Below are 57,230 nucleotides of genomic sequence, written 5' to 3'. Positions count from 1 at the left end.
CGTACGCGCGTGTCGAACAACTCATCGGCTGGCGCGACCTGCGCGACATGCTGGCGCGGGCCCACATCCAGCTCGGCGGACCGATCGTACTCGTATGGGACAACCTGCGGAGGCACCCGGTCGAACCGATGCGCGAGTTCATCGCCGACCACGCCCAACCGGCCCACTGGCCTCCAGCTTCCGAGCCGCTCAAGCTCACCGGACCTGAACCCGCAGGAGGGCATCTGGTCGCTGGTGAATCACGACATCGGCAACCTCGCCGCAGCCGACCTCGGCCAGATCGCCCGGGCCGTCGACCGCAGGCGCAAGCAGATCCAATACCGCCCGGACCGCGTCGACGGCTGCCTGGCCGACACCGGCCTGATCACGGACAGCTGACCGACATCACGCATTCAAGTTCAGTAGCAGTTGCCGTGTGCGAGCTGGCCGGCAGCCGGCCAGGCCCTGTCGTCGGCGGCCAGCCATGGCTCGTTCGCGGCGGTGGCGGGGGTTACCCCGGTGAACGCGCGGACGTCGTGGTACAGGTGGGACTGGTCGGCGTAGCCGCCGTCCGCTGCCACCCGCGCGGGCGAGTGCCCGCGGACCAGGCGGTGAACGGCGCGGTCGAAACGGACCAGCATGGCGGCGCGTTTGGGAGTCAGGCCGATCTGCGAGCCGAAGCGCGCCCAGGTGCGCTGCCGGCTCCACCCGACCCCGGACGCGAGGTCGCTCACGCGGGTTCGTCCCTGGCTGGAGACGATCTGACGCCACGCCCAGGACACCTCTGGATCGACGGTCCGGCCGGCGGCGAACCGGGCGGACAGTTCCGAGTCGACGAGCGCGAAACGCTCCGGCCAGGTCCGCGCATGGTGAAGCCGCTCCCGCAGGCGCGCCGCGTCGCGGCCCCACACCTCGTCGAGCGCGATGACGCCTCCGCACAGCTCCGCGAGCGGTAGGCCGAGTACGGGCTGCGCGACAGGCGGGGACAGCCGGATCTGTACACACGCGACGCCCTCGGCGCGCACCTGGAAGGGGCTGAAGGCGAGCCCAACGGCCAGGCCGTCCCCACGCGTTCGACCGACCGCGCCGTGGAGGTCGAACGGGCGGTCGCCGAACTCGATGGCCACGGTGACGGCTGGGTGGGGGATGGTCCGCAGTTCGATCGCGCTGCTGCCGCCTATGCGGAATCCGGCCATCTCGACGCCGGGCAGCGCGGAGACCCGCGACGGCCGCGCGATCTCCCAGGCGGCGGTGGAGTCGGCCCCGGGGCGGACAGGTTGCATGCCCCAACGGTACGAGCGGGTGGAGGCGAATTCAACCAGCCCGGGAGGCAGGACATTTCCCCAATACACCCGGCGGTGGCCGGCGCGACAGTGATGGCGTTCACCGACCAAAGGGCAGGAGAAGCCATGGACGAGAAGACGACCGCCCCGCACCGCCAACCCGCCTGCAGCCCCCCGGACACACCGCCGGGCAAGCCGCGCGGACGGCGCAGCCGGAGCCGGCGGAGGCGGATCACCGTGCTGGCCGTCGGCGTGCTGACCGCCCTGCTCACGCTGAACGCGGTGTCGGTCCTCACGCAGAGCGCCGACGCCTCCGGCGGGCACCTCGTGCACATCCCTGGCGGGGACCTCAACGTCGTGCAGGACGGCCCGCCCGACGCGCCCACCGTCGTCCTCATCCACGGCCTTGGCGGTTCGACGAGCTGGTGGGCCCCGGTGCTGCCGGCCCTGCGTGATCTGCACGTGGTGCGGGTGGACCTGCTCGGGCACGGCGGATCGGCCAAACCGGCCAACGGCTACGGCATCGCGGACCAGTCGCGCCGGGTCGGGACCGCGCTCGACCGGCTCGGGGTGCGCCGCGCGATCGTCGTCGGACACTCCACCGGCGGCGCCGTCGCCACGTCGCTGGCCGAGCAGCGGAGCGACCTGGTGGCGGCGATCGCGCTGATCGACGCCGGCCCCCGGCTGGACGCGTACATCGGCGGCAGTTTCGTCGACAATTTGGTGACCACACCGGTGGTGGGGCAGCTGATCTGGCGGCTGCGCACTGACGGCACCGTCCGCGCTGCCCTGAGCACGGCGTTCACCCGCAAGGTGGCGGTCCCCGACCGGATCGTCTCGGACATCCAGGGCATGACCTACCGCAGTCTCACCGCCACCGACGAGGCGTCCAGCGCCTACCTGAAGGAAAGGCCCCTCCCCGATCGGCTGGCCGGCCTCGGCCTGCCGACCCTGGTGATCTTCGGCTCGCGGGACCGGCGGTGGCAGCCGTCCAGCGCGCAGGACTACCGCCGGGTGCCCAACGCCCGCATCGTGATCCTCGAAGGCGTCGGCCACACACCCATGTTCGAGGACCCCGACGCTACGGGATCCCTGCTGCACGGTTTCGCCGCGGAGGACGCGCCACACTGATCACCCCTCGCCGGTCCCGCAACCGCCCGCACGGGTGTGCCGCACCTGAACGGCCGTGCTTCCCGGCCGACCTATCGAGCGAGCCAGTAGCGCGCCACAGGTCACGCCCGGTGAACCCGACCCGCTGACAGGCGCGCGCCTTCGAACGTCAGGGGCTCTGTCCCCGACACCCCCGCCGGGGCCCCGCCCCCTCCGAGAGCGTTCGTGCCCCGGCCTACGGCCGCCCTGGAGGCTCGAAGCGGCTCGCGGACGCCACACCGTCCAGGGGGCGGGGCATCGCCCTCTCCCCGGCAAGGGGGTCGCCTCCGGCAGTACGACTCGGCGCCGCTGATGCTGGGGCAGGGGTGCGAAAAGGGTGGACTGGTCGGGCCGAGGGGATGGCTGAGGCCCGCATCCGCCGCGCCGGCGGCGGCGACCAGCAGCGCGGGCCGGGCGAGCCACCGCGGAACCAGGGTGCGGAAGCAGCCGGACACGACGAAGTACGCCACCCACACCCCCAGCTGCGCGCCTGCGGACCGCCGTGGCCGTCCTGCCCAGCGCCACCGTGGCCACGGCCGCCGCGTCGGCGGGCTTCGCCGGTCAAGCCCACCTCGCCCGCACAGCCCGCAGCCTCCTCGGTCGCACGCCCGCCTCCATGGGGCGGACCCCGACCCGCCGGGCGCGCTGAAACCGGACGCCCGATCGGCTCCCGGCGAGGATCACGGCTGGCAGCGGCGCTCAATGGGGCCGACTCGCAAGTCGAGGACCAACGGCGCGGGCCCGGCGCCGAGGAGCAGCCCTGATCTTCACCCTCAGGACCGGACCGGCGATGCGATCAGGCGATGGACCGAGGACAGCGCTGATCAAGTGACCTGCGTCACACGATGTCAGGATCTCCGTCGACGCGGTGTCTTGTGCTCGAGCCCCCAGAGCGAAGGAGACACCGTGAGCGGGAACACCGAAGTGGTCGTGATCGGCGGCGGATACGCCGGAGTGATGGCGGCCAACCGTCTGACGCAGCGCGACGACGTGACCGTGACCGTGTTCAACCCGCGCCCGGTCTTCGTCCCGCGGCTGCGTCTGCACCAGCTGGTGGGCGGGACCCACGACGCGGTCGTCGCCGGGCGCGCCGGCAGGAAGCCCAAGGAGCTGTCCTGCGACTTCAGCGTCAAACACCTGGTGACCGAGGCCCACAAGCCCGGGTCGCACTCCTGGCCCAAGGCCGGAAAGCACAGGTCGTCCCTGCTGCTCGCCCAGCGCGGCAACGCGGCGACACCGGCCGCGTAGGACACATCGCCGGTGACCCGGGGGCGCCGGCTCGAGCGGCCACCAACCGGAGACAGGAGAGGACCAATGGACACAACACGTGAACCCGGTGGGCAGCGGCAGGCCGGCGGCGATGCGGCGGGTCGTGACAGCGGCGCCCTCGAGGCGACGGAAACGTTTGTCGCCCACCGCAGCCTGCTGTTCACCGTCGCCTATGAGCTGCTCGGATCGGCGGCCGACGCCGACGACGTCCTGCAGGAGACCTGGTTGCGCTGGGTCAGGGTCGATGCGGCGCACGTCAAGGAGCCCCGCGCCTACCTGGTCCGGATCACCACCCGTCAGGCGTTCAACCGGCTGCGGTCGATGAAACGCCGCCGGGAGGCGTACCTGGGCCCCTGGTTGCCGGAGCCCCTGCTCACCACCCCGGATGTGGCCGCCGACGTCGAACTCGCCGAAAGCGTGTCGATGGCGCTGATGCTCGTGCTCGAGACGCTGACCCCGGCCGAGCGGGCGGTGTTCGTGCTGCGCGAGGCGTTCGGGATCGGCTATGACGAGATCGCGGCCGCGCTCGACAAGACCCCCGCCGCCGTGCACCAGATCGCCCACCGCGCCCGACGCCACGTCGAAGCCCGCCGTCCGCGCCGCTCGGTCACCGCACGCCAGGCCGAGGCGGCTGCCGACGCGTTCCGGCGCGCGCTCGAGACCCGTGACCTGCAGGGCCTGCTCGACGTGCTCGCCCCCGACGTCGTGGCCATCAGCGACGGAGGCGGCATCAAGCAGGCCTCGCCACGGCCGATCATCGGCGCCGACAAGGTGGCCCGGTTCATCACCGGTGGCCTCACCAGGAACGACGTCGCGCTCACCGTCGAGGCGACCATGGTCAACGGCAGCTCCGCACTGGCCCTGCACGTGGACGGGGAACTCGACGGCGTCATCGCGATGCGCGTCGAGGACGCCCACATCACCGGCCTCTACTACGTCCGCAACCCGCAGAAACTGACCCGCATCACATCCAAGACCCCACTCACCCTGCGATGAAGGGCCACACCCCACTGTCCGAGGAGAGGACATGACCACGCGGACACCGCTCGCCACCGAGACGCTTCCTTCACGCTGGCCGACCGTGGCCGGAGCAGTCGTCATTCTGACGGTGCTCACCAGCGTGCTGCTCACCGCCTTCGCCTGGCCGTCGGTGCGCTCGTCGGTGCACGACGTGCCGATCGCCGTCGCCGGGCCGGCCACCGCGGCCGCCCAGATCCGTACCGCACTCGATCAACGTCTGCCGGGCGGCTTCGCGATCACCGAGGTCGCCGACACCGCGGCCGCCGAGCAACTCATCCGTGACCGCCAGGTGTACGGGGCGATCGACCTCAGCTCCGGCACCCCGAACGTCATCGTCGCCTCCGCCGCCGGCACCGCGGTCGCCCAGACCCTGCAGACCATGGCGACCAACCTCGCTCAGGCGGGGAAGCCCGGTACGCCCGTCGCCGTCCGCGATCTCGCCGCGCTGCCGGCCGACGACCCGCGCGGCGCCGGCCTGGCCGCAGGCGCACTGCCGCTGATCATGGGCGGCCTGCTGGCCGCAGTGCTGCTGACCAGGCTCGTTGGCGGCACCAACCGCCGGGTCGCCGGGGCCCTCGCCTTCGCGGCAACCGGTGGCCTCGCCGTGGCAGCGATCCTGCAGTTCTGGCTCGGCTCACTGAGCGGGTCCTATCCCGCCAACGCCGGCGCCGTCGCGCTGACCATCGCGGCGACCTCGCTGACCGTTCTCGGGCTGGAATCCCTGCTCGGACACCTCGGAATCGGAATCGGCGCCGTCGCCATGATGCTCATAGGCAACCCCCTCTCGGGTACCGCGACCGCACCCGAGATGCTGCCCGGCCGGTCCGGCACGCTCGGCCAGCTACTGCCTCCCGGGGCCGGTGGCCGGCTGCTGCGATCGACCGCCTTCTTCGACGGCCACGGCGTCACCCACGCCGTCACCGTCCTGGTCGCCTGGACCACGCTCGGCGCGGTGCTCTGCCTGGCAGGCGGCCTGCGCGCACGCCACCTGCAGTCCACGTCAGCAACCGAGGCGCAGGTCTCCACCCAACTCACCGAGAGCAAGCCAACCGACAGGAGCGAGACATGAAGCACCGCATCGTCGTCCTCGGCGCCGGCTATGCCGGGGCCTACACGGCCGGGATCCTGGCCCGTCGACTGTCCCCGGCGGACACCGAGATCACCGTGGTCAACGCCGTACCGGACTTCGTCCAGCGCATGCGGCTGCACCAGCTCGCGGCCGGTCAGGAGATCGAGGCTCCACAGCTCGCCGACGTCTTCGCGGGCACGGGGATACGGCTGCGCCTGGCCCGTGTCACCGCCGTCGACCCCGAGCGCCGCATCGTGACCGTGGCCGATCCCGACGGCGGCGGCGAGCTCGGCTACGACACGCTTGTCTACGCGCTCGGCAGCCACGGCGACGTCGACGCCGTCCCCGGCGCCGCCGAGTACGCCTTCGACGTCGCCTCCCGGCCCTCGGCGCTGCGCCTGCGCGACCGTCTGGACAGCCTCGACAAGCCCGGCGCAGGCGGGAACGTGCTGGTTGTCGGCGACGGGTTGACCGGCATCGAATCCGCAACCGAGATCGCCGAATCCCGGCCCGGACTGTCGGTGACGCTGGTCGCCCGGGGCGAGCTGGGCGCCCGCCTGTCCGCCGGCGCCCGCGGCCACCTGCGCCGGTCCTGCGACCGGCTGGGCATCACCGTCCTGGAGCACATCACCGTCGAAGCCGTCGAAGCGGCGCGGGTGCTGTGCGCCGACGGCACCGCCCTGGCGTCCGACGCAACCGTGTGGACGGCCGGATTCGCGGTCGGCCCCATCGCCGCCGCCGCCGGACTGGAGGTCACCGAGAACGGCCGGATCGTCGTCGACCGCACCATGCGGTCGGTCTCGCACCCGGACATCTACGCCATCGGCGACAGCGCCTACGCCGTCCGCGACAACGGCCGGCCGATGCCGATGTCCTGCGGCTCGTGCGGCGACACCGGCCGACAGGCCATCGAGGCGATACTGGGACGCCTGACCGGCCGCAAGATCGCGCGCACCAAGCTGGCTTACACGCACAACTACATCACCCTCGGGCGGCGGGACGCGATCCTGCAGAAGGTCGACGACGAAGGGCAGGCAAAGCCGAAGTACAAGGGCGGCCGGAAGCCTGCATGGACCAAGGAGCGCCTCACCAGGGGCGGGCTGTGGGGCGCCCAGCACCCCACCGTCGGCCTGCCCAGGCGCAAGCACCGCCTGGCCGCCGCGGTGGACGCGACCGCTGAGAGTGCGGTCGCGTAGCCGCCCTGAGTGGTCCGCCTGGACAGCACCGCCACCGATCGCTTGGAGACCAGTCGGTCAGAGGCCAGCCGGAACCGGCTGGCCTCGCTGGCGTAACGGCTGCTGCATGCCCGGCACTGGCCGGGCACAGCCAGGAGGCTTCGCAGGGCGTCTGCGCAGCTGGCCGGGTCGGTGTGGCAGGTGTCGCCGCCGTGGTACCCGCCACCCGCCATGGCGGCTGTCACGACCGCTGCGGCGCGCAGCGCGACGCCCTGCCAGGACAGCGCGATTCGGCGCTGCGCGGCCTGTCCGACGCTGGGTCGGGACTTACAGCGCCGAGAGGTTGCCGACCAGATCGTCCAGGCCCAAAGAGCCTTGGGAGAGGGCCTTCATGTGCCAGGTCTTGAGGTCGAAAGAGGGGCCCTGGCGCCGCCGGGCGGCTTCGCGACCTGCCAGCCAGGCACGTTCGCCGAGCTTGTACCCGATGGCCTGGCCCGGCCAGCCCAGGTAGCGGTCGATCTGGCCGCTCCGCTCCTCGGCCGGGGAGCCGTTGTAGGTGGCCATGAACTCCGTGGCCAGGGCGGGGGTCCAGCGCTCGCCGGGATGGAAGCCCGAGTCGGCGGGGATGGCGAGCTGCAGGTGCATTCCGATGTCGATGATCACCCTGATGGTCCGCAGCATCTGCTCGTCCAGGAAGCCCATGCGGTAGCCGGGTTCGGCGAAGAACCCGAGGTCGTCCATGAGCCGCTCGGCGTACAGGGCCCAGCCCTCGATGTTGGCGCTGACGATGCCGAGCGTCGCCTGGTAGCGGCTCAGCCGGTCGGCCATGGCGACCCACTGGGCGAGTTGCAGGTGGTGGCCCGGCACTCCTTCGTGGTACCAGGTGCTGACGAGCTGCCAGGTGGGAAAGGTCTCCCGGCCGAGAGTGGGCAGGTAGGTACGGCCGGGGCGGCTGAAGTCGAGGCTGGGGCCCGAGTAGTAGGGTCCGCCGACGCTGCCTGCCGGCGCGATCAGGGACTCGACCCGGCGTATCGGTCCGGTGATGTCGAAGTGGCGGCCGTCGAGGGCGTCGATCGCCCCGTCCATGATCTGCTGCAGCCAGTCGCGGATGCCCTCTTCGCCCTTGACCGCGTGGCCGTGCCGTTCCAGGTGGTGCATGGCCTCCAGAGGCGTCGATCCGGGCAGGACGCGGGAGGCCGCGTCACGCATCTCGGCGAGCGTCCCGTGGAACTCGCTCCAGGCCCAGTCGTACGCCTCTTCCAGGTCGAGGTCGGCGCCGGTGTTGTAGCGGGCGGCACGCAGGTAGCGCTCCGGGCCGACGGCGTCCGGCGTGCCGGCGGCGGCGGGGGCGTAGGTGTCCCGAATCCAGTCCCGGAACTCCGTGACCGCGGCGGTGGCTCGCAGGGCGGCGGCGTCCAGTTCGGCGCGGAGCGACTCGGGGCCGCCCGCGACGAAGTCGGCGAACCAGCCGGCGCCGGCGCCCGCCTGCGGTCCCGCAGCCCGGCCGGCCGTTCCCCCGGTCCAGGCGGTGAGCTGACCGATGACCACGTCCACCTGGCGCGGGGCGGCGAGCAGGCCGCGGGAGATCCCCTCGGTGAGGGTGGCCCGGTAACCGTCCAGCGCGCCGGGGAGATTGCGCAGCCGCCCGGCCACGACCGCCCAGTCCTCGTCGGTGGCGGTGGGCATGAAGGTGAAGATGTCCCGGACCTGGTGGACGTGGGCGCCGATCGCCCGCAGCTGGCGGAAGTTGTCACCGGCGTCCTGGACGGCGAGTTCGGCGGTGAGCCGCTCCCGCAGCAGCCTGCCGCAGGCGGACTCGGCGGGATCCGTCGGCACCGGAGCGGCGTCGAGCGCGGCGAGGGCACGGCGGGCGATCTCGGCGTGGGCTTCGAAGCCCTCCGGCGAGAGGTCCGGCTGCCGGTCGTCACCGGGGTGCAGGCCCAACCACGCGGATTCCAGCGGGTCGTGAGCCGCGGCCTGGTCGAGGTAGCTGTCGGCGATGGCGCGCGGGGTGGTCTGTTCATCTGACATGCCGCCATCATGACGCACCGTCATCCGGAGCAGTCAGGAGCGGACAGGAGCGGTCAGCCCTACTCGTCCTGCCCCCGGCGCGGTTGTGGAACAGGGGACCGTTCGACCGTGACGGTTCGTGGCCGCCGGGCTCCGCATCCGGACTTTCACCCGGTCAAGTGGCGGACTCGGCCGCTCTCGGCCCACGGCTCAGGTCGCGCCGTGCCGCGGCCACAGCATCAGCGGCGCGATCAGCATGCCTGCACGGTACCGGGCGGTCAGCCCCGAAACGGGTGGGTCTCGGGGCCCTCGGTGATCGTCGCGGTCCGACCGGCGGCGCGGAGATGGTCGATGACCTCGGACGGAGTCCGCAACCGTGTTCCGCGGACGACGGTGCAGCCCCGTTCGGCCGGCAGGGGCGGGACTTCGCCGACGGCCCGGGTGATCGTGGAGCGGTCCCGGCCGAACCAGCAGGCCGGCACGTCGTGCGTGACGGCGTGGCGGAGGTGCAGGGGCGCGGCCAGGAGCCGGTCGGCGAACGCCGGCCGATACTGCCCGCCGACGCGACGCCGGCGGCTCGCTGCCGCGGACTGGACCCCGGCTCGCCTGATGCCGTTCATGCCACAACGGACCCGCCTCGGCGACAAGCCCGGCGATCAGACCGGCCGACAGGCCCGTGAGCCTCCGTTCACGGATGACCGCAGCACGCGTTGCTTACCCCACCACAGGAGCATGCTCACGATCGACGATCGACGAACCCGTACCTCACCCGCAACGGTGCACGAGCCCGTCAGGCGGTGATCCCCAGTGCGGCGCGGATCTCGTCGGCGACCGTCTGCGGGCCGGTGTTCTCCTGGCCGCCGGTCAGCCGGGTGTGGAGGACGGCGACGGCGAGTCCGTGTTCCGGGTCGGCGAAGGCGATGCTGCCGCCGGAGCCGTTGTGGCCGAAGGCGGTGCGCCGTCCGCCCGATTCCGGCAGGCCGAGGAAGTAGCCCAGGCCCTTCGCGATCGGGCGCCCGAACATCAGGTCGGTGTCGTCGGTGGCCAGGGCGGCGATCCGCGCAGTGTGCTCCGGCGACAGCAGCCGCACCCCGTCGACTTCGCCGATGAGCGCCGCGTACATCCGGGCGACGGCGGACGCGGAGAAGGTTCCGCCGGCCGGGAGTTCGGCGCGCAGGTACTCGGGGCGGTTGGCGAGCTCGGCGGTGGTCCACACCCCGTGGTTCGGAAGGGACCGGAAGAACGGCAGGTCCTGGGGCAGCGCGGCCAGCCAGGCCTCCCAGTTGCCCTCGACGAGGGTCGCCACCCGGGGCAGGGCCTGCTCGGGGACGGAGAGGAAGAGGGAGTCGGCGACGCCGAGCGGGCCGGCGACCTCCTCGCGGAGCACCTGGGAGATGGTGCGCCCGGTGGCGCGGCGGACGGTTTCACCGACGAGCCAGCCGAAGGTCCAGCCGTGGTAGCCGGTGGCGGTCCCCGGCTCCCACAGAGGTTCCTGCCCCGCGACGGTCGCGCACATCGCGTCCCAGTCGTAGAGCTGCCCGGCGGTGATGCCGGCGGGAAGCTGCGGCACACCCGCCGAGTGGGTGAGCGCGTGCCGCAGGGTGACGCGCTCCTTGCCGTGGGCGGCGAACTCCGGCCAGTGGTGGGCGAGAGGGGTGTCGTAGTCGAGGACGCCGCGCGCGGCCAGGAGGTGGGCCACGGTCGCGGTCACACCTTTGCCCGCGGAGTAGGAGTGGATCAGGGTCTGCCCGTCCACCGGCCGTCCGGTGGACGGGTCGGCGGCTCCGGCCCAGGCGTTCGCCACCAGCCGCCCGTCCTTGTAGGCGGCTACCTGGATGCCGGTCTCCTGCCCGGCCTCCACCAGCCGGTCGATCGTCTTCTGTACGCGTGCCTGTACGTCGGCCATGACGGTTCCCCCTCGTCGACGTTATCCTGAACACTGCTCAACCCGAACACTGCTCAAGGTAACCTGAACAGCGCTCAGGTGCAATGGCAGGACGACACCCCAGGGAGCCCGGAATGCCGGTACGACGGCCGGACGTCATCGACGCCGCCATGGAACTGCTCGACGAGACCGGGCTGGACGAGCTGTCCACCCGCAAGCTGGCCGAGCGCCTGGGCCTGCGGGTCGGCGCGCTCTACTGGCACGTCAAGAACAAGGACGAGCTGCTCGCCGAGCTGGCGGACCGGATCGTCGCCGAGGCCCTGGCCGAACCCGTCCCCGCGACTGGGCTGGCCGACCGCCTCGCCGACACGGCCTCGGCGCTGCGCCGGGCCATGCTCGCCCACCGCGACGGCGCCCGACTGGTCGCCGGGTACGCCGTCCCCGGACCGCACAGCCTCGCCCTGGCCGACCGCCTCCTCGGCATCACCCGCGCCGTCGGGATCCCGCTGCCGCTCGCCGCGACCGTCACCGACGCGCTGCTCGGCTACACCATCGGGTTCGTCCTCCAGGAACAGCTCCAGCCACGGCACCCCGCCCCCACCACCCCCCCCGACCTGTCGGGCCTGCCCCACCTCGCGGTACTGGCCGCGGCCGGGTTCCCGGACCGGGACGCCTCCTTCCGGGCCGGCACCCGGCTGATCACGGCGGGCCTCGCAGCCACCACGGCGACCGCCACCGGCCCCGGGTGACCGCCGCGGCGGCCGGCCCTGGTGGGGCCGGCTCCTGGCCTGTTCGGGCTGAAGCCCATGAAGCGCTTCGGCTGCTCGATGAGCACGCCGCGAGGATGTGACGCGATGGCGCACAGCAGAAGGCGAGGCCAGTACCACACCCGCCAGCCCCGACCCGACCATGGAAGCCATCGGCCAAGCCGTCGCCGAAGGCCAAGCCGGTGACACCCCCTTCCGCCCGCCAAAGGCTCCTGAACCTGTGGTCCGCGATCGGTGTCACCGGCGATCCGCTGCACCGCTGCTCCCTGGCTCACAACCTGGCAGATCCATACGAAGATCCCGCCCGGGCCCTGGCCTGGGGCGTCCGGGCCCTGGACGCTGCCGACGCCGTTACCGAACAGCGCGTCCAGGAGCACCACGCCGGCCTTCACATCGCCGGCTTCCACCCGCCCTGCGCCTCAACCTTGCCGACAACTTCCGCCGCCCCGGCTCCTTCGAGCCGCCACCGAGCACATCAACGCGGGCGAAGAGCACGCCTGCCGGCTTCCTCGGGATCCCTTCGGTGACCTCCTTCGCGGCGCCATCCAAGAGTTCGCAGCGGCCATCGACCGGCGGGACCGCACACGGCGAGCCTCTGCACCCGGTTCTGCTGCATGACACACAAGAAGAACGCACCCTCACCGTGGAAGGACTACGTCGCCTGAGCGAGCGCTGCCGCACGAGGCCCCTCGCCCATATCGCAGCCAAGATGGGTGTCTCCGACATGCCGCACATGGCGTAATGAGTCACTCCAGCGGCTTGAACAGGCACATTGTGCGCAGACAGCGACCGGAGCGGGCGGCAGGGAAGCGGTGGCGAACCGGGCCATGGGTGAAGAGAGCGTGGACCGGTCCGAGGGTTTCGGCGAGCGGCTGCTCGGGGTGCTGCTGGACCGGGCACGGCGGTTGCCACCGCAGCTGATCGCCCCGCTGATCGCGGAAGAGGTGGCCAGGATCGGCGGCAGTGACGTGTCCATCCTGCTCCAGGACTACGCGCAGGAGCTGCTGGTGCCGCTTCCGGGCAAGAAGCTGCACGTGGGCCAGCCCGAGCCGGTGACCGGCTCCCCGGCCGGGCGGGCCTTCCAGAGCGCGGACGTCGTCGAGGTGGTACAGGCCGGCGGCGGCGTGCGGATGTATCTGCCGCTGTTGGACGGAAGCGATCAGGTGGGCGTGCTGGCCCTGACCTTGGAGACCGTCGGCGAGGAAGACCGGCGCCTGGTGCGCCGGCTCTCCGGCCTGGTCGCCGACATGCTGGTCACCAAGAACGCCTACACCGACCAGTTCTTCATGGCCCGGCGCCGGGAGCCGATGAGCGTGTCCGCGGAGATCCAGTGGGGCCTGCTGCCGCCGCTGACGATGACCGTGCCGCAGGTCGAGGTGGCAGGCATCCTCGAGCCCGCCTACCGCGTCGCCGGCGACAGCTTCGACTACGCCCTCAACGACAACATCCTGCACATGGCCGTGATCGACGCGATGGGTCACGACCTGGACGCCGCCGCGATGGCGACCGTCGCCATCGGCGCCTACCGCCATGCCCGGCGTGTGTTCATCAGCCTGGCCGAGAAGTACGCGTTCATGGACCAGGCCGTCTCCCGGCAGTTCGGGGCCGACCACTTCGTTACGGCGCAACTGATGCACCTGAACATCACCACCGGTGAGCTGGAGCTGGTCAACGCGGGCCACCCCGCACCGCTGCTGATCCGCGAGGGCCGGGTCCTGCGGCAGTTGGAGAGCGCGACGACGCTGCCCGTCGGCATCGGAGGCGAGACACCCCGCGTCCGGGAGCACACACTCCAGCGGGGCGACCGGGTGCTCTGCTACACCGACGGCATCATCGAGGAACGTGTCGTGGGTGGGGAGCCGTTCGGTGAGGAACGCCTCATCCGCTGCGTCAACCGCCTGGGCCAGGAGCCGTCGGGCGGGATGCGGGCGGATCTTCGCCTGCTCTCCCACACGCTGAAGAAGGAACGGGGCGGACGCACCAGCGACGACGCCACCCTCTTCATGATCGAGTGGCGCGGAGGCGCCGCCGACGACCTCACGGCCCTCGACTGAACACCCCCGGACTCGGACGCGGAAGCCCGGGAGATCAGCCTTCGTGGTCGAGCCGGGAGGAGCGGTGGGTGAGCCTGGGCCGGAGCCGGAGGAAGCGCGAGGCTTCCGCGAACGCTTCCCTCCGGACAGCATGAGGCCGCAGACTCACCCTCACGGCCTTCGACGTGGTCACGTGCACCTTGGTCGGAGCACATGGGCAGACGAAGGCCGCCCCACGTCCGGCGAACCCCCAGGTGAGCGACCCGGTTCGAGACACCCGTTCGAGGCCGGAAGAAAAGGGAAACAAGCTCAGGCGCGGGCGCGGGCGCGGGCGCGGGCGCGGACTGCGGGTGCGTACGCCACGCCTGTGGCGGCGTCACCCCCAAGTCCAGGTGCCCCGACCACGGCACAGCCGCCGACCGGGCCATGGAGGACCACACCGAAGATGTTCCCCAGATCGGCTTCCGCGGAGGATCCCGCACGGGGCAGGGGCTGGGCGCCGAGGGGCACGGGCTGCTGAGCCCGGTCGAGGTGATCGGTCCGTAGGGCGAGACGCTGTTCAACGCGCTGAGGCGTTACCCCGGGCATGCGGCGGGTGGTGGCCGCCAGGGCGGCGACGCGGCACGGCACACGGGTGGCTCAGCACTTGTTGCACAGCGTCACACCGCCAGTTGGGATGAAGCCATGCAACAGTCACACTCCTCGTCCTCGGCTGGCCGGCCGCTGTCCATCACGGCGGTGCAGCTGGTCGTGACCGTCGGACTGCCGGCGGAGCCCCGGCGCATCCGGGGAACGAAGGTGTGACCGGTGCCCCCTGGCACGAATACGCCCGCGCGGGCCCCGTCCGAGGCGCCGGCACGGCCGGGCCTGGTCCTGGCCGCGCTGATCGTCGTGGCCGGGGTCGCGAACCTGAACCTGTCGGTCGCCAATGTGGCCCTCCCCTCGATCGGCCGGGCCTTCGACTCCTCGCAGACGACGCTGGACCTGATCGCCGTGGGCTACTCCCTCGGCCTGGCCGCCTCGGTTCTCTACCTCGGTGCCCTCGGTGACCGCTACGGACGCAAGCTGATGCTCCTCCTGGGCATGGTGCTGTCGATCCCGGCCAGCCTGCTCGCCGCCTACGCCACCTCGGACGACGTTCTGTTCGCCGCGCGCCTGCTCGGCGGCATCTCGGCGGGCATGGCCTACCCGACCACGCTGGCACTGATCGCGGCACTGTGGTCGGGGCCCGGCCGCACCAGGTCGATCGCGCTGTGGTCGGCGCTCGGCGGAGGTATCGCCTCGCTCGGACCGCTGGTCGCGGGCGCGCTGCTCCAGGACTTCTGGTGGGGATCGGTCTTCCTGATCACCCTGCCGCTGGCCCTTGTGGCCCTGCTGATGGCCTGGTTCCTCGTGCCCGGCCACGTGAACGAGACGACCGATCCGGTCGACAACCTCGGCGGGGCCCTGTCGGTCGTTCTGGTGGGCGCGCTGATTCTGGCCATCAATTTCGCCCCCGTCCCCGGCAAGGGAGGCCTCGCCCTGGTACTGGGCGCCGTCGCGCTGGCCACCACGGCCGCTTTCGGTATCCGGCAGCTCCGCTCGCGCAACCCCCTGTACGACCTGCACGTCGCCGGCCGCCGCATCTTCTGGGTGGCGGCCTGCGCCGGCATCATCGTGTTCGGTTCGCTGATGGGCTCCGCGTTCGTGAGCCAGCAGTACCTCCAGAACGTGCTCGGCTACTCGACACTCGGTGCCGGGGCGGCCTTCCTGCCGGCGGTCGTCTTCATGATCCTCGTCGCACCCCGCTCCGCCAAGCTCGTCGAGACGCGAGGGGCCCGCTCCACCCTGCTCACCGGCTACGTGTTCCTCTTCCTGGCCTTCGGCTGGATGCTCCTGTTCTGGAAGGACGACAGCTCCTACTGGCAGATCGCGGCGGCCTACATCCTCATCGGCATCGGCGTGGGGTTCGCGGGCACACCGGCCTCGCACTCGCTCACGGGCGCGGTTCCCGTCCGCAGAGCCGGCATGGCCTCCGGCACCGCCGACCTGCAACGCGACCTCGGCGGCGCCATGATGCAGTCAATCTTCGGGGCGCTGCTCACCGCCGGCTACACCTCGGCGGTGTCCGCCACCATCGCTCAGGCCCCCGACAAACAGCAGGTCACGACCAGCATCCAGAACGAGCTCACCAAGTCGTTCTCCAGCGCCGCGGACGTAGCCCAGCAGTATCCGCAGCATTCGAGCCAGATCATCGCCGGGGCCAAGTCGTCATTCCTGTCCGGCGCCGACTGGTCCTACGCCGCCGGAATGATCGCCATTCTCGCCGGGGCGACCCTCGTGTTCCTCCTGTTCCCCCGGCAGGAACCCGAGCGGCAGCTCCTGGCCGGTTACCAGGCCGAGGACACCTGACAGCAGGACACGCTTGCGGCATCACAGCACCAGGAGCTTCCGCCCTCACAGCCCACGAGCATTCCACTGCCCCGCCGGCTCGGGCGGTTCGCTGGACCCGCCGCCCTGCGCGGAGTGAGCGGAATCTGGGTCCTACCCGGGCGAAAGCGGCGACGACAGGACCCGGTTCGCGACGGCTGGAGGGCTGAAGGCGTACACCGGCTCGGCCCCGATCACGCGGGCGTCCGGCAACGCCGCTACGTCGGACGCCGTCGTTCTCGGTGGTGACCGGACCAGCGGCGCCCTCCGCAACATCCGCTGCGTGGTCACACACGACGAGGCGGGCCGGCACCTGGCGGGTGAACCGGGCACGGTCGGCGCCGTCAGGGGTCGTCTCAGCCACCCCCACAGCCTCGCAGGCTGTCATTTGGGCGGCAAGGAGAACGGAGTTCACGGACATCGACTACATCGACGTGTGCCTGTGAGCCTGTGAGCCCCGGTGTCCTCTGACATCGGAGTCGGATCGTTCGTGAGCCGAAGCGCGACAGCTGTCACAGAGGCGGCCTCGTTCTCACCGGGATTTTTTCCGGTGGCGGCCGGCGCACGTCGACGGGTCTACGGGGCGAGGGGTAGCCCCGGTGAGTGAGGCGGGATCGTTTCCTCCACGGCCATTCGGGTGACGGTCGCCCCGCGGGCGTGTCCGGACGGACACACTGGCCGCTCGCAAGACGTCCCTGAGGAGCGATTTCATGGAGAACCTCCGAAAGGCGCTGGCTGCGGCCGTCGCCGCCGCGGCCCTGTGCACCGTGTCCGCGACGCCCGCCCACGCGGCGCGAGGGTCTTTCGTCTACTACGTGGACGGGTGGTGGCAGGGATTCGAGCTCACCGATCCCGAGGACGGTCGCTGCTACAACACGCAGGCCGAAGCAAACCGGCCGACCAACCACACCGACCGCCTTGCCGTTCTGTACCGGGGTGTGGACTGCCAGGACGGCGCGGTTGTGGCTTTCTTCGAGCCGGGTCAGAGCGGCGTCGATCACTTCGGTTCGGTGAAGTTCCTGGCCAGGTGAGACGGTGCGAGGTGCGCGAGGGTGTCCGGCCGGTGCGAGTGCAGGCCGGACGCTCGGCTTCGAACAGCCTTCCGAACCCAGCTCGTGTAACGGCCACACCCTCATAGGCCGTCACGAAGAGCCGCAGGCTCTCGACACGCTTCTGGTGACAGAAGAACTGCTGAATGAGCGTGCGTGACAAGCCGGACGCCTCGCCGGTGTCGTTCAGGCGATGCGTTCAGGCGATGCGTTCAGGTTGATTTCGATTCAGCACCGTGAGGTGGCTTCGTAGTGGGTGGCCCCGCGACACATCTCCAGGACGCCGCCCTGGCCCGACTGGGCTACGGCGTCTTGCCGCACCCGCTCACCGTCCGCGCCGTCGAGGCCCGCCTGACCCGCACCCTGGTCGGCGGAAACCAGACCCGCGAGGAGTGGAGGCTGCCCACCCGGCTCAAGGCGGCCACGCTCGACACAGGAGACGGGCGCTGGCGTGTCGATGGAACGTCAGCGGCGCAGACTTGACGCGTTCATCGGGGGCGGCGGTCCGTCAGCGGGCATTGAGGAGGCCGTCCACCAGAGCCCGGAGCCCGTCCGGATAGGTGTCCTCAGCCGTCAGCGATGCCCAGCGGTCCGCGACCTGTGCCAAGCGGGGAAGCTCGCCCGGGTCGAGATCCGCGAAGACTCGCTCCCGGTAGGTCGCACGGTCGTCGCCTGCGCGGCGCCGGGCCGCTGACGCACGGACCATGATCTCCCCGGCGGTGTAGTACCAGATGGCGCGGTAACCCCGTACGGCCTGCTCGGGGGGCAGTCCGCACTCGACCAGGCCATCGACGATCTGCTCGACAAACCACAGTGCGGACGTGGACATCAAGTCGTCTGCGGTCAGCACCTCCGTGATCCAAGGGCAGGCGGCGAGCGCCTCGTGGACCGCGGTGGCAGCCACGATGACCCGCTCGCGAGGCTGGTCGGGCAGTTCGGGCCGGCGCAGGGTCCGGGTGGCGTAGTCGTCCAGCAGGAGGACGAGCAGCTCCTCCTTGTCGCGGACGTGGTGGTAGAGCGCCATCGGGGTACTGCCGACCTCCGTGGCCAACCGCCGCATGGTCAGCCGGTCCACACCCCCCTCATCCATGATCCGACGGGCTGTCTCGATGATCTCCTCGCGAGAGATACGGGGAGGTCGGCCCAGGGTTTTGCGCGATGCGGACGGTTGCGGCATGCCCCCCATCATTCCCCAGGTATCGACAACGGCATACCTCGCCGCTAACTTTCCTTACATGTATAAAAACTCTGGAGGGAAGCCCGGAGTGGTGCTGGCGGCAGCCGCCGTCGCCCAGTTCGTGTTCGCCCTGGACATGTCCGTGGTCAACGTCGCCTTACCCGCGATCCGCACGGCGCTGGGATTCGCACCGCTCGACCTGTCGTGGGTCGTGCACGTCTACGCGCTCGCGTTCGGCGGGTTCCTGCTGCTGGGCGGCCGCGCCTGCGACCTGTACGGCCGGCGTCGGATGTTCGTCCTGGGACTGACCGTCTTCGGGCTGTGCTCGCTGGCAGGCGGGCTGGCCCACACCCCCTGGCACCTGGTCGCCGCCCGCACCGGACAGGGCCTGGGCGCCGCCATGGCCGCGCCGGCCGCGCTGGCGATGCTCACCACCACCTTCGCCGAAGGCCCCCGGCGCGTCCGCGCGCTGGGGGTGTGGAGCGCGATGAACGCCGCGGGCGGCGCCCTGGGCGTGCTGGCGGGTGGCCTGCTGGCCGCGTACGCGGGATGGCGCTGGATCATGCTGATCAACCTGCCCATCGTGGCGGCGGCGCTCGCGCTCGTCCCCGCGGGGGTGCCCGCCGGAGTGTCACCCGCCCGGCACGAGAGGCTGGACGTGCTGGGCGCCGTCCTGGCCACCGGCGGAGTCGGGCTGCTGGTGCTCGGTGTCGTCCGCACCGACGCCCTCGGTTGGGGCTCCCGTACCACGTGGGCGACCCTCGCCGCCGCAGCCGTGCTGCTGGTCGCCTTCGTCGTCGCCGAGTCAACGGCCACCACGCCTCTGCTGCGCCTCGGTCTGCTGCGCAGCCGTTGGGTCGCCGGCGCGAACGTGCTCGTGTTCCTGGCCGCAGCCGGGCAGTTCACCGCGTTCTACTTCGTGTCCCTGTACATGCAGCAGGTCCTGGGCATGGGAGCCGCAGCGACCGGCACCGCATTCCTGCCCTTCTCCCTGGGCCTGGTCGCGGGAACCATCGTCGCCACCCGTGTCACCGCCTCCCGCACCCCCCGGGTGTCCCTGGTGCCCGGCGCCCTGCTGGCCGCCGGGGGCCTGGCCTGGTTCGCGCTCATCAGCCCCGACGGCAGCTTCCTCACCGACGTACTCGGCCCGTCCCTCGTCACCAGTCTCGGCGCCGGACTGGTCCTGGCCCCGGTCGCCGCCGCCGCGACCACCGGCGTCGCTCCGCGTGAGGCCGGAACGGCCTCCGGCCTGATGAACAGCTCCCGCCAACTCGGCGGCTCCCTCGGCCTGGCCACCCTGGCCACCATCGCCGCCCATCGCACCGGCACGGCAACCGACCCGGCCGCGCTCAATGACGGCTACGCCCTGGGCCTGGCCGTCGCCGCCGCCGTCTTCGTACTCGCGGCGGTCGTGGCGATCGCTGTGCTGCCACGTCGCCGGGCCGCCACGCGGATACCGCAGTCCACCGCCCCCGCAGAGAACCAACTGGAAGGAACCCCCTCATGAAGACCACCGTCGTCGACCTGTTCGCCTCGGCGCTGCACTTCCACCCCGACGGCGACGTCCGAGCCGTCGAGCGGCAGATGGCCAGCAGCGGCTCCGGGGCCTGGCAGATCGCCACGTTCCACGTGGAGACCGATGCCGATGTGCACGCCGACCACTGGGAGATGCACCCGGAGGCCGAGGAAGCGGTGTGCTGCCTGGCCGGCGGTATCCGCCTCTACTTCCGTCCCGACGGGCCCGGCGGCACCGAGGACATGGTGCGGCTGCAAGCAGGCGCCGCCGTGGTCGTCCCCCGGGGCCGCTGGCACCGCCTGGAACTGGACGCCCCCAGCGACCTGATGTCGATCACCCTTCGCCACGGCACCCGGCTCGAAAAGCGCACCGACGCCCACTGACCGAACGCGGCCCGGCAGACCCGCTGCCGGGCCACCACAAGCCCCGCCGCCAGCTACTCTGCCCGGCTGGGCCGAGCGGGGAGCCGGGAGCCCAAGAGCTGTGTCCATCTTGAAGTTGCAGGTCACCGGGCGCCTGCTTGTTCACCATCGCCCATCCCAGCTGGCCTGGGCCAACTCGCCGGTGTTGCACCCACTTCTGCGGACGAGACCGCCGGGCTGCCGGTCCCTCTGCCCGCGGTCCCCGATCCGCGCCGGGCCAGGGGCCGACGGCATCCCATCGCCCTGGCCCTGGCCCTGGTCCTGGCCCTGGTCCTGATCCTGGTCCTGGCCGCCTCACGGTTCTGCAATCGGACGTGGGCGAGGGCTGCGGTTGCGCCCGCCACGCCTGTGGCGGCGTCATCCCCAAAGCCTGGTGTCCCGACCACGACACAGCCGCCGGCCGGGCCATGGAGGACCGGGCTCTCCCCGCTCGTGCGGCACCACGTGAACATGCTCGGCCGGTACTCGTTCCAGCTCCCCGACCTGCCCGGCGGCCTGCGCCCGCTGCGCGACAAGCACGCGGCCCGCAGGATCTTCTTCGGTCAGCGCGGCGAGCTGCGGCAGAACTACCGCGAGGGTATGGAGGACCAGCTCGGCGCCCTTGGGTTCGACCCACATCAACTTCCTCGGCCGTTACGCGTCTTTCCGCCCGCAGGAGGCCGGCCGCAGGCCGCTACGCGAACCGGCGGCCGGCGGGGAGGACGACGGCGAGCGAGAGGAGCGCCAAGCGTGCAACGGAAGGGCTGCGCGGTCAGCCGGCCTTGCGAAGGCCTCGCCCGGATGGCGACGGCATTCCTGGGAGTCTTGGGCGGACCGCGCAATGCGCGGCCCGACGCTTCTTACGGGATGAACTTCACCTCTGGGAAGGCCGCGCTCGGGCCGTCGAGCAGATGTCCCCGGCGGTGTCGCAGGTGTAGGTCGAAGAACGCGAGCGGGTAGGCCTGCTGGATCCGGACCGCCCGAGCAGGATCGAGGGTGCCGATCATGTCCTGGATCTGCTGGCTCGTCATGCCGAGGACCTTGCCCGCTTGCGGGATCAGTGCCGCGTCGTCGCCGTACGTCTTGTGGATGGCCCCGTCGGCCTGGAGCTCAGCCGCCAACCGCGAAGGTGTGTCCAGAACTCGGCGACGTCCGGCATGGCGGCCCGGGTAAACGCGGCGGTCATCATCATGAACGGCCGGTCCAGGTCGGTGGTGATGGCCGGCTGCATCGGACCGTCGATACTGAGCCCGGCGCCAACGCGCTGGTCGGCAAGCAGGGTGAGCGCGGTGGCGGTGCCGCCCTTCGACCAGCCGAACGCGCCGATGCGCTGCGGGTCGAGGGCGCCGAGCAGTCCCTGGGGCAGTGGCCTGCCGTCGACGTCGGGGTTGTGCCCGGCGGCCATGGCCTCGACGGTGTCGAGCACGAACCGGATGTCCGTGGCGAAGTCCCGGGGCCCCAGGAACGGCGGGACCTCTGCCGGAACGGTGAGTCGGCCGTCGGGGAACTCGGTGAACGCGTCGTACGTGTGGTCGACGGTGACCACGGCGTAGCCGTGGCTGGCGAGTTCCTGGACCATGATGGTGTGGTCGCCGCGATGGCTGCCCGCGCCGTGCGAGTACACGAGGACGGGCAGGCGATGGCCCGTTCGGTGAACGGGTGCGCCCACGTGTGCGGCGGTGAGCGGGCCGAGGGCGGGATCGAGGGGGAAGCCGGCGTCCGCCAAAATCGCCCGCAGCGCACTCTGGGTCATCCAGGGAGCACGCGGCAGGTCCTTCGTCGTGCAGGCGGGGTACCAGACGCTGGCCATCAACTCGCGATGATGCCCCGGGCCCGCCACGGGATCCGGACGCGAGGTGTCGACGAGGTGGAGCGGTACTGTGCCCACCGGGTGCGGCCCGGTGGGCCTGGGCAGCGTGAGCTGCGACGGACCGGGGGCGGCCGGAACCGCCCACGCCTGGCGCGCTGCGCTGATCGGCACGGCGGCCCCGACCCCCGTTATCAGCGCGGCTGCGAGCATGCGGCGGCGCGTCAGGTCCGTCGTGGTGACCGGTGTGGTGGTCACGTGTCCTCCCTGGGTTTCCTGGACGGTGTTCGGTGTGCTGTCCGGGTCCGCCGGACGTCGGCGGGAGCCGCTCACGGCTCACCACGGTTCGCCGGGGTGCGGATCAGGATTCCGGGGCTGAGCTGCCGTGCTCGATCTGGTGGATGAGTCGCTTGAGCTGGGTGACCTCGTCCCGCAGGGCGCGCTCCCCTGCGGGGGTGAGGGAGAGCCAGGTGCGGGCCCGTTTGCCCTCGTAGCCCTTCTCGATCTCCACCAGCCCGGCCTTCTCCAGCACGGACAGGTGCCGGCTGAGGTTTCCGGCAGTGAGGCCGAGCGCCGTGCGCAGGAAGCCGAACTCGACCCGGCGCGCCTGGTGGGCAACGGTGAGGATGCCAAGGCGCACGCGCTGGTGGACCACGTCGTCCAGGCCGGTGATGGGGTGCTGCTCGGGCTGATCGGTCATGACGCGTTGCGCCGGCCGGACAGCTCGGCCAGGCCGAAGCCGAGGGCGCCGAGCAGGAGAAGCACGCCGGGGATGCCGAAGGTGGGCAGAGCGGACCACGGCGAGGTGAACGGGATCCCCGCCCAGCCGGTGGACAGCGGCACCAGCTCGATGGCCAGGTACACCACAGCGAGCAGCAGCAAGGCGCGGCTGCGCTCCACCCAGGCCAGCACCAGCAGCGGCAGCCCGACGGCCATGGCGTTCCCGGCGAGCCGTTCGAGGAACCTCGTCACCCCGGAAGAGGGGTCGAGGTGCAGGCCCCAGAAGTCGAGTGGTTCGCCGAGCTGTGGCATCCCGTGGCGCAGGCTCCACATCGCGGTGGCACTCGCCAGGGCGACCAGGACGATCCCCGTCAGGACGTAGGGCCGGACCCGGGTCCCGACACCGCGGTTGCGGGAGCGGCGGATGTAGAAGCACGCCGTCGCGGCGTAGGCCAGGGCGAGCCCGAGGGGCCAGTAGGCCGCCGAGCCCTGCGTGACCAGGGTGCAGCCGCTGCCCGCCGCGGCTTCACCCGCCGGGCAGGCAACGGTCTCGACCTTGAAGGTGAGACGGCCGACCAGGATCCCGCCCAGTGTGAGCACGCCCAGCAGCAGGAGGGGGAACCATGTGCCGCGCTGCGCGGCACGGACCCGGCGCGTCAGGTCGCCGAGGCCCGCGAGGACTTCGTGGGGAGTGCCCGGAGAGGGCGTCGATGCGTCTGTCATGCAGACAGCTTTGCATTACAAACCAGTTATGACAAGAAATCCATGTGCACTCCAAGGTCGGATCCGGGAGACCCGGTGGTCCGAGGCCGACCCGACCCTGCGGCCTGCGTTGATGCCCAGGGGCCATCAAGTCCCCGTCCGAACACCTCCAGACACGCGCCGACAGACCACAGGCTTCAACAAACCATCGTTTCCCGACGCTGAGCGTCGGCCTGTCGCCGGGGGTGATTCGCTGAGGTCACCAGCCTGCTCGCGGCCGGCGACAGCAGGCACTGACCGCCGGTGCGCATCGGCTGCTCCTGGCTGATCCGGTTCAGTTTGCCGCGCCGAACCAGGTGGTCAGCGCCTGGTGCAAGTGGCGGCGTGCTGAGTCCGACGTGTCGTCCGTGGCCCACGCCAGGTAGCCGTCGGGGCGGATGAGAATGGCAGAGGCCGAGAGGGACCGGCCTGCGGACCGGCCAGTGATGATGTCTACCCGGTCCGTCCAGCCGCTGGCAGTCTCGGCCGCCGTGGACTCGCCCGTGAGGTTTACGACCACTGGGCGGGCGGCTCGCAGCCGTTCAGCGATCTGTGTCCAGCCGTCGGTGATGTGTGCGGTCTGCTGCCGACTTGGACACCCCGAACAGCGGGGCGAGCTGCCGCATGGTCAGGTTCGTGCGCCAGTAGGCCGCGACCAGCAGTGCCCGGTCCTGAAGCGGAAGGCTCCACGGCCGGCCCTTGCGGACCGGGTCCGCTCCCTCGCGCCGCAGCGCAGTGATCAGCTTCCTGAACTGCCTCGGGCTCAGCCCGGTGAACGGGGCTATCCAGGACGGCTCGGACGCCGTGATCACACCAGCCACCACGAGATCATCTCATCCTCCTTTGCCGGGAGCCGGGCGATCACGGCCACTGTGCCGCGGCGAATCATGCTGTTCGGCCCTGCGTTCGCTCGCATACACGGAGCCATCCGGGCTCGGCCGGTCTGGGCCAACGAGCCCATCAGGCGGGTCGGCGCCGCTGGTAGTAGGCCCAGGCCAGGGCCAGCACGATCGGCCCCCACAGCATCGCCGGGGTGATGCAGACCCGGGCCAGGACCATCCACCATCCGTTGCTGTACCCCACCTCGGGCAAGACGCCCGCCCAGGCGAGCGGGTAGAGGTTGAACATCGCCACCAGGGCCAGGCCGCCCAGGACCGCCGGGATCACCGCGGCGAGCGGCGCCACCCGCCGGCCGCCGACGAACGGCACCCAGTGCGGCACCACCTCACCCCAGCCGGCCACCAGCCCAGTGGTCAGCAGAGCCAGCGCCTCGGTGAGCACACTGAGCCCGACGACGTAGAACGGAGTCCACCAGGGAGCGACCGGTGCCGCCGGGTCGATCATGCCCATCCGGAAGTCGGCGGCGAACGGCAGCCGCCACAGGCAGTGCGGCAGCACGACGAACGGGAGGATCTTGGCGAGCCGGAGGGCCCAGACGGGGACGGGGCGCTCGGTGTCGCCGAGCGGAAGGGCGAGACGTGTGATCGGCATGACCCTCACCATCGTCGAACCTCAACGACAGTGCGTCGCCTGCACGCACGATCAGGATCCCCCACGAGAGCTACCCCTCGATCATCCCGGCGGCTGACCATCGACAGCACCTGGGCGGCCATCTCGGAGGTCAGTTACGGGACAGCCCTTACCCGGGACAAGCAGCAGCTGGCAGTGGTGGATGTCCGGCGAGCCGGATCAGGGCACCAAGATCACGTCATGGCCCCTTTTGCACGTACCCTGGCTGGACCCGCAGATGCCCGTGGGGATATGGAAACTGAAGGGTCTTCAGCGGGAACCCGGAGGTTCGTCGCCGTGCTGCGAGGGGGTGGACCCGTGGGTTCGTGGTGAAGCCACGGTATCGGCTTCGGTTGACTGTTCCATGAGTTGCCGTGCGGAGGGCGCGTAACGAATCGCGGTCTTCTCGTCGATGAAAAAGATCGGAGCCTCACGACCCGAGCGAGGGCATTGACGGGCCGCCACCACCGATCGTGATCGTTCTCACCGATACTGACTGTCCGGCTGGTCCCCATGGCCGGGCTCGCGGGTCCGGGTCGACTACAGCGGCGAGCGGCCCGTACTCGCGGTGAAACTGCAGGAGTTGTTCGGCTGGTCTGCCGCCTTCGCGCTGGCGGATGGGCGGGCCCCGCTGACCGTCCACCTGCTCTCCCCGGCTGGGCACCCGGCCGCCGTCACCGGCGACCTCGCGTCGTTCTGGCGCGAGGGCTACCGCGCCGTGCGGGCCGAGCTCCGCGGCCGCTACCCCCGCCACCCGTGGCCGGAGGACCCGGCTGCGGCCGAGCCGACCCGGCGGCTCAACACGCCCCACCGGGGAGCGCCGCGGACAGCCCGGGGTCAGCCGCCACCCGAGTTAGCCGAGGCCGAACCGCCTGACGTCCAGCCCGAGTTGCGCTGCGGCCGATCGCGCGTGCTGCGCTCGGTGCGCAGCATCACCACGACCCCAGCCGGGCCGAGCAGGGCCTTCAGCGAGTCGGCGAGCCGCTGCGGGTCGCCGTCGAACGGGAGCGTGAGCTGTTCCCGGACGCCCCGCAGGGCGAGTTCCAGCGTGAGCGTGGAGACGGCCGGCTTGTAGTCCCCCTGGTACGGCTCCACCACCTTGTGCGTCAGCCGCACCTCGCGCAGGGTCTTGACGGGCAGCCAGTCATCCGGCCCGGCGCCCCGGACCAGCCGCAGAGCCGTGGGCACCCCGGCCGGCGCGAACTCCACCCGGAGAATGTCCCGGGCCCGGGAAGAGGCCACCGCCAGCCAGCCGATCAGGTACTCCAGCCCGGCGATCACCCCCACCACCACGAACACGGTCGACGCCCGCGCCCCGGCCATCGCCATACAGAAGGCGACGAGCAGGGTCGGCACGCCCAGGGCGATCGGAGTGAACAGCGCAGGCCCCGCCGAGGTCAGCACGTTCCACGTCGGCCCGACCGGGCCGACGCGCAGGACCAGATCCGTCGAGTCGGGGCCTTGTCTCAGCAAGGGATCGGTGGCCATGCTTCCAGCGTAGGACCGGTCCGCAAGAGGGCCTCGACCACATCCGGCCGATGGGGCACGACATCTGACGGCCGTAGCCCACAGCCGGCGGGCGCGGCGGGCTCCCAGGGCTCGAACCACGGGTCGGGCCACTGCTCGGCGGCGGCCATCAGCGGGTAGAGGGTGGCGCCGTCCAGGCTCTCGCGGATGATGTCGGCGTGGCCGCCGTGGCGTGCGGTCTCCTCGATCAGGTGCAGCAGCACCCACCGCACCGACCACTCCTCGACGTCGGCGGGGAACCACGGCACACCCCGGGGGACGGGAACGCCCTGGCCGAGGTCAGCGATGCCGGCGACGGCCTCGTCGGTCTCCCCGGTCGCCAGCTCGTAGTCGGCCGGCAGCCCGGCTAGGGTCTCGCCGGGCGCGGGCCGGAACTCGTCGTCGTCCGACTCGTCGGCCGCCCGCTGCAGGGCGCCGGAGCGCCGCAAGGCGAGGGCCGTCCAGCCACGCTCGCAGCGCGCGGCGTGCTTGATCAGTTCGGCGATGCTCAGCTTACTGGCGGAGGGAGTGGCCCGGCCCTGCTCCTCGGTCAGGCCGTACGCGGGGATGCGCAGCAACTGCCGCTACCTGTCGAGGAAGGCGAGCCGCGCAGGACCCGCCCGAAGTACGCGTCGGCGTCGGCGGGCTCCATGTCCCATAGCGGTCGGCCGAACCACGTGCGGATCTGCTCCAGTTTGCCGACGTCCCCGCGGATGGTGCCGTCTGCCAGCCCTGCCGAGGCCCGCGCCAGCACGAAGCCGAGAGCACGTCCGTCTCGAACGCCTCCAGTTGCTCAGTCGAAACCGGTGCCCTGAAGTCGCGCAGATCCCGTACAGCGGCCAGCGCCAACCCGAGCCCCCTCAGCTTCACCCAGAAAGTGGAACCATCGTTAAAGCTGGGATTACTTCATGAATCATGAACTTCCTTCACTGGGACCCGAGCCACGGAGGGAGGGGTGAACCCCCCGGCCAGCAGGCTGGACTCTCTCCGGGGATCAGTGGAACTCACGGGATGTCGCACACTGCTCGGAGCGACAGCGGTACCCGTTCCCGGACCATGTCGACGTCGAGGACCTCGGCTGTGACCTCCTGGCCGACGCTGACAACGTCGGACGGGTGATCGAAGGGGCGCCAGGACAACTCCGGGATGTTGATCATCGCGGTGAAGCCGCCGATGTCCACGAAGGTGACGCCGAAGCTGGCGATCGTCGTCACCGTGCCAGTGACGACCTGGCCGCGCCGCAGGGTCTTGAGGAACGCCCAGTCCCGGTCGCTGGGCGTCGGCTCGGTCTGCCAGCGAGCGCGCAGAACGCCGTCGCTGTCGGGCAGCACAGCGGTGAACAGCGGAAGATCTTCACCGGCATACATGGATACGACGCCGGCGGCACGCACGCTGGCGAGCTGGGAGGTCACTGCCTCGAACTGGGTCTCGTCCACGACCGTGCTCGTGATCTGCCCGTCCTGGTCCTCCCAGACGATCTCCACGAGGCCCTCGTCGGGCAGAGCGGCCACGGCCTTGTCGACGTCGGTGAGCAGGTCCGGCCAGATGGCCAGCTGTGCGCGCGGGGCCAGCTGGGAGCGCACAGTCTCGATGTTGTTGCGGGTCAGGCGGTGCCACCGGGAGGCGTTGCCGACGAAGACCTCCTGCAGGAACACCGCGCGGTGGGTACTGACGGTCCAGTGCAGGCGGGCCCAGAAGTCGGCGTCGGCCGGCCGCTGCACGTACGCGGCGTCGTCGGGGGCGAAGTCGTACGGCGAGGCGTCTATGCGTTCCGGGAACAGGCCGAGCGCGCGGGTGCGGGCCAGTGCGGTTTCGCAGGGCAGGTTGCTGCCGATGTAGAGGTACTGGTCCCAGCCGACGTGCACGGCGAACGCTTCCCCTGCCTCCAATCGGCACCAGGCGCCGTTGTCGCGGAGCATGGACCGGACGAGTTCCAGGCCGACGGCTATCGGCACCAGAGCGCCGTCGTGGAACCCGGCCGGGCCGGCCGGGAACAGGTCGTCCAGGCCGTAGCCGTCAACCGGTGGCTCCAGGCCGAAGTGGGCGAAGCCTCCGATCTGTGGCTCGCGGATCTCCAGCTGGTCAATGCCCGCCGCCTCCGCGAAGGCGGCGATTGCCGCCAGGTAAGCCTCCTCAACCGGGCCGTGGTCACTGACCGTGTCCTCGGAACCCGTGTAGTGACCGCGCTCGTCACGGTGGGCGGGGTCGTACTTGGTGATCTGGTAGACGAACGGCGGCACACTGCTCCCTGGGTGGTCTGAACGGGATCCCAGAGTAGGTTCCGATGCCGAGACCGCGGTCAGGATTTTCGGAGAACAGCCCAGGTCCCCGCTGCGGGGCATCCTCTGCTCGTCAAGGGGGAATGCACACCCGCGACAAGTCCAGTGCTTACTGGGCAGGTGCACAGTCACACCACTGGCCGCATCCCCACCCTGCGCGCGCCGCTCCCGGCCGGCGACCCCATGCGCGCTCTGTCACACCACCGCCCCCGTGACCGCACGATGGCCGCTCGGCCCCGTCTGCACCCCCTGCTACCGGACCGCCCGCAGCCACCCCATGCCCTGCCCGGACTGTGACCGGGCCCGGGTACTGATCGGTCGCGCCGAGCACCGCCGGGTCTGCGACCCCTGCGCCGGCGTCCCCGACCCCTACGCCTGCGAACGCTGCGCCGGACCACGCTCCTACGAGGCCGGCCGACTCTGCGACGGCTGCGCCGTCGCCGACCACCTGGAGGAGCTGTTCACCGACGTGCCCGAAGCGGTGGGCAGCGGGCCGCTCGCGGCGATGCGGGCGGCGCTGGCCGAGATTCCGGATGCGGGAACGGTCCTGAACTGGCTGCGGGGCTCCCGGTCTGCCCGCCTCCTGCGCGACCTCATGGCCACGGGCCGCCCGCTCTCCCGCAGCGACCTCGACGCCACGATCGACGGCCGTGGCACGGCGATGACCGCCGAGTACCTGCGCGGCCTGCTGATGGCTTACCAGGTTCTGGAGCCCCGGGACGAACTCGCGGTGCGGATCGTCCGGCACCTGGAGCGGACCGTCGCCCGGCATCCCGAGCACGGAGCCCTGCTCCGCGCCTACGTCCGCTGGTCCCTGCTGCCCCGTGCCAAACGCCACCAAGCCGCCGGGGCCGGCGGGGTCAAACACCGGATCCGCTGGGCCTGCACCCGCATCAATCTCGCCGCTGAACTCCTCACCACCGCCGTCGGCCACGGCGTGACCATCGCCCCTCTCGACCAAGGCCGCCTCGACACCTGGCTCGCGGCCAACCCAGGAACACGCTACGAAGTCCGCGACTTCGTCGTCTGGGCGCATGCCCCGGGCCCTGATTCGGTCGTCAGGCAAGTTCGCCAGGCCGTGCCGGCTGTCATCCGCCCCGGCGGGCCGGTTTTCGGCAGATCTACACTGAGCTGCGAGAACGCTACGGGGGAACAGGAACATGGGCGTGGGTACGGGTACGAGCAATGCGGTGGACGGCCAGTCCTCCCTGATCTCCGCGGTCCAGGCTGGAGACACGGACCTGGTGAGGATCCTTCTCCACGAGCACAGCGACTCCGACTACCTGGACGCCGCGTTCTGCCTGGCCGTCCGGATGCACGCCGGGTGCATCGCCCAACTGCTGCTCCAGTACGGTGCGGATTCGGGCCAGAGCTGCCCCGATGACCTCATCCCCCTGAGCGAGGCGGTCGACTCGGGTTCGCCCGCTCTGTTCGAGGCGCTCCTGGACCACGAGATCCGCGGCAGGTATCCCGAGATCGAGGTCCTGGAGGCCCGGGACCTCGCGCGCCGCTGGCACGAGACGGGGGTCGAGGCCGAGCTGCGACGCCGTACCGGATCCCGGGACGCTGTCGGCCGTAAGCGGGTTCAAGACGGCGAGTACGACAGCGTCGTGGAGTTCACCCTGGGAGGCATGACTGTGCGGGACGGTCATGGGGCGATCCTCACGTACATCGAGGAACTGCTCGGGATACGCACCTCGTTCGAGGAGCTGATGGACCGCGCGTTGGCCCAGGTCGACAAGCAGGACCATGCAGCGTGGAGCCGTGCCAGCCTCCGGCTGAGTGGACGGCGAGAGGAGGCGACCTGGACCGCTGCGGCGGTACTGCGTACGAGCCCGGACCCATCCCGCCGATTGTTCGGTGCCGAGGTGCTCCGCCTCATTCATCTGTTCGACGACAGCGACGAGGACGCGTTCGCTGGTCCCGCTCTGGACCTGTTCACCAGCTGGGCGGCCGCGGAGACGGACGTCGCCGTCCTCACCGAGGTGCTGGTCGCTCTTGGAGAACACAGCGACCCCCGCGCGGAGGCGGCCCTTCTGCCCCATGCCGGCCATCCCGATGCCCGGGTACGGCGTGCGGTGGCGCAAGGGCTCAGTGCCTTGTCCTCGCCGCCGGCCTTTTCCGGCGATGCTCGCACGGCGTTGCTGGGGCTGATGGCCGATCCGGACCCGGTGGTACGGAAGACGGCCTGCCGCGTGGTTGCCGAGGGCAGGGACCACGATCCCGTGTTCGCGGACGCCATGGCAGCTGTGCTGGACGACACGGACCGTCTGGTCCAACTGGCTGCCATCTACGGGCTTGCCCTCCACGACGACGAAAGGTGCGTGGAAGCAGCACGCCGTTTCGGCCCGCCGCAGCGCGGTTCCCTGGAAGAGGAGGGCTACCTCGACGCGGTGTGGCGTTACGAATGGCGCCGCGACGGCCGCTGGACGTCCCAGCCTGTACCTGCCAACTGCTCCGGAGCCGGGAATACCGCACGGTTCGAATGACGCTCCCCGCCGGCTGGACCCTCGCAATGGACGGCGGCACGCTCGCCGGGAGGCGTACGCCGACGACCTGGGCCAGGAGGCGTCGCCGGTCGCGGTCTCGGCCCGTTCGAACCGGTCGAAGGCCGACCGGGACCCGGCCCAGGGGATGCCGCCATCGGCGGAAGCGCTGTGCCGGTACGGCGCCGAGTGGACGGCGACGAAGTCGCGCTGAGGCCTGGCCGGCACGCACCTGCCCACCTGCCCACCCGCCCACCGCACACGGGCGCGGATGCCCGACCTGCCTTCGGGCGGGTGCAGCGGCCGGGGCCGGCTCCGGCCGCATGTTCGACCGGGCCCGGACCCTATGTGTGGAGGCGGCTGTTGGGGCCGTCCTGGTCGCCGGCGGTTTCGTCGTTGAACCAGTAGTCGCCGGCGGCCAGGTAGCGGAAGGCGTAGGTGGTCTCGCCGGGCAGCTGGACGGTCACGGCCCGTTTGCCGTCCTTGCGGGGCTTGAGGGTGTGGGTGCCGGGCTGCCAGTCGTTGAAGTCGCCCACCACGCTGACGGGGCCGGGCGGGGCGCCGGCGGGCAGGATGAAGGTGACTTCGGTGTGGGTCTTGCGCAGGGTGCGCTCCAGCATGGGCGTGCTCCTGACAGCGGTGCGGGATGGGTTACCCGGACATCGTGTGCGGTCTGCGACCGCCCCGCACTCCGACGCCCCCGGACGGTAGACCGGCGTCACCCTCCCACCGCAGCGGGCGCGGCCGGCGTCTCCGCAGTCCTGCGGGGGCTGTGGTTCAGGGGGGCGGGAGGGGAAGGGCCTGTGCCAGGCGGCGGCCCGGCGATCTTCGGACCCACCCCCGCCAGGGGGCCGGAGCACCATGACCGTCGGCCCCGTCCACCGCGACCGGTGCCGCTCCACAGCGGATGGCCGCTCCTCCCGACCGCGGTCTCGCACCGGTCGGGAGGAGCGGCTTCCTGTTCTGTCGCCGGTCGCGCGTCAGCTCACGCGTCGGGCGTGAGCCTCCTCCGGCGTGGGGGTCAGGACGGGTCTCCGTACTGGAGGCCGCGTCCGTTGGTGCCGATGTAGACGCGGCCGTAGGTGTCGGGGTCGCCTGTGATGACGCCGACGGCTCCGATGCTGCCCCACTGGTGGGCGTCGTCGTTGACGCGGAGCCAGGTGGCGCCCTTGTCGGTGGAGCGGAAGACGCCGGTGACGTCCTTGACGGCGCCGATCAGGTACAGGGCCTGGTAGGAGCCGCCCGGTGCGGCCTTGCCGAAGCCGAGGGCGGAGGCAGACCGCACCGTGGTGAGAGTGGTGAAGGTGCGTCCGCCGTCGGTGGAGTGCAGCAGCCCCTTGGCACCGCCGGCGATCCACAGGTCGCCGGCGGTGCCCGGGACGGCCTTGAGCCGGCCGTCGGGCAGGCCGGCGGCGCGGGCGGTGAAGGTCATGCCGCCGTCGGTGCTGGCGTAGAGCGTGCCCCCGGCCAGGGAGTAGAAGGTACCGGCCGAGGAGCGGTCGGCGACGACCGCGGCGCCGACGCCCAGGCCGCTGACCTTCGACCAGCTCGCCCCCTTGTCGGTCGAGCGGTACGGAACCTGCCCGGCCTGGGTCCACACGATGGTCGAGCCGTCCGCCGAAAGCGCCACACGGCCGCTGTCGGCGCCGCCCACCGGCTCCGAGGCGAAGCCGCTCCAGCTGATGCCGCCGTCGGTGGAGTAGGCGCCGTCCTTCTCGCCGCCGCGGCCGACACGGACCATGACCGTCGGGTTGGACTGGGCGAAGTCGATGCCGGTGCTGTTGCTCATCATCGGGTTCTTCAGCCGCCCGGCGGGCACCTCGGTCAGGGAGCCGTGGCGGAATCCGCCCTGGTCGCCCATGGCCGTGATGACCTGGGCGCCGCCGGGCGGGGCGATCGCGTCCAGCAGTGCGGTCTCCTCCAGTCCGCGGGCGCCCACGGTCCAGTGGCTGGTGCCGCCGCCGTCGGAGGCGTTGGCGTCCTTGCTGCGCAGGATGCCGTCGCCGGTGCCGTACAGCACGTGCCCGGAGTCGAAGGGATCGATGGCCAGGGCGGTCATCCAGTGTCCGGTGCCGGTCCCGACGTACGGAGCGGCGGAAGCATCCCGTACCGATGTCCCGGCCAGCGCCTTCCAGGTCGTGCCGCCGTCGGTGGTCCGGTAGATCTCGTCCTGCGGCCACCACCGGTCGAGGGTGGTGACCATCACCGTCGAGGGCTTGCGCGGGTCGACGGCCAGACCGGAGAACCCGTAGCCGCCCTGGGACGGGGAGACGTTCTTCCACGCCCCGTCGGCCGGGGTGTGCTTCCAGACCGATCCTCCCGTCACGCCGTTGGGTCCGAGGGCGTTGGTGTACGTCAGGTACAGCGAGCCGTCACCGGAGAGCACGCCGTGCTGCGGCAGCTGGCCGGTGGGCTGCCCCGGGACAGCCTGCCAGGTGCTGCCGCCGTCCGTGGAGCGGTACAGGGAGGTGGACTTGTCGGCGACGCCGACATAAACCGTCCTGCTGCCCGCGGGGCCGTACGTCACGAAGGAGATGCCCGCGCCGCTGCCCGCCCCGTCCTTCACGGGGAACGAGGAGACCTGGCTCCACGTCGCGCCGTGGTCGGTGCTGCGCCAGAGGCCGTTCTTACGGGTGCCCAGCAGCAGCGTGCCGTTGTCCGAGGGATTGACCGCCAGCCGCTCTCCGGCCCCGCGGCCGTCCTCGTTGCCGCCCAGCTTGAAGGGCAGCTCGGTGCGCTGGAAGGTGCGGCCCCGGTCGGTGGAGCGCAGGATCGCGCCGTTGCCCGCCCAGTCGTTGGTGTAGGTGCCCGCCGCGAGGTAGAGCCGGCCCGGGTCCACCGGGTCGGTGGCCAGCGCGTCGATGCCCAGCAGGTTCCAGTCCTTCTCGCCGAGCCAGTCGGTCAGCGGGACCCACTGCTCGGCGCCGGCGTCCCAGCGGTAGGCGCCGCCCATGTCGGTCCGCGCGTACAGCAGGCCCTTCTCCCGCGGGTTGAACACCAGACCGGTGACGTAACCGCCGCCCACCACCTGGGCGTTGCGCCACGTGTACGGTCCGGATCCGGGCGCCTGGGTCCCGGCCGCCTTCACCAGTTTCCACTGCTGGTTGGTGCCGCCATGGCCGGGATACTGGATGACAGCCGCACCATCGGCCGCGGAGCCTCCGGAGACGTCCAGTACCTGGCCGCTCCTGCGGGAGGTGAGGACGACGGCGTCGGAACCGCTGACCTCGTCGATCCGCCACTCCTGGGAGGCGGAGGAGCTGTCGCTCTGTTGCTCGGCGGCGGCCGCCTGGCCGGTCGAGTCCCCCGCTATGCCCAGGACCTTGCCGCTGTTGCGGTTCACCAGCTCGTAGTAACCGTCCCCGGTGGGGCGCAGCCTCCACTGCTGGTTGGCGGTGTTCTGGTCGGTCCACTGCTGGACGCGGGTGCCGTCGGCGGTGGAGAAGGCGTTGACGTCCAGCACCTTGCCGCTGCGTACGGAGACCAGCCGGTAGTAGGCGTCGCCGTCGACCGTCGCGGCCTGCGAGTCGTCCTGCACGAACAGGAGATACGGCAGGAGGACGGCGGGCATACCGAGCAGCAGGCCGGTCCCGGTCCAGCGGCGGCGGTGCCGCCCGCGGCGCCCGTCGTTCGTGGGGTTGTTCATGGGGAGGTGTTCTCCTTGCGTAACCGTGGATCGGGGCAGTTCAGCGCTGCAGGGTGAGGACACCGGGCCGGTACGGCAGCCGGTCGTAGGGGCCGCCCGCTGCCGGGGACTTGCCCTGGTAGAGGAACTGCAGGTGGCAGGGGTCGATGGTCATGGTCTGGTCGGGGTTGTCGCGGACCAGGTCTCCATGGCTGATGTCGTTGGTCCAGGTGGCGCCGCTGTTGGCCTTGCCGGCGAAGGGGTTGCTCTCGCTGCCTGCCTGCGGGGTCCACGGACCGTTCAGGCCGGAGGCCGTGAATGAGCGGAAGTAGCGGTCCTGGTGGGTGCCCCTGGCCTCCACGATCATGAGGTACTGGTTCTGGCCCTGGACCTTGTAGACCTGCGGCGCCTCGAACAGGTTGTCCGGCGTGTCGCTCATGACGGTCGTGTAAGAGGAGCCGAAGTTGCCCGGGAAGTTCCCGATCGGCATGCTCGCCCGGTAGATCTTGCCGTTGTCACCGGCGAAGAACAGGTACATGTTCTTGTCGTCGGCGATCAGGGTCTGGTCGATCGGGCCGGTGGGGGATTCGGTGCGGGGGATGCTGCCGGTGAACAGCGGCTGCGGCGCGGACCAGCCGTTGGGGTTGGCCGGGTCGCTGGACGTGCGGTAGATGAAGGGCCACGGGCCCCACTGGTACGCCAGCACCCAGATCTTCCTGGGTGCGAAGTAGAACAGCGTGGGCGCCACCGCGGCCTGGTTCATCCCGGTCTGGCCGGCCGACGCCATGTCCGACCAGTTCGTGAAGGGACCGAACATCATCGACCCGTACGAGGATCCCGGGAAGTCCGAGCCGTAGACCAGGTGCTTGCCCTTGTACGTCACGGTGGTGAAGTCCTTCAGGGACGCCCACCCGTTTGCCGGCTGCGCCAGCGCACCCGTCGACGTCCATCGGTACGTCGACGGAAGAGCACAGGTGCCGCCCGTCGGCGCCGGCGTCGTGGGGGCCGGCGCCCCGGACGGGCCGGTCCACTTCTGGTTGCCGCCGGACCAGCAGGCGTACAGCTGGATCCTGGTGCGGTTGGCGGTGCCCGCGCCGACGGCGTCGAGGCACAGCCCGGACCGGACGCCGGCGATCGAGCCGTCGGGGTTGACGTTCCACTGCTGGCCGGCGCCGCCGGTGCAGTCCCCGATGACCACCGCGGTGCCGTTGACGGTGCCGTCGGCCTTGGCGCTCAGGCACTTGTTGCCGTAGACCGTCAGCTGCTTGCCGGCGGTGTAGGTCCAGCGCTGGTCGGTCTGCCCGTTGCAGTCCCACAGCTGTGCCTGCGTGCCGTTGGCCGTGCTGGAGTCGTCGATGTCGATGCACCGACCGGAGGCGACGCCCTTGATCGCCCCGGTACCGCCTCCTCCGGTCCCGCCGGTGGCCCCGGTGGCGGCCTTGAGGGCGTTCACGACGGCGGTGTAGGCGGCCTTGGGCCTGCCGTTGTCGTCGAACAGCAGGGGGCTCTCGCCGCGACGCCAGGAGTCGCTGTCGCGGATGCCCCACACCGTGATGCCGGTGCACCGGGCCACTGACAGGCAGGCCTTGACCGTGTCGGCGTAGTGGGCGGGAGAGGCTTGGGCGATGTCCAGCTCGGTGATCTGGACGTCGACGCCCAGGGCGGCGAAGCCGGCCAGCGTGGTCCGGAGGCTGGACGGCGGGCCGCCGGGGCCGAAGTGGCTCTGGAACCCGACGCAGTCGATCGGCACGCCGCGGGACTTGAAGTCCTTGACCATGCTGTAGACGCCCTGGGTCTTGGCGTCCGACCAGTTCTCGATGTTGTAGTCGTTGTAGCAGAGCTTGGCCGAGGGGTCGGCCGCCCGGGCCGTGCGGAACGCTTCCTCGATGAAGCCGTTGCCCAGCACGTTCTGGAACACCGAGTCGCGGTGCTGGGTGGAGCCGTCGGCGAAGGCCTCGTTGACCACGTCCCAGGCGTAGACCTTGCCCTTGTAGTGGGACATCAGGGCGGTGATGTGGTTGTTCATCACGCTGCGCAGCGTGTTCGCGTCACCGATGGATTTGACCCAGAGCGGGAGCTGCGAGTGCCAGACCGCGGTGTGGCCGCGTAGGCGCTGGCCGTGTGCCGCGGCATGGTCGACGATCCGGTCGGCGGCGGCGAAGGTGAAGTTGCCGCGGGAAGGCTCGGTGGCGTCCCACTTCATCTCGTTCTCCGGGGTGACCACGTTGAATTCCCGGTCCAGGATCGTGGAGTACGCCGAGTCGGGCAGCCTGCCGGCAGCCACGGCGGTGCCGAAGTACCGGCCCGAGGGGGCGGCCTGCGTGCCCAGAGGGGTCGCGGCTCCGGCGGAGCCGGGCAGGAGCGTCACGACGCCCGCAACGAGTGCCGCGGCCGCCAGCGCTGTCGTCACTGTCCGGCGCCGCCGGGGGAGCCGGTGCGTGCCCTTCATGATTCACCCCGGGGGTCTCGGGCCGCTGTGGGTGCCGTGGCCGTGTGCGGACCGGGCGCCGGGGGTCGATGGGTGTGTCGCGTCATGGGAAGGCTTTCTTCAGGCGATACGTACGTGGAAGCCGGGGAACCTTCCGCGCCGGCACCTCGTGGTGAGCGGCGGAAAGGAAACCCCACGAAGTGGAGGCTTCCGAACGCGTGGCCTCGTAACGAAAAAGTCGCCCCGCCCGGAAGATCGCCCGGTGATGCATCTCGCAGGCGGAAAGTGTTATGACGGGCCCGCCGGTCTGGTCGTCCTCGGGGAGAGGCTCAGGGAGCGGTTCTCAGCCCTGGGCCTTGCGCACGATGAAGGAAGCCTGTCCGGCGAAGGTCCGCGTGCCGTCGGAGCCGTCGAGCCAGATGCCGCCGTCACGGTGGCGGATGACCGATCCCGGATAGTTGTGCGCGTGCAGGGTCACCGCCCCCGCGACCGCCGCGGGGCGCGGACAGAAGGTGGCGTCCTCCCGGAAGAGTCCGCTCCCGTCGTCGGTGCTCAGCTGGAGGCGCAGCTCACGGTGACGCAGATAGCGGCCGTCGGCTGCGCGGAAGGTCACGCACCGTGTGTCGGCCAGCCCCCGGACGACCGTGAAGGTGACCCGCTTGCGTGCCTGCGCGCTGCTGGAGGCGGAAACCCGGCCGAGCGTCGCGAAGTCGTCGGCGTACGAGAGGTACAGCCCCGGCTCGTCCACGGACTCCAGCGACTGTGCGCCCAGCGGAACGGTGCCTGCGACGGCGGACGGACTCGCCGGGGGCGCGGACGGGGACGGGGACGAGCCGGCCGACGCGGTGGTGGGCGCGGGGACCGGCGTGGGACCGCCTGCCGTGCGGGCGGCGGTGACGCCGGGCTCCCGGTGCGCCGGTTCGGGCCAGGCCGCGTAGGTGGCGGTCCCCGCGACGAGCACCGCGCCGGCGGCGAGGCTCAGCACCAGTTTGCCGGTGAGCGCGCTGGGCAGACCGCCTCCTCCCGTTGCCGTGCCGGCGGCGGCAGGTGCCATGGCGAGCCCGGCGGAGCTCGCGGCCGCACCCGACAGCAGGCCCTTGGCGGCCAGCGCGGCGACGAGTCCGGCCGGGACGGCCAGCGGTGCGAGGGTGAGCAGCAGCAGTTCGTCGGCGGGGACACGCTTCGTCGTCGTCGCCAGGCAGACCTGGCAGTCGCGGGTGTGCCGCGCGATCCGCTTGCGCCACACCGGTGCACGCAGACCGTCCCAGCCGGCGACGGTCTCGTCCAACCCCGGACAGCGCGGCTGGGCTTCCAGGGCGGCGACGATCGTCCGGCTCAGGTCGAGCTGCTCGCGCATACGTTGCAGGCGCACGCCCGCATGGGCGACGGTGAGGCCCGTCGCGGCGGCGATGTCGTCACGGCTCAGCAAGCCGGCGCACTCCTGCCACCACAGTGACAGCAGCACCCGGTGGTCGGGGTCGAGCCAACGGCCGGCTTCGACGACCCGACGGCGCTCGTCCGACATCCGCAGACGCAGGATCGTCGCGTCCTCGGGTTCGGCGCCGGCAGCCGGTATCCGGAGTGCCTCGTCGATGTCCGCGGTCCGTTCGGCGAGGGCGCGATGCCGCTGCCAGTGCGTGTTGATCTGGCGGAGCGCGATCGCCACCAGCCAGGACCGGAAGCTCTCGGGGGCACGCAGGGCAGGCAGGTCGCGCACCGCGCGCAGCAGGGTCTCCTGGACGACGTCGTCGGCGTCGGCATCGGCGCTCAGCGCCCGCCTGACGATGTTGTAGACCAACGGCAGGTACGCGGCGATCAGCTCCTCGCGCGCCCGGTCGTCACCGGCCTGCGCCGCGACAACCAGCCCCGCGTGGTCCGCGTCCATGAGCCCCATTCCCACCCTCCTCCGGGGAGCGATCCGCCGAGTACGGCGTCAAACCCTAGCCTTCGAAGAGCCACCCGTCGCTCCTGAGGGTGCGGTGCGGGCGCGGCGGGCGCCGTGAACACACCGCGAGGGCAGCGTACGGGTCAGGGTGGGGCGGGGGTGCGGCCGAGGTGCAGCGCGAGTGTCTCCTGAACGTGATGCGGGGCCCCGTGGAAGACTCCACCGGGCCCCGCATCTGTCGTCTGTGGCGAACGCCGGTCAGCCTCTTGGTGTCGGAGACCCACACGCCCAGCTTGACGATCACCGGTTCCGGCTCGCCCTCGACCGCGATCTCCTCGCCGTGCGCGCGGGGCACGGGCCGGTGGGCGCCATCCCGCTCCTCCACTGCGCGAGTAGCGCCAGGCCCCGCTGGAATGCTCCTGCGGCGCTCTGCCCGGACCCTTCGCTCCGTCACTGGCCCTGGGGGCGGGGGAGGGTGCCTGGTGAGGCCGGCGCCGTCCGCGCTGCGCCTCCTCGGACTCGCCCAGGGCAGGGGAGGGGTCGCGGATTTCCTGGACGTCGCTCTCGAATCCGGCGAGGATCCCCGCTCGATCGCCTCGGACAGTCCGAGCTCGGCGGTCCACGGGCCGTAGGTGCCGTCCGGGGCGTCGGCCATGCTCGCGTTCTCCGCCCTTTGGCCGTCGGCGCCGTGCTGCGGGCCGGCCGCGGCGAGGATGCGCGGGGTGGCGGTCAGGTGGAGCCGAAAGTGGGCGGGGATCCGGGCGTTGCCGTGGATCGCCGCCCAAGGCCGCCCGAGTTTGCCGGCGGTGCCGTGCGCTTCGTCGACGATGGCGAGGTCGAAGCCCGCCATCCGCTGCCCGTACAGCCGCTCCCCGCCCGCGAGGGCGGCCTCCAGTGGCCCGCGGATCTTCCGCCGGCCCTCGGGTGCGTCCTCGCGGTCCACGAGGGAGGCGTATGCGGCAGCCTGGAAATCATTGACACTGCGGATCCCGGACGCGTACGGCGGCTGCACATCAGCCCCCGGAACGGATCAACTGGCCAGCACCCTGGGACTGTTGCCGTGAAGGCCCCGGCCGGGTCACACGTCCGCCACGGCCGCCGACGTGTCCACCGGGGCCTTCCATGCCCGATGTCGGGCGAGGCTCAGTAGATCGTGATCCGGGCGCTCTGTGCCCCGCCCCAGTACTGTCCGGCGTACCAGTAACCGGTCTGCACGACGTAGGTGCCGTAGCCCGGAGTGGCGAGCGAGTCGGAGTACCAGCCGAACCCGGTGGCCGACGTCCAGCCGTTGCAGCCGAAATCGGAGACCTGGGTCGTGCTGCCATTGCTGTTGACGCGCAGTAACTGGGCACAGCTGTCGATGTTGAGCCTGTTCGGGTTCTGCACCTGGACGTACGCCTGAATGGAGTCCGGCCACCATCCTCCTGGGTACGCGCAGGGAAGGATGTTCACCCCAGGCGTTGTGCCGGCGTAGCCGCTTGTCCGACAGCCACCGTCGCTGACGTTCGCCTGAGCTGCTGGCGCTGCGATCAGTGCCCCGCCCATGAGGGCGACGACCATTCCGGCCAGGGCGAGTGCACGGCCTTTGCGGAGCTTGAGCATGAGCCTCGTTCCTCCGATCGTCAGGCGGCGGGTGCCGCCTGGTGCCGGCGAACAGTTCAGCATGCACCACCCGCTCGCTTCCAGACCTTAGGCGCGGATTCGATTTCGTTCGAAGGGGCACCGTGTCGTCCGCCACGGGCAGCAGGGCCTCCGTGTGCCTGGGATACGGAAGCCGGCAAGGCAGCTGCAGACATGCCCGCCATCAGCCCGAAGAACCCAAACGGCCCGCCAGGCGAACCGACGGCCGTCACGAAAGATCGAGGTCAAGGCCTGTCACCGTCGTCGGAACGTGCCCAGTCGGCGGGTGGGGGGTCACCTTCCTCCCGGGGCTCTTCCACGGCGGGCGTCCCGGTCGTCCGCCGGCCGGTGTCCTGGTCTGTGCCCCGGCTGAGGCCGGTGGAGGAATCGGAACGGGCGGTGGCGGAGTCGGCATCGAACTCCGCGCCCGCACGCGCCGCGGCGATGTCCGACATCACCTCGCCGGCGAGGCCGACGGCCGCCCCGATCACGGTTTCCGTCGTCTTCATGGCCATGTCCGCCAAGGACGCCATCGCCTGGCCGAGCTCGTCCGTCGGACTGCCGCCGCCCGCGCCGCCGGCACCGGAGGCATCGGCCCCGCTGTCATCACGCGGCATGGATTCCGCTCGTCCCGAGCGGTCCCCCTGGGCTGCCGTAGCTGGCGGGTCCGACTGCCCGGGCGGGCGGTCTCGTGAGACGTCCGCCCCGCCCGGGGCAGCGGCGGCCGTTGCTCCGTCGGCGGCTCCCGGCCGCGATCCGGTGACGTCGGCGGTGTTGCCGGCCGGAGCTCCCTCGTGACGGGAGGGGGAGGTGGGCGGAGCCGAATCGGCTTGCCGTGTGGGCGCGGCGGACCGTGCCGGTTCCGGCTGCGCGGCCGATCCGTCCCGTGGGGCCGACGGCTCCTGCGGGGCGTCCGCGGTGCCCGACGAGGGCGGGCGGTCCGTGGGTACGTCGTTCTGGGCGCCGCCGGCCTGTCCGTCCGTCCGCGGCTGTCCTGCCTCCGTGGTGCCTTCGCCACCGGACGGCCGACCGGTGTCCCCGGCTTCGCTGGACTGCGGGCCATCCTGCGTCGGAGCCGGCTCGTTTCCCGGGGGGTCGATTATCTGTTCTTGCACCTCGGGGTCCTGCGGCCGGCCCGCGTCCGGTCGTGCCGGCTGCCCGGCCGCAGGGGGGTCATCCTGGCCCGAGTCGTCCGTACGGTCCTCGTCCCGGCCTTCCTCGCCGGTTTCGCTGGCGTCCTCGGGGCGGTCGTGGCCGTCGTCCCTGCGGGGATCTTCCTCAGGGCCGTTCGCCGGGGGGCTGTCGGCGGGCGGCTTCGACGGGGGTTCGTCTCCCCTGCCGCCTTGTTGGCTGTCCGGACCGGTCGCAGGGGTCCCGTCCGTCGGCGGCTCGTCCGGATCGGGGCCGTCAGGCGTCTCGTCCACCGGCCGGCCGGGCTCCGATGCAGGCTGCCGGTCGTTCTCCGGTGCGGTGTCGTCCGGAGTCGCCGGATCAGGGGTGGGCTCGGGCCGTGTTTCCTGCCGCGCCCGCGCTCCGTGGTCCGTCCGGTCGGATCCGGCCTCCAGTCGTTGTGACCCCTCGTCGTCGGCGCCGGTGGTCGTGGTCTGCTGGTCCGTGTCCCAGGAGAGGTCCGACATCCGGGTCGCCCCGGCGTCCGCTTCCTCCCGCTCCCCGGTGGCGCCCTCCCGGCTGCGGTCGGTGGCATCAGCGTCCCGGTCGAGGCCTTCCCGCCGCCCGTCACCTCCGCCTTCGTCCGCTGCTTCCGCGCGGCGCCCCGGGTCCGCTCCTATGTCGGGATCCGGACCGGCGGCGGTCTCGACGGGCGGCGGCGGGGGCGGCGGAATGTCGACGCCTTGACCGCCCTCTAGCGCCACTGGCTCTCCTCCTGCTCCTCCGAGACGAGGGGCGCAGGGACGACAGCGTCCGCCGCGTTCCCAGCCACGTCACCGGCCTTCACGTCCCCCATCACGCCCCCGTTCGATGTCGCAGCACGGTCGCTCACCACCGGGGCCCTGTCAGCCCCCGAGCGTCGGTCCGCGCCTGGTGATCCGCGTCGGGGGGCCTGCATCAGGCTGTCGGCGCAGAAGCCCCGTCCTCCAGGTGCCGGTAGGATTCCCGCCACTCCGCGAAGGCTGCCTCGAACCACGGGACCCCTGCGGCAAGCGGCATCAGGTGGCGGCACGTCTCGCGGTAGTAGGAGCGCCGCTTCTCGGGCCGCGGGTGGGTGTCGAGCCGCTGTACGTTGCTGTACCGGTCCGCAAGCTTGAGCAGCAGCACCTCCGGCGGCGCGCCGCGCAGGCTCTGCAGGTAGCGGTTCCGCACCTCGGCGGGATCCTCGTCGGCCCCGGGCTCCGGCTTCGTCACCCATCCCACCCACGCTTCGACCCGGGGGCCGAACCGCGCGCCGACCTCCTTGGCCGTGCGATCGGTGTCCTCCACGACGTCGTGGAGGACCGCCGCGACCAGCAGGTCCTCGTCGCGGACACCGACCCCCGAGACGAGGACCTCCACCACCTCCAGCAGGTGCTCCACATATGGCTCACCCGCAGGCCGTTTCTGGTCCCCGTGGGCCTCTTCGGCGAACGCGACGGCCTCCCCGAGCCGCCGCACCGAAACCTCCGGAGCGACCACCGCCAACTGCCGGCGGGCGGTGTCCCAGTCATGCCACGTGCCGAATACCCGATGGGTCAAGACGACTCCTGATCCTCAGCTTGAAGCTGCCTCTTGTACTCCGACCACCGCGGCAGGGTCGACGGCACCTCACCGGATTTCGCCCTGCGGGTCTCAAACTCTCCGACAATGCGTCGCCGATTGATCTCGGCGAGGGCATCGTTCCTGATCGACTTCATTTCCGCCAGAGATTCGCATTCTCTCTCGTCGATCACAAAAACAGCGAACATGAATCCGTCCGCAGTCTTCCTGTGGAACGTCGAGATCATGACGTACTTCGGGCCTGCCTGATCCGTCACGGGTACCTCCTGCGAGTTTCTTCCTGATCCAGCGCCGATGCTTCTGCCTGCATCCTACGCATCACATCGCGTTCCTCCGGCGTCGTTTCAATGTGCGATTTGTACACGGTGTTGTGCTCGAGGTCGGCTGCTACGGAAGCCCGCCTCGTCGTGAGCTGGAGCTCGTACGTGTACGGCTTTCCCTCGACTTCGATGGACACGACCATGGGGATGACCCGGTAACTCGGATTTCCACCTTTGGGCTCGGCGTACATGTTCTCAACCTCCAGCAGACGCCCACCTTCTCCGACGCCTAAGTACTCTTTGGATTTTTCCAAGATGATTTCGAGGCGGGCGGTGTCATCGACTGTAATCCTCGCGCCCACTGCATCGATGACGTCCCCGATTTTATAATCCGGTCGGGGCTTTCGGCCGTCGCTCCCATTCACCATCCGCTCCACTTTGTCGACCAGGCCGCTTGCGGATTTTGTGCGGATGCTCAGTTGGTCGTCGCCGCCGGCCTCCTCCAGCAGACGCGTCACGTCTTCGCAGACGCTCGGTTCCACCTCGTTCTGCAACCGCATGCTGTAGTCGTCGAGGGCCACGCGGTCGCTTCCCTCGATGGAGGCTCCGAGCGCCCGCACAGGGTCGTCCACCTTCGCCTGCTCGACGTAAGCGTCCTTGCGGGATGTCCCGTCGGGCTTGTGGTTCACCTCGTGCTCCACGGGTTCGAACAGAGGGCCACGGCCGGGGTTCTCGGACCTGTACTCCTCCAGGGAGCGCCCCTCCAGGGTCTCTCCTTCGGCGAGTTCCTGAATGATCTCCAGGGTCCGCCCGCCCCTGGTCTCGGCGTCCTTCAGGCTCTCGATCACGTTCAGCTTGTTCGTATTGTCCGCACCGAGCTTGGTGATCACCGAAGCCACTTCCGGATACTTCTCGCTGAGGACCCCCGCCACGTCGGCCAGCGGATTCTCCCGCTGGTCCCCCTTCTCCGGATCGCCGGAATCACCCTCCTCCACCAACGGCGAGTCAGGTTCGTTCACATCCTCTGCCGCGCCGGGGTCAGGGTCCTCTTCAGGCGCCTCGCCGACACCTCGGGATTCCGCTCGTGCACGCAACGCCGGGGAAGGGGGCGGAAGAAGATGACCGGTGGTGTCCGGCCGCTCCCGTTCGGCCTGGACCGTCGTGGTGGCGGTGGTGTGCTCGGCCCCTCCGGACGACGGCGCCTCCGTGGGCTGGAGCGCCCCCGCGGCGTTCGGGTCGGCGGCGACCTGTGTGGTGGCGTCCGGGGTGGCGAAGACCGGCGTGGTGGAGTCCACGGCGGGGGCGTCCTGGGCGGGGACCACGGGGGTGGAAAGGTCGCGGCCGTCGGCGTCGGGGGTGTCGGGTGGGGCTGCGTCCTCGTTCTGGTCTGGGGCGTCCGCCGCGGGGGCCTCCGGGTCCCGGTCGTCCTCGTCGAATTCCAGGGTGGATACGGGCCTGGTGCCCCCTTCCCCGGCCTCCTCGCGGTCCGCCGTGGCGCCGGAGTCCCGTGAGCTGGTGCCTTCGTGGGAGGAAGCCGCGTCTGTGTGGGCGGTGCCGTCCCGTTCGCTGCCGGCCGGCCGGTCGTTCTGCTCCCACGAGAGGTGGGAGATGCCGTCCCGTTCGCCGGCGCGGGAATTGCGCTCCTCCGGCCCGTCCTGCGGAGCGTTGTTCTCCCGGGTAGGTTCCGCTCCGGTCTCCGTCCCCGTGGCTGCTTCGCTGCGGCGGTCGGTGTTCCGTGCGGCGGGTACCCCCGCCTCGTCGGACGGCTGCGGTCTGGGTAACGGCGTGGCCGGCTCGGGCTGGTGGCCGGCCCGGTCCGAGGGAGGTGTCATGGGCGGGGCTCCTTCCCGTGGGCGCATTCGATGGCGACGCGTTCGGCGGCCTCGTCCACCAGCGCGTCCACCAGTTGCCCCGGGGCGCAGGCCAGGCGGAAGGCGCGCTCGACGTGTTCCCGCGTGGTTCCGCCCGTCAGTGCGGCCACCGCTTCGCGAAGGCCGCTGCGCTCGACGTCGCCGACCCGGCCGTGGGCGCGGTCGGGGGCGTAGTTGGCCAGGGCCCGGACCTGGCGGCGGTGGTCGGCTCCGGAGGTGCCGGTCAGGACGAGGCCCCGGGCGGTCCATTCCGCCTCGTGGCCGGGGTAGGCGTGGGGGCCGTCGGGCGTTTTCTCACGGGTCGCGTGGATGGCCTCCAGGACGTCCCGGTAGCGGTAGTTGGCGTAGGCGAACCGGCGGCGGTCCTCGGTCGGTGGTGGCGTGCCGAAGAGGCGGGACGTCAGTACGGCGTACAGGCGCGCGCCGAAGTCCGCGGGGTCGACCTCCCCGCGCATCAGGGGTTCGCGGGCCGCGACCGCGCGTTCCACCGCGTATACGAGGGCGCAGTCCAGGTCGCGTGCGGGGAGGGCCGTCAGGGTGTCCCGTACCGCGGGGGAAGGGCGGGAAGCGGGCATTCCCATGGCCTGCGCCGTGGCGGCCGCCTCGACCCAGAGCACCTGCAGGGGCGCGAGGGAGCGGTGGTACGCGTCGTTCATCGTGCGCAGGGTGCAGGGGCTGCGCAGGCAGGAGGCGCCGCAGAGCGGGCTCCGGCTGCCCAGGAGGGGCGGGTCGGCGCGGACTCCGTCCGTGCCCTCGTCCCCTTCGCCGTGCGGGACGGCGGTCAGCACCGGCCGGTCCATGCCGTCGGCCGCCACGGCCGCGCGTCCGGGGCGGAGCGCGACCACGCTTTCGCTCTGCTCGGGCTGGAGGTTCATGGTCGCGCCCACGGACCGGCGGTCGTCCTCCGCGGGCAGCCGGTGCATGACCTTCAGTGCACTGTTCTTGATCACATCGGGGAGGATCTTGCTCGGGATCTGCTCGACGATGACCACGCCCTCGCCGTACGCGCGGATCTCGGCCAGGAGGGACGCGAACAGCTCGACGGCGGCGGCCGCCGGACCCGACTCGACGTTCTTCAGCAGCCGGTGGGCCTCCTCGACCACCAGGACGTGGCGCAGCGGCACCCCTCCCGTGCTGTGGTGCACGCGCAGGTGCTCCACGACGCGGATCAGGACGGCGCCGATCAGGAACGCCTTGTCCTGGTCGTTGGTGATGCTCTCCAGCTCCAGGACGACGTTCCCGGCCAGGAGGCCGGCGACGTCCAGGGGGTGACCGCCCTGGAAGAACCTCCCGGGCGTGCCTTCCCTCAGGGACCCGATGCGGACGTCGACGAAGCCGCGGACGTCCGCGGTGACCTCCCGCCCGTACCCGATGGTCTCGACCACCCGCTGGGCGGTGCTCTGCAGGTCCGCCAGGGTCGGGTACTGCGCGGTGCGCGGGACGTCCGGTTCGTCGAGGAGGAACTTGGGCTTGTGGGCGGGGCGCGGCTCGCCGGTGACGAGGTCCCAGCCGGCGGCGGCGTAGCACTGGGTCAGGGCCCGGGCGAGCACCTGGGGGAACGGCTCGTGGCCCTCGAAGGCGGCGAGGAACAGGGCCCGCACGAGGTCCACGTGACTCTGGAGGGGGAAGCCCGGCTCCGGCTCGAGGGGGTTGAGGGAGGCCGGGGCGACGTCCACGTCACCCGGCCTGATCACGGTGACCTGTGAGAACGGGGACGGGTGCGTGCCCCCGGCGCCCCCCGGGGCCGCCTCCCCTCCTGCGGCAGCCGCCCGGTGCGCAGCGAGACGGCCCGCCATCCTCGCGTACTCCGCCTTGGCGGGCTCGACCGCCAGCCAGGGGATGGGCCGGCGGTGCGTGGACAGGGCCGTGAGCAGGCTGCGTACGGTCTGGGACTTGCCCGAGCCGGTGGCGCCGCAGACGAACGTGTGCCGGTTGAGGGTGGCGCGGGAGACGTACAGCGGCCCGGAGCCGGTCAGGGACTCGTCGAGGACGTCACCGAGCAGGAAGCCGTCGCCGGCCGCCCCCAGGGTGTCGGGGGCGGCGTCGGGGGCGGAATCCGGGCCGGAGTCGGAGCTGACGTCGAAGCGGTTGGCCGTCACTGTCTGGATGCCCGGCAGTTCGCGGGCGGGCGGGCGGGCAAGGGCCGCCACGAGCTCGGCCGGCGCCGTGAACCGGCCTCCGCCGCCGGCCGCCGCCCCGGCGTCGGCCTCCGTCGCCATCGCGTCGGCGAGCGGTACGGGGTGGCGGGCGGGGATCAGTACGTAGGGCAGGTCGTCGAGTTCGCCGGAGCCGCACAGCAGCGCCGCCGACGCGAGGGCGCTCTCGGGCCGGTCCGCGCCGACCAGCACCCGTACGTTCCAGAGCCCGGTGGCCAGCGCACGGGTGAGTTCCCGGTAGCGGGCCTCGGCCCGCTCGGCCGCGATCCGGTCGGCCTCGGAGTTCTCGCGCTGCCGCAGCCGGGGCAGCGAGACCCCCAGTGCCGTGCGTTCTTGTTCGAGCCGGTCGTGCGGGACCGGCTCGGCCAGGACGAGCCAGGCGAAGGGGTCGGGGAGGTGGGCGGCCGCGTCGTCGAAGGAGCCGCGGCGCTCGGTCGGCAGAGAGCGGCCGTCCTCGCCCAGGCGCAGCGGTTCGTGCATCCCGCCGCACGGCACCCAGTAGGGCATGCGTCCCAGGAGCCGGGCGACGTGCTCCGGCGGCACCTCGCGGGCCGTGGCTCCGGGCGGGTAGCGCAGCGGGCGTTCGCGGCCCGCTCCGGGCTCCTCGCCGGCGGGCGGGAAGAAGGGCAGGCCGCCGGCCAGGAAGTGCAGGGGCGCGTGCCGGTTCGGACGGATCCAGGCCATGGCGAGGCCGGCCCGGTCCGTGGCGCCCGAGCCGGCGCCCGTGCCGCTTCGGTGGGAGAGGACGGCATGGGCCGCCGTGACCGCCGCGGTGAGCTGGGCGGGTGTACGGTCCTGCGCCTGCGGGTCCTCGGGGCGACGTGGGATGGTGAGCAGTCGGTGGAAGCGGTAGCCGGCCAGTGCGGGGATCCGCTGCTCGGGGTCTGCCCCGGCGCCGTCGGTCACGGTGTCGCTCATTCAGCCCCCCGTCTGATGTGGGTGCATCCTGGCCCCAGCCGGGCGTTCCGCGGCACAAGTAGTGCGTCCCCGGAGGCACGCTTGTCGTGAACTGGCTGCCGAATGGCCGGTTCCGGGCGCCCGGCCGGTCCCCGGGCCGGTCCGCGACCGGCGGCCGCATCCGCTCCACCGGGCGCGGGGGTCTTCGTACGAACGGCGCCGCCGTGGCGCCCACAGCCGGACACCGGTGATATGACGGTGTGCCAACTCTAGTCAATCAAGGGACAGTTCAGGCCAAGGCGGCGCTCGTCGAGGTGGAGGAGATGACAGGTGCTCCCGGCGGGGGCACGATGCTCCGACACATGACGGGGGGCTTGATGAGTGCTGCCGACGCAGTGACCGAATCCGGGGACCACGAGGACCACGAACGGCGGGGAGGCCGGGCGGAGCCGGGCGGGGACAAGGGGCGCGGCGACCGGGTGAGCCACGGGGGCGGCGCGGAGGACGAGCCAGGTGCGGAACTCGCCCGGCGCGTCTTCGGCGGTGAGGAACGCTGGGGCTGGGAGTACGTCGCACCGCCCGAGCCCCCCGCCCACCCGGACGCCCAGAGGCCGCCCGTGTACGTGGAGCCCTCCGACGCCGAGGTGCGCGCCGCGCAGGAGCGGGCCACGGTCGGCCGGAACACCAAGGGTGTCGGCTGCCTGACCCTCCTGGCGGGCGGCGGCGCACTCGCGGCCGGCAGTGTGGGCCTCGCGATCGGCGTCGTGGTTCTCATCTTCATCGTGATGGCCTCGACCTCGCCACAGGCCCAGCTGCGCAGGGCGCGGCACCGGCTGGAGGACGACCGCGCGCAGGCGCGCAGCAGCCATGCAGCACGGACGAAGGCGTGGCAGGCGCGGCTTGCCGCCCATCGCGACGAGCACCTGCGCCACAACGAGACGCTGGACACCTGGTACCCCCTCGTCCTCGCCTCCAGGCCCAGCAGGATCGATGTCTTCGGCGGTACGGGAAACGGCTGGGCGAGCCTGCTCGCCACCCTCGGCGGACCGCTCCTGGGGCGCGGGCAGTCCGTGGTGGTCCTCGACCTCACCCAGCAGGCGGTGGCCCTGGAGCTGGCCGGGCTCGCCGCCCGGCGAGGCATCGCCGTCAGCCACGTACCCATGCCCGGGGCTCTGATCGGCATGGACCTGCGTGAGGAGTTCACCTCGGAGGAACTGGCGGAGACGCTGGCGGAAGCCCTGGGCAGCATGCGCCCTCCTGGCGCCGACGTCGACCTCCACACGATCGACGTGGACGTGGTCCAGACCGTCGCCGAGGCGCTCGAAGGGCCGGTGACCCTCACTCGTCTCGCTGCCGGTCTGCGCGTCCTGCTCCGCGTCCACGACCCCGACCCGGACGGCGCCGGCCCGCTCAGCCCGTCCGAGGTCGAGTCGGTCACCCAGGCGATCGACCTGATCGGCCAGGGCGAGCGCGTCCAGAACGAGTTGCGTTACGTACGGGCCCAGACCGAACTGCTCGCCAAGGCGGAGGCCACGGCTGCCGACGGGCACGTGGGGGAGTGGTGGAGCTCGGGCGGCCTGACCCTCGTCACGACCGAGGACCTCGTCCACCGCCGCAAGGACCTCACCGACCGCTTCGTCTTCTTCCGGCTGCTGCACGCCCTGCGCAGGCGTGCCGTCCCCGCCGGGACGGGAACCCTGGTCGTGGCGGGCGCCGACCACCTCGGCCGGGAGGCACTCGAGGCGATGGCACGCCAGGCGCGGAGCGCGGGGGTGCGTCTGGTGTTCCTCCTGGAACACCTCAGGGAGGCCGCCGCACACGTCGCGGGCGGCTCCGACAGCGCGACGGTGTTCATGCGCATGGGCAACGGCGAGGAGGCCAAGGCAGCTGCGCAGTTCATCGGGCAGGAACACAAGTTCCTCGTCAACCAGCTCACCCGGCAGGTGGGAGAGACCCTCACGGACGGGAGGAGCACCAGCTACACCTTCCAGAGGGGCCTGTCGGACTCGCGGGGCTCCAACAGCGGCGGCGGGACGTCGGGCAGCAGCTGGGGCAGCTCCAGCTCGTACTCCACGTCGCTGTCCCGCAGCTGGCAGGACTCCACCAACACGTCCACCGCCCAGTCGACCACGACCGGGGAGAACCTCAGCCGCCTCTACGAGTTCACGGTCGAGCCGACCCAGCTGCAGGCGCTGCCGGTGACCGGCCTGGTCCTCGTGGAGGCGGGCCCCGGCGGCCGTCGTGTGGTCTTCGGGGACTGCAACCCCGCCGTCAACTTCTGGCCCCGCCGGTCCGCCACACCCCGCCCGAGCCTGCCCTGACCTGAGGAAGCCCCGCCCTGGCCGGCCCGGGGCGGGAAGGCCGGGGCCGCCCTTCCGCTCCTTGTCGGTCTGTCGTACCGTCGACGGCTGCACGGAGACTGCCGACGGGCTGCTCGCCCACCCAGCCGCCTCACGAGCCCCGAGGCGGCCCCGCCTCGCGGTGTACCTGCTCATGTGCGAGCTCCTGCCGTGGGCATGAGCCAGGACCATCTGGACGCTGGGCGGCGACGCACTCGTCTCGGGTGCTCAGCGGGTTCTCGTAGTCGTATCCCCTCGCCCACGTGCGGTTTCGCATCATGCCGGGGCCGCCGGTCTCGCCCCCGCCGGTCAGTGGACGGCCGAGCCCATCCAGTGGACGGTCGTGGTCCAGCCCTGGAAGCGGCGGGCCAGGCCGCCCAGTGCCGTGCCGTCCGCGTCGAAGGCGCCGCCTCCCGCGACCAGGCGCAGTCCGGCGATCACCGGCGCGAGGCGGGCCGCCGTGTGCCACGGCTGCCCGGCGGCCTCCGCCGCCATCCGCTGGACGCGCGGCCTGTCGGCCGGGCGGGCACAGCGACAGGAAGAACAGCGTCTGCCGCCAGGTGTACGCGGCGTCCTTGACGGTGCCGAGCGGGCGCGGGAGGCCGTGGACACGGGCGACGAGGCGGCACACCGCGGCGAAACCCTCCTCGGCCAGGGCCTCCCAGCCGGCCTCCGGGGCGACGCCCGCGCGCCGCACCAGGACGGCCAGGTTGTGGGTGGTCAGGACCTGCGCCTGCTCGATGACCGTGCCGTTGCCGGCCGGAGACCAGGAGCGGGCGGCGTCCGTACCGGCCCGTTCCCCGCACAGCCGGTCGAACGCGGGTGCCGTCCGGGCCGGACGCGTCAGGGCGAGGCCGTCGGCGGCCTGCACCACCGCCATGTTGCGCACCGCGGCGCAGTCGATCCCGTAGTAGCGGGCGTAGAGGCTGTCCTCCAGAAGGTCGGCCGCGATGCGCGCGGCGGTCAGGAACTTCGGGCTGAAGGTCCCCATGAAGATGTCGGCCGCGAGTTTCTCGGTGAACGGCGCGGACAGGTCGGACTGGCGCGCCAGATGGGACATCTCGCGCACCAGCGGATTCGGCAGCAGCGTTCCGGGGAACGCGCCGACGGCCAGGTCTCCGAGACGGCGCAGCGCGGCCTCCGCGGCCGCCCGCGCGACGCCTCTGACGTCGCCGCCGCGGGTGGCCGCCGCCATGTTCAGCGCGGCCACGACCAGGTCCGCCGGCCGGCCAGCGCGCAGGACAGCAGCCAGCGCCCACCCGCGGGCCGGAGAGCAGCAGGCGGGCGCAGCACAGTCGGCCTGGGAATGGATACGCGCTGGTGGTTCCGCGCCTGGGGGGCTGGGCTCATGGCGTGGCGGGGTGCAGGGCTCGGCGGGCGGGGAGCAGGGTGGCGGCCAGGCCGAGCAGGAGGGTTCCTGCTACGAAGGAGCCGTAGACCAGTGGCGGGACGTGCGGCGGCTCGCCGGTCAGAGCTCTGGTCAGGGGAATCAGGGTGGCCAGGGCGATCGCCGTGCCGAGGATGATGCCGGATCCGCTGATCAGGAGCGCCTCCCAGCGGAGCATGCGCAGGACCTGGCTGCGGGTGGAGCCGACCAGGCGGAGCATCCGCAGTTCGCGGCGGCGGTCGAGGACGGTCATCACGAGGGTGTTGGCGGCGGCGAGGGCGGCGAAGCCGCCGAGGACGGCCGCCATGGTGGTGTTGGCCCAGGCGTTCAGGTCGCGCTCCATGCTCTGGGCAGTGGTCCAGTCCTTCCGGTCGGTGACGGGGCCGAGCCCCTCGGGAGCGGGCCCGCGGACGAGGAGTTCGGTGGGGCGGCCCGAGGTGGTGCGACCGGCGAGGTCGGCGGCCGGGAGCGTGACCTGGGCGAGGCCGAGGCCGCGGGTGTAGATCGCCACGATCTCGGGGGTGGCCGGGGTCCCGTCGGGGAGGTACAGGTCGATGCGGTCGCCGAGACCCACGCGTGCGGACTCGGCGATGGTGCGGTCCACGGCGACCCTGCCGGGTGCGAGGCGGTCGAGGCTTCCTTCGCGAACCCCGAGGTCCTGGACGGTCGTCAGGTCGCCGGAGATCCCCTGGGCGGAGACCGTTTCGATCCGGCGGGCTGCGGCGGCGCCGAGTTCGGCGATGACGGCAGTGCGGGTGATGGCGACGCCGCTTGTCGTTTCCGTTCCCAAGGCAGGGTCCTTGACCACGTGGTCGGCCAGTAGCCCTGCCTGCTGCTGCCGTGCCGCCGCCCGGTCCTGGCTGGTGTGGAGGAAGACCAGGGTGGAGGAGAAGGCCATGGCGAGCACGATGGGGGTGATTGCCGAGGCGAGCCGACGGGCGTTGGTGCGGGAGTTGGCCGCGGCCAGTTCCCCGGCTGCACCTGCGGAGCTCAGCGGGAGTCCGAAGACGAAGGCGCAGGCTCGGGCGATCATCGGTCCGAGCAGGGCCACAGCGAGGGTGAACAGCGTGACGACGCCGAGGGCGGCGTTGGTGGCGTCCTCGCCGGAGGAGGTGGCGGCCAGGGCCGCGCAGGCGGTTCCGCCGGCCAAAGCTGTGAGGCCGAGAGAGGTGCGGATCCAGGTCGGCTGGAGGCGCTCCACAGCGGCCGCGGCGAGGGCTTGACCGGGGCGGATGCGGGCCGGCCCGCGGGAGGCGATCCATCCTGCGAGCAGGGCGGCAACGACGGCGATGGCCGTGGCGAAGGCCGGCGGGATCCAGGAGACGGTCAGTTCGACGGGGGCGGGGACGGCGCCTTTGGCCTTGAGTTCGCCGAACCACCAGGAGGCGAGGGCGATGCCGGGCAGGCAGCCGAGGGCCCCGGCGGCGGGCGCGACGAGGAGGGCTTCGGCGGCGACCGTGCGGCGGATCTGGCGCGGGGTGGCACCGATGGCGCGCAGCACGGCGTACTCGCGGGAGCGCTGCCCCAGGGAGAGGGCGACGGTGCCGGCGGCGGTGAAGACGGCGACGAGGGTGGCAATGCCGCCGAAGGAGCCGCCGATGCCGGTCAGGGCCTCCTGGGCGGCCCTGAGCTGCGGGTCCAGGGCGCGGTCGGCGCCGGTGAGTACCTGGGTGCGGCCTTCGAGGACCTTCGAGGCCGCGGTGGCGGTGTGCCTGGCCCATGCTGCTTCGTCGGTCCCGTCCCGGGGAAGCAGGGCGATGGCGTCGAGGGTGTCCGGGTGGCCCGAGAGGAATCGGGCCTCGGTGTCGAAGAACCAGATGCCCGGGACTTCCGTGCGGCCGACGACGCGGAACTCCCGCTTGCCGGCCGGGGTGTCGAGGGTGAGGCGGTCCGGGTCGGCATCGGGCCCGCCCAGCACCGCCTCGCCCGCAGCGGCGGGGGCCCGGCCGTTGGTAAGGCGAGTACCGGTGAAGGCGGTGGAGCCCCAGCCCGATGCCTCGACGGTGCCGCCCATGGCGTCGCGTACGGGGAAGGTCACGTCGGGCACGGTCCGGCCCAGCGGGGCGAGCCGGTCCAGCAGAGCGGCGTCGACCCGGGCGCGCTCGGGAACCCGCAGGGAGATCTTGTGGTCGGCCTCGCCGTTGCCGACCTGCAGGTGGACCTGCTGGTCGGCAGCAATCACGACGGGGGCTCCGGCATACCGGGTCGGCGGGATGGCCGCCTGTGTCCCGGTCTGCAGCAGGATGCCGCAGGCGGAGACGATGGCGGCGGTCATGAGCAGGGCGAGGAAGGTACCGGCGAAAGCGGAGGGGCGGAAGCGGACTGTGGCGCGGGCCAGGCCGTTGGGGCGTCGCAACATCAGGCGGTCGCTCCTGTGTGCGCCGGGATGGCGGAGTGCTCGGTGAGCGTGGCCATCCGGGCGGTGATGCTCTGGGCGGAGCTGCGTGGCAGGCGGTCGACGAGGAGGCCGTCGGCGAGGAAGAGGACCTGGTCGGCGTGGGCGGCGGCGGCCGGGTCGTGGGTGACCATGACGATGGTGGCGCCCTGGCAGTCGACGACGGACCGCAGCAGATCAAGGATTTCCGATGCAGTGGTGGTGTCCAGGGCGCCCGTGGGCTCGTCGGCGAAGATCACGTCGGGGCGGGTGATCAGGGCCCGCGCGACGGCGACCCGCTGCTGCTGGCCGCCCGAGAGTTCGGCGGGACGATGGTTCCCCTTGCCGCCCAGGCCGACGCGGGCGAGGAGGCGGGCGGCCTGGTCCTGGTCCTGCCGCAACGTTCCGCCGCCTGCGAGCCGCAGCGGAAGCAGCACATTCTGCTCCACGGTGAGGGAAGGCAGGAGGTTGAACGCCTGGAAGACGAAGCCGAGTCGGCTGCGGCGCAGTTGCGTGAGCTCGTTCTCGTCCATGCCGGTGATCTCCGTGCCGGTGAGACGGACGGAGCCCGCGGTGGGAAGGTCGAGTCCGGCGGCGCACTGCAGGAAGGTGGACTTCCCGGAGCCGGAGGGGCCCATCACGGCAGTGAAGCTGCCGGGCGGCAGACTGAGGTCGATCCCGCGCAGCGCGTGCACGGTGGCGGTGCCGCGGCCGTACGTACGGCGCATTCCGCGCAGCTCGACGGCGGCGGTCCCGCACGCGCCGGCTCTGCCGCCCGCTCCAAACGGCCGCGTCGGGCTCTCGCCCTGCGGCTGCCGCTTGCCCTGCCTGAACCCCATGATGTGCCGCCTTCGTTCCGGTCTCGTCCCGTTCGCGTCTCCCACGTTATGGATCATGGTGCGGCGCCGGCCATGGCGCGGCCCCGTGCACCGAGGGTGGGGAAAACCCCACCCCTGCAAGGGGGTTATCCCAGCCCACAGTGCAGCTGGAGTTGCAGAAGTCTGGGCGCCACGCCCGGGAATGCCGCTGCGCGCTGACACGACTACCGGCCCGCGGTGGGGGCGCTGAACGTGTGCGGCGACTGGTACGACCTCGTCGACCTGCCCGGCGGCGGCCGTACGGCCGTGGCGGTCGGCGACGTCGTCGGCCACGGACTGCGGGCGGCCGGCCTCACCGACGACACCGCCCTGATCGTCCTGCGCCTGTAAGCGACCGGGTCACGCCCCTTCATGAGGCTGGCCCCGGCCACCGTGATCGGCGACGTACGCCGCGAAAACCTGCTCGGTGCTCCCTTGCGTCCTCACGAAGCGTGTGTCGAGGACGGCGGCCAGGTCGTCGAGCGCCGTGCGCAGCACCGACGCGGACAGGCGCACATCGGGGTGCCGCGCGCTTTCGGCCTGCCGGGCCAGGTCGGCGGCGTGGCCGAGCTGCCGGGGCAGCGAGGTGTTCTCGTCGCCGTCGTAGAAGTAGTACGACTCCGCGTACTGCATGAAATCGACCGTGGTCACCGCCAGTGCCGAGGCCAGCCCGTCCAGGAGCGCGGCTCCTCCGTCGGAGTCGAGCGCCTCGGCGGTGGCCCGGCTTCGGCGCACGTGGGACAGGCGCAGGGCCAGGGCACGGCGGCGGGCCAGGGCCGGGTAGATGCCGAGGATCCAGGCCACGGTCGCCGACAGCAGGACGAAGCCGGCCAGCGCTTCCAGCGGGGCGAGCACCCGCAGCCACCCCGACGTCGGCGCGATGTCCCCCAGCCCCAGCGTGGCAAGGGTGACCAGGGAGATGTAGAGCGCGTCCAGGGGGCCGGCGTGCTCGGCGGGGACGAGATCCTCGGCGTAGGAGAAGGACTCGGGCATCTGGGGCCAGTAGATGAGGGCCCAGCCGACCGCGACCGTCCCTGCCCACAGGGCGACGACGGCGACCATGCCCAGTGGGCCTGCCAGGCCCGCGGGCCGCCGCCTGGCACCCAGGGCGGCCGACAGCCGCCAGACGGTCATCATGATCAGCCTGCTCAGACCGCCGTGCCGCGTCGGGTGCCACAGGGTGTGGAACACGTCCCGGAGGATGAACAGCACCAGCACCGCGCCAGCGGCCGTCGAAAGCCACGCCATACCCGCCACTCTTCCCCACCCTGGCACGGCAGCCCCGCAAGGAATCACCGTTGTCAGCGCAACGGCACCAGCCCCGCGATGGCATCGGGTGCCGGCACACGCCCCGGTGCCCCTTGCATGCCAGCGTGGAGGAGGAAGCGGCAAGTGACCCGAGGCCGTGAAGGAGGCCGCCCTGAAGAAGCTTGCGGGGCGAGTCGCCCTGGTCACCGGAGGCGCACGAGGGATCGGTGAAGCCGTCGTGTGAAGTTTCCCCGTGATCTCGGACACTCGATGGTTATGCCGCGAGAGCGTGTTGATGCCGCTGCCGGGTCTCGGCTGGGGTGAGGTAGCCG

44 protein-coding genes and 7 pseudogenes are annotated in these 57,230 nt (G+C 71.5%); 21 read left to right on the top strand and 30 right to left on the bottom strand.

Annotation, left to right across the window (positions count from 1 at the left end; genetic code table 11):
• Window positions 1–234: 234 nt before the first annotated feature.
• A complete protein-coding gene (locus ACFY15_RS15755) occupies window positions 235–378 on the top strand; it encodes a hypothetical protein (protein WP_390825622.1) in 144 nt (47 codons plus the stop codon).
• A gap of 20 nt (window positions 379–398) precedes the next feature.
• Here ACFY15_RS15755 and ACFY15_RS15750 read toward each other — a convergent pair whose 3' ends face one another.
• Window positions 399–1,262 (bottom strand): helix-turn-helix domain-containing protein, encoded by an 864-nt coding sequence (locus tag ACFY15_RS15750; RefSeq protein WP_390825621.1) that lies wholly within the window; start codon window positions 1,260–1,262, stop codon window positions 399–401.
• A gap of 126 nt (window positions 1,263–1,388) precedes the next feature.
• On the opposite strand from ACFY15_RS15750, the gene ACFY15_RS15745 reads away from it, so the two are divergent.
• The 5 genes and pseudogenes from ACFY15_RS15745 (at window position 1,389) to ACFY15_RS15725 (ending at window position 6,965) form a co-directional block, all read left to right on the top strand.
• Entirely contained in the window at window positions 1,389–2,393 is a 1,005-nt protein-coding gene (locus tag ACFY15_RS15745; protein WP_390825620.1) for an alpha/beta fold hydrolase, read from the top strand.
• Between the two features lie 924 nt (window positions 2,394–3,317).
• A pseudogene (locus ACFY15_RS15740) lies at window positions 3,318–3,491 on the top strand (NAD-binding protein); the annotation flags it as partial.
• 234 nt (window positions 3,492–3,725) lie between these two features.
• Window positions 3,726–4,676 carry an RNA polymerase sigma-70 factor gene (locus tag ACFY15_RS15735; protein ID WP_390825619.1) on the top strand — a complete coding sequence of 317 codons (951 nt, stop codon included), beginning with the start codon at window positions 3,726–3,728 and terminating at the stop codon, window positions 4,674–4,676.
• A 31-nt stretch (window positions 4,677–4,707) separates the two neighbouring features.
• A complete protein-coding gene (locus tag ACFY15_RS15730; protein WP_390825618.1) occupies window positions 4,708–5,769 on the top strand; it encodes an ABC transporter permease in 1,062 nt (353 codons plus the stop codon).
• Entirely contained in the window at window positions 5,766–6,965 is a 1,200-nt protein-coding gene (locus ACFY15_RS15725) for an NAD(P)/FAD-dependent oxidoreductase (RefSeq protein ID WP_390825617.1), read from the top strand. The genes ACFY15_RS15730 and ACFY15_RS15725 overlap by 4 nt, the downstream gene beginning before the upstream one ends.
• Window positions 6,966–7,271: 306 nt before the next feature.
• On the opposite strand, the gene ACFY15_RS15720 is transcribed toward ACFY15_RS15725, so the two are convergent.
• The 3 genes from ACFY15_RS15720 to ACFY15_RS15710 all read right to left on the bottom strand — a co-directional run bounded on the left by ACFY15_RS15720 (window position 7,272) and on the right by ACFY15_RS15710 (window position 10,860).
• Complete coding sequence (locus ACFY15_RS15720; RefSeq protein ID WP_390825616.1) at window positions 7,272–8,975, bottom strand: DUF885 domain-containing protein; 1,704 nt, start codon at window positions 8,973–8,975, stop codon at window positions 7,272–7,274.
• Between the two features lie 257 nt (window positions 8,976–9,232).
• Complete coding sequence (locus tag ACFY15_RS15715) at window positions 9,233–9,574, bottom strand: transposase family protein (protein WP_390825615.1); 342 nt, start codon at window positions 9,572–9,574, stop codon at window positions 9,233–9,235.
• 170 nt (window positions 9,575–9,744) lie between these two features.
• Complete coding sequence (locus ACFY15_RS15710) at window positions 9,745–10,860, bottom strand: serine hydrolase domain-containing protein (RefSeq protein WP_390825614.1); 1,116 nt, start codon at window positions 10,858–10,860, stop codon at window positions 9,745–9,747.
• A 113-nt stretch (window positions 10,861–10,973) separates the two neighbouring features.
• On the opposite strand from ACFY15_RS15710, the gene ACFY15_RS15705 reads away from it, so the two are divergent.
• The 6 genes and pseudogenes from ACFY15_RS15705 to ACFY15_RS15680 all read left to right on the top strand — a co-directional run bounded on the left by ACFY15_RS15705 (window position 10,974) and on the right by ACFY15_RS15680 (window position 17,580).
• A complete protein-coding gene (locus ACFY15_RS15705) occupies window positions 10,974–11,588 on the top strand; it encodes a TetR/AcrR family transcriptional regulator C-terminal domain-containing protein (RefSeq protein ID WP_390825613.1) in 615 nt (204 codons plus the stop codon).
• A 160-nt stretch (window positions 11,589–11,748) separates the two neighbouring features.
• Window positions 11,749–12,224 (top strand): annotated as a pseudogene (locus ACFY15_RS15700) (hypothetical protein).
• A 209-nt stretch (window positions 12,225–12,433) separates the two neighbouring features.
• Window positions 12,434–13,660, top strand: a complete 1,227-nt coding sequence (locus tag ACFY15_RS15695) for a PP2C family protein-serine/threonine phosphatase (RefSeq protein ID WP_390825612.1) — start codon at window positions 12,434–12,436, stop codon at window positions 13,658–13,660.
• A 786-nt stretch (window positions 13,661–14,446) separates the two neighbouring features.
• The gene (locus ACFY15_RS15690; RefSeq protein WP_390825611.1) at window positions 14,447–16,030 is read left to right on the top strand and encodes an MFS transporter; all 1,584 of its coding nucleotides are present in this window, start codon (window positions 14,447–14,449) and stop codon (window positions 16,028–16,030) included.
• 728 nt (window positions 16,031–16,758) lie between these two features.
• Entirely contained in the window at window positions 16,759–17,079 is a 321-nt protein-coding gene (locus tag ACFY15_RS15685) for a hypothetical protein (protein WP_390825610.1), read from the top strand.
• A gap of 270 nt (window positions 17,080–17,349) precedes the next feature.
• Window positions 17,350–17,580, top strand: a complete 231-nt coding sequence (locus tag ACFY15_RS15680; RefSeq protein ID WP_390688227.1) for a hypothetical protein — start codon at window positions 17,350–17,352, stop codon at window positions 17,578–17,580.
• Window positions 17,581–17,605: 25 nt separating this feature from the next.
• Here ACFY15_RS15680 and ACFY15_RS15675 read toward each other — a convergent pair whose 3' ends face one another.
• Window positions 17,606–18,274, bottom strand: a complete 669-nt coding sequence (locus ACFY15_RS15675) for a TetR/AcrR family transcriptional regulator (protein WP_390688226.1) — start codon at window positions 18,272–18,274, stop codon at window positions 17,606–17,608.
• 58 nt (window positions 18,275–18,332) lie between these two features.
• On the opposite strand from ACFY15_RS15675, the gene ACFY15_RS15670 reads away from it, so the two are divergent.
• The 3 genes and pseudogenes from ACFY15_RS15670 to ACFY15_RS15660 all read left to right on the top strand — a co-directional run.
• Entirely contained in the window at window positions 18,333–19,781 is a 1,449-nt protein-coding gene (locus tag ACFY15_RS15670; RefSeq protein ID WP_390825609.1) for an MFS transporter, read from the top strand.
• The gene (locus tag ACFY15_RS15665; RefSeq protein ID WP_390825608.1) at window positions 19,778–20,173 is read left to right on the top strand and encodes a cupin; all 396 of its coding nucleotides are present in this window, start codon (window positions 19,778–19,780) and stop codon (window positions 20,171–20,173) included. Before ACFY15_RS15670 ends, ACFY15_RS15665 begins: the two co-directional genes overlap by 4 nt.
• A gap of 561 nt (window positions 20,174–20,734) precedes the next feature.
• Window positions 20,735–21,062: pseudogene (locus ACFY15_RS15660) on the top strand (hypothetical protein); the annotation flags it as partial.
• Here ACFY15_RS15660 and ACFY15_RS15655 read toward each other — a convergent pair.
• The 7 genes from ACFY15_RS15655 to ACFY15_RS15625 all read right to left on the bottom strand — a co-directional run bounded on the left by ACFY15_RS15655 (window position 21,052) and on the right by ACFY15_RS15625 (window position 24,950).
• Window positions 21,052–21,222: a hypothetical protein gene (locus ACFY15_RS15655; RefSeq protein ID WP_390825607.1), complete on the bottom strand. Its 171-nt coding sequence runs from the start codon at window positions 21,220–21,222 to the stop codon at window positions 21,052–21,054. The pseudogene ACFY15_RS15660 and the gene ACFY15_RS15655 overlap by 11 nt on opposite strands.
• Before the next feature lie 26 nt (window positions 21,223–21,248).
• Entirely contained in the window at window positions 21,249–22,256 is a 1,008-nt protein-coding gene (locus ACFY15_RS15650) for an alpha/beta hydrolase family protein (protein WP_390825606.1), read from the bottom strand.
• Between the two features lie 103 nt (window positions 22,257–22,359).
• On the bottom strand, window positions 22,360–22,698 hold the full coding sequence (locus ACFY15_RS15645) for a winged helix-turn-helix domain-containing protein (RefSeq protein ID WP_390688222.1): 339 nt from the start codon (window positions 22,696–22,698) through the stop codon (window positions 22,360–22,362).
• Window positions 22,695–23,441 carry a hypothetical protein gene (locus ACFY15_RS15640; protein WP_390688221.1) on the bottom strand — a complete coding sequence of 249 codons (747 nt, stop codon included), beginning with the start codon at window positions 23,439–23,441 and terminating at the stop codon, window positions 22,695–22,697. Before ACFY15_RS15640 ends, ACFY15_RS15645 begins: the two co-directional genes overlap by 4 nt.
• Window positions 23,442–23,754: 313 nt before the next feature.
• On the bottom strand, window positions 23,755–23,979 hold the full coding sequence (locus ACFY15_RS15635) for a hypothetical protein (protein WP_390688220.1): 225 nt from the start codon (window positions 23,977–23,979) through the stop codon (window positions 23,755–23,757).
• Window positions 23,980–24,001: 22 nt separating this feature from the next.
• Window positions 24,002–24,280 carry a transposase family protein gene (locus ACFY15_RS15630; protein WP_390688219.1) on the bottom strand — a complete coding sequence of 93 codons (279 nt, stop codon included), beginning with the start codon at window positions 24,278–24,280 and terminating at the stop codon, window positions 24,002–24,004.
• Between the two features lie 139 nt (window positions 24,281–24,419).
• The gene (locus ACFY15_RS15625) at window positions 24,420–24,950 is read right to left on the bottom strand and encodes a hypothetical protein (protein ID WP_390688218.1); all 531 of its coding nucleotides are present in this window, start codon (window positions 24,948–24,950) and stop codon (window positions 24,420–24,422) included.
• Window positions 24,951–25,488: 538 nt separating this feature from the next.
• Between ACFY15_RS15625 and ACFY15_RS15620 the strand changes: the two are divergent.
• Window positions 25,489–25,770 (top strand): annotated as a pseudogene (locus tag ACFY15_RS15620) (ATP-dependent helicase C-terminal domain-containing protein); the annotation flags it as partial.
• Between the two features lie 35 nt (window positions 25,771–25,805).
• On the opposite strand, the gene ACFY15_RS15615 reads toward ACFY15_RS15620, so the two are convergent.
• The 3 genes from ACFY15_RS15615 to ACFY15_RS15605 all read right to left on the bottom strand — a co-directional run bounded on the left by ACFY15_RS15615 (window position 25,806) and on the right by ACFY15_RS15605 (window position 28,714).
• Window positions 25,806–26,456 carry a hypothetical protein gene (locus tag ACFY15_RS15615; RefSeq protein ID WP_390688217.1) on the bottom strand — a complete coding sequence of 217 codons (651 nt, stop codon included), beginning with the start codon at window positions 26,454–26,456 and terminating at the stop codon, window positions 25,806–25,808.
• Window positions 26,435–27,052 carry a DinB family protein gene (locus ACFY15_RS15610; RefSeq protein WP_390688216.1) on the bottom strand — a complete coding sequence of 206 codons (618 nt, stop codon included), beginning with the start codon at window positions 27,050–27,052 and terminating at the stop codon, window positions 26,435–26,437. Before ACFY15_RS15610 ends, ACFY15_RS15615 begins: the two co-directional genes overlap by 22 nt.
• Window positions 27,053–27,478: 426 nt before the next feature.
• The gene (locus tag ACFY15_RS15605; RefSeq protein ID WP_390688215.1) at window positions 27,479–28,714 is read right to left on the bottom strand and encodes a S1 RNA-binding domain-containing protein; all 1,236 of its coding nucleotides are present in this window, start codon (window positions 28,712–28,714) and stop codon (window positions 27,479–27,481) included.
• Window positions 28,715–28,964: 250 nt separating this feature from the next.
• Here ACFY15_RS15605 and ACFY15_RS15600 point away from each other — a divergent pair, with 250 nt between their 5' ends.
• The 3 genes and pseudogenes from ACFY15_RS15600 to ACFY15_RS15590 all read left to right on the top strand — a co-directional run.
• The gene (locus ACFY15_RS15600) at window positions 28,965–30,137 is read left to right on the top strand and encodes a hypothetical protein (protein WP_390825605.1); all 1,173 of its coding nucleotides are present in this window, start codon (window positions 28,965–28,967) and stop codon (window positions 30,135–30,137) included.
• A complete protein-coding gene (locus ACFY15_RS15595) occupies window positions 30,067–31,242 on the top strand; it encodes a HEAT repeat domain-containing protein (RefSeq protein ID WP_390688336.1) in 1,176 nt (391 codons plus the stop codon). The genes ACFY15_RS15600 and ACFY15_RS15595 overlap by 71 nt, the downstream gene beginning before the upstream one ends.
• 43 nt (window positions 31,243–31,285) lie before the next feature.
• Window positions 31,286–31,450 (top strand): annotated as a pseudogene (locus ACFY15_RS15590) (HNH endonuclease); the annotation flags it as partial.
• 133 nt (window positions 31,451–31,583) lie between these two features.
• On the opposite strand, the gene ACFY15_RS15585 reads toward ACFY15_RS15590, so the two are convergent.
• From ACFY15_RS15585 to ACFY15_RS15535, 11 genes and pseudogenes are all read right to left on the bottom strand, one after another.
• The gene (locus ACFY15_RS15585) at window positions 31,584–31,859 is read right to left on the bottom strand and encodes an isoamylase early set domain-containing protein (protein ID WP_390688213.1); all 276 of its coding nucleotides are present in this window, start codon (window positions 31,857–31,859) and stop codon (window positions 31,584–31,586) included.
• Window positions 31,860–32,260: 401 nt separating this feature from the next.
• The gene (locus ACFY15_RS15580) at window positions 32,261–34,885 is read right to left on the bottom strand and encodes an RICIN domain-containing protein (RefSeq protein WP_390688212.1); all 2,625 of its coding nucleotides are present in this window, start codon (window positions 34,883–34,885) and stop codon (window positions 32,261–32,263) included.
• A 40-nt stretch (window positions 34,886–34,925) separates the two neighbouring features.
• Window positions 34,926–37,313, bottom strand: coding sequence for a non-reducing end alpha-L-arabinofuranosidase family hydrolase (locus tag ACFY15_RS15575; RefSeq protein WP_390688211.1), 2,388 nt, complete (start codon window positions 37,311–37,313; stop codon window positions 34,926–34,928).
• A 322-nt stretch (window positions 37,314–37,635) separates the two neighbouring features.
• Complete coding sequence (locus ACFY15_RS15570) at window positions 37,636–39,186, bottom strand: sigma-70 family RNA polymerase sigma factor (RefSeq protein WP_390688210.1); 1,551 nt, start codon at window positions 39,184–39,186, stop codon at window positions 37,636–37,638.
• Between the two features lie 482 nt (window positions 39,187–39,668).
• Window positions 39,669–40,138 (bottom strand): annotated as a pseudogene (locus tag ACFY15_RS15565) (helicase); the annotation flags it as partial.
• A 182-nt stretch (window positions 40,139–40,320) separates the two neighbouring features.
• The gene (locus ACFY15_RS15560) at window positions 40,321–40,779 is read right to left on the bottom strand and encodes a hypothetical protein (RefSeq protein ID WP_390688209.1); all 459 of its coding nucleotides are present in this window, start codon (window positions 40,777–40,779) and stop codon (window positions 40,321–40,323) included.
• Window positions 40,780–41,042: 263 nt separating this feature from the next.
• The gene (locus tag ACFY15_RS15555) at window positions 41,043–41,414 is read right to left on the bottom strand and encodes a hypothetical protein (RefSeq protein WP_390688208.1); all 372 of its coding nucleotides are present in this window, start codon (window positions 41,412–41,414) and stop codon (window positions 41,043–41,045) included.
• 1,450 nt (window positions 41,415–42,864) lie between these two features.
• Window positions 42,865–43,488: an HD domain-containing protein gene (locus ACFY15_RS15550; RefSeq protein WP_390825604.1), complete on the bottom strand. Its 624-nt coding sequence runs from the start codon at window positions 43,486–43,488 to the stop codon at window positions 42,865–42,867.
• Entirely contained in the window at window positions 43,485–43,766 is a 282-nt protein-coding gene (locus tag ACFY15_RS15545) for a hypothetical protein (protein ID WP_390825603.1), read from the bottom strand. Before ACFY15_RS15545 ends, ACFY15_RS15550 begins: the two co-directional genes overlap by 4 nt.
• A complete protein-coding gene (locus ACFY15_RS15540) occupies window positions 43,763–45,601 on the bottom strand; it encodes a hypothetical protein (protein WP_390825602.1) in 1,839 nt (612 codons plus the stop codon). Before ACFY15_RS15540 ends, ACFY15_RS15545 begins: the two co-directional genes overlap by 4 nt.
• Window positions 45,598–48,714, bottom strand: coding sequence for an ATP-binding protein (locus tag ACFY15_RS15535; protein ID WP_390825601.1), 3,117 nt, complete (start codon window positions 48,712–48,714; stop codon window positions 45,598–45,600). The genes ACFY15_RS15540 and ACFY15_RS15535 overlap by 4 nt, the downstream gene beginning before the upstream one ends.
• Window positions 48,715–49,070: 356 nt before the next feature.
• Between ACFY15_RS15535 and ACFY15_RS15530 the strand changes: the two genes are divergently transcribed.
• The gene (locus ACFY15_RS15530; RefSeq protein ID WP_390825600.1) at window positions 49,071–51,014 is read left to right on the top strand and encodes a hypothetical protein; all 1,944 of its coding nucleotides are present in this window, start codon (window positions 49,071–49,073) and stop codon (window positions 51,012–51,014) included.
• A gap of 130 nt (window positions 51,015–51,144) precedes the next feature.
• On the opposite strand, the gene ACFY15_RS15525 is transcribed toward ACFY15_RS15530, so the two are convergent.
• The 3 genes from ACFY15_RS15525 to ACFY15_RS15515 form a co-directional block, all read right to left on the bottom strand.
• The gene (locus ACFY15_RS15525; RefSeq protein WP_390825599.1) at window positions 51,145–52,242 is read right to left on the bottom strand and encodes a hypothetical protein; all 1,098 of its coding nucleotides are present in this window, start codon (window positions 52,240–52,242) and stop codon (window positions 51,145–51,147) included.
• 136 nt (window positions 52,243–52,378) lie between these two features.
• The gene (locus ACFY15_RS15520; protein ID WP_390688201.1) at window positions 52,379–54,778 is read right to left on the bottom strand and encodes an FtsX-like permease family protein; all 2,400 of its coding nucleotides are present in this window, start codon (window positions 54,776–54,778) and stop codon (window positions 52,379–52,381) included.
• On the bottom strand, window positions 54,778–55,632 hold the full coding sequence (locus ACFY15_RS15515; protein ID WP_390688200.1) for an ABC transporter ATP-binding protein: 855 nt from the start codon (window positions 55,630–55,632) through the stop codon (window positions 54,778–54,780). Before ACFY15_RS15515 ends, ACFY15_RS15520 begins: the two co-directional genes overlap by 1 nt.
• A gap of 204 nt (window positions 55,633–55,836) precedes the next feature.
• On the opposite strand from ACFY15_RS15515, the pseudogene ACFY15_RS15510 reads away from it, so the two are divergent.
• A pseudogene (locus ACFY15_RS15510) lies at window positions 55,837–55,965 on the top strand (protein phosphatase); the annotation flags it as partial.
• Between the two features lie 45 nt (window positions 55,966–56,010).
• On the opposite strand, the gene ACFY15_RS15505 reads toward ACFY15_RS15510, so the two are convergent.
• On the bottom strand, window positions 56,011–56,898 hold the full coding sequence (locus ACFY15_RS15505) for a potassium channel family protein (RefSeq protein ID WP_390688199.1): 888 nt from the start codon (window positions 56,896–56,898) through the stop codon (window positions 56,011–56,013).
• Between the last annotated feature and the right edge of the window lie 332 nt (window positions 56,899–57,230).

It is taken from the genome of Streptomyces sp. NPDC001373, assembly GCF_042895815.1.
Classification (GTDB): Bacteria; Actinomycetota; Actinomycetes; order Streptomycetales; family Streptomycetaceae; genus Streptomyces.
This window is presented reverse-complemented; position numbering and strand designations above follow the sequence as displayed.

Bases quoted from the DNA above. Each gene is read 5' to 3' on its own strand.
- ACFY15_RS15540 (WP_390825602.1), bottom strand. From the start codon at position 45,601: ATGACACCTCCCTCGGACCGGGCCGGCCACCAGCCCGAGCCGGCCACG.
- ACFY15_RS15655 (WP_390825607.1), bottom strand. From the start codon at position 21,222: ATGACGAGCCAGCAGATCCAGGACATGATCGGCACCCTCGATCCTGCT.
- ACFY15_RS15595 (WP_390688336.1), top strand. From the start codon at position 30,067: ATGCACGCCGGGTGCATCGCCCAACTGCTGCTCCAGTACGGTGCGGAT.
- ACFY15_RS15640 (WP_390688221.1), bottom strand. From the start codon at position 23,441: ATGACAGACGCATCGACGCCCTCTCCGGGCACTCCCCACGAAGTCCTC.
- ACFY15_RS15745 (WP_390825620.1), top strand. From the start codon at position 1,389: ATGGACGAGAAGACGACCGCCCCGCACCGCCAACCCGCCTGCAGCCCC.
- ACFY15_RS15730 (WP_390825618.1), top strand. From the start codon at position 4,708: ATGACCACGCGGACACCGCTCGCCACCGAGACGCTTCCTTCACGCTGG.
- ACFY15_RS15695 (WP_390825612.1), top strand. From the start codon at position 12,434: ATGGGTGAAGAGAGCGTGGACCGGTCCGAGGGTTTCGGCGAGCGGCTG.
- ACFY15_RS15670 (WP_390825609.1), top strand. From the start codon at position 18,333: ATGTATAAAAACTCTGGAGGGAAGCCCGGAGTGGTGCTGGCGGCAGCC.
- ACFY15_RS15515 (WP_390688200.1), bottom strand. From the start codon at position 55,632: ATGGGGTTCAGGCAGGGCAAGCGGCAGCCGCAGGGCGAGAGCCCGACG.
- ACFY15_RS15555 (WP_390688208.1), bottom strand. From the start codon at position 41,414: ATGCCGCGTGATGACAGCGGGGCCGATGCCTCCGGTGCCGGCGGCGCG.
- ACFY15_RS15705 (WP_390825613.1), top strand. From the start codon at position 10,974: ATGCCGGTACGACGGCCGGACGTCATCGACGCCGCCATGGAACTGCTC.
- ACFY15_RS15615 (WP_390688217.1), bottom strand. From the start codon at position 26,456: ATGGCCACCGATCCCTTGCTGAGACAAGGCCCCGACTCGACGGATCTG.
- ACFY15_RS15725 (WP_390825617.1), top strand. From the start codon at position 5,766: ATGAAGCACCGCATCGTCGTCCTCGGCGCCGGCTATGCCGGGGCCTAC.
- ACFY15_RS15570 (WP_390688210.1), bottom strand. From the start codon at position 39,186: ATGGGGCTCATGGACGCGGACCACGCGGGGCTGGTTGTCGCGGCGCAG.
- ACFY15_RS15580 (WP_390688212.1), bottom strand. From the start codon at position 34,885: ATGAACAACCCCACGAACGACGGGCGCCGCGGGCGGCACCGCCGCCGC.
- ACFY15_RS15685 (WP_390825610.1), top strand. From the start codon at position 16,759: ATGGAGAACCTCCGAAAGGCGCTGGCTGCGGCCGTCGCCGCCGCGGCC.
- ACFY15_RS15735 (WP_390825619.1), top strand. From the start codon at position 3,726: ATGGACACAACACGTGAACCCGGTGGGCAGCGGCAGGCCGGCGGCGAT.
- ACFY15_RS15715 (WP_390825615.1), bottom strand. From the start codon at position 9,574: ATGAACGGCATCAGGCGAGCCGGGGTCCAGTCCGCGGCAGCGAGCCGC.
- ACFY15_RS15585 (WP_390688213.1), bottom strand. From the start codon at position 31,859: ATGCTGGAGCGCACCCTGCGCAAGACCCACACCGAAGTCACCTTCATC.
- ACFY15_RS15560 (WP_390688209.1), bottom strand. From the start codon at position 40,779: ATGCTCAAGCTCCGCAAAGGCCGTGCACTCGCCCTGGCCGGAATGGTC.
- ACFY15_RS15575 (WP_390688211.1), bottom strand. From the start codon at position 37,313: ATGAAGGGCACGCACCGGCTCCCCCGGCGGCGCCGGACAGTGACGACA.
- ACFY15_RS15675 (WP_390688226.1), bottom strand. From the start codon at position 18,274: ATGCCGCAACCGTCCGCATCGCGCAAAACCCTGGGCCGACCTCCCCGT.
- ACFY15_RS15535 (WP_390825601.1), bottom strand. From the start codon at position 48,714: ATGAGCGACACCGTGACCGACGGCGCCGGGGCAGACCCCGAGCAGCGG.
- ACFY15_RS15645 (WP_390688222.1), bottom strand. From the start codon at position 22,698: ATGACCGATCAGCCCGAGCAGCACCCCATCACCGGCCTGGACGACGTG.
- ACFY15_RS15520 (WP_390688201.1), bottom strand. From the start codon at position 54,778: ATGTTGCGACGCCCCAACGGCCTGGCCCGCGCCACAGTCCGCTTCCGC.
- ACFY15_RS15720 (WP_390825616.1), bottom strand. From the start codon at position 8,975: ATGTCAGATGAACAGACCACCCCGCGCGCCATCGCCGACAGCTACCTC.
- ACFY15_RS15665 (WP_390825608.1), top strand. From the start codon at position 19,778: ATGAAGACCACCGTCGTCGACCTGTTCGCCTCGGCGCTGCACTTCCAC.
- ACFY15_RS15625 (WP_390688218.1), bottom strand. From the start codon at position 24,950: ATGCCGATCACACGTCTCGCCCTTCCGCTCGGCGACACCGAGCGCCCC.
- ACFY15_RS15505 (WP_390688199.1), bottom strand. From the start codon at position 56,898: ATGGCGTGGCTTTCGACGGCCGCTGGCGCGGTGCTGGTGCTGTTCATC.
- ACFY15_RS15530 (WP_390825600.1), top strand. From the start codon at position 49,071: ATGAGTGCTGCCGACGCAGTGACCGAATCCGGGGACCACGAGGACCAC.
- ACFY15_RS15750 (WP_390825621.1), bottom strand. From the start codon at position 1,262: ATGCAACCTGTCCGCCCCGGGGCCGACTCCACCGCCGCCTGGGAGATC.
- ACFY15_RS15710 (WP_390825614.1), bottom strand. From the start codon at position 10,860: ATGGCCGACGTACAGGCACGCGTACAGAAGACGATCGACCGGCTGGTG.